A 56,796-nucleotide genomic window follows, 5' to 3' on the forward strand; every position below is an offset into this window, starting at 1 on the left:
ACCTACGCCACCGCGACCCGCGACATCGACGAGCTCGACGGCCACGAATGGCACCGGGTGGTGCTCGACGAGGCTCAGGCGGTCAAGAACAGCCTGTCGCAGTCGGCCAAGGCGGTGCGGCGGCTGCGCGGCGGGCACCGCATCGCGCTGACCGGGACACCGGTGGAGAACCGGCTGGCCGAGCTGTGGTCCATCATGGACTTCCTCAATCCCGGCATGCTCGGCTCCGCGGAGCTGTTCCGCACGCGTTACGCGATTCCGGTGGAGCGCCACGGACTCACCGAACCGGCCGAGCGGCTGCGCGCCATCACCCGCCCCTATGTCCTGCGCCGACTCAAGACCGACCCGACCGTCATCGACGACCTCCCCGACAAGATCGAGATCAAGCAGTACTGCCAGCTCACCACCGAGCAGGCGTCGCTGTACCGGTCCGTCGTGGACGACATGATGGAGAAGATCGAGAACACCGACGGCATCGAGCGCCGGGGCAACGTGCTCGCCGCGATGGCCAAGCTCAAGCAGGTGTGCAACCACCCCGCTCAGCTGCTGCACGACCGCTCCGCGATCGGCCGGCGCTCGGGCAAGGTGATCCGGCTGGAGGAGCTGCTCGAAGAGATCATCGCCGAGGGCGACAAGGTCCTGTGCTTCACCCAGTACACGGAGTTCGCCGAGATGCTGCTGCCGCACCTGGCCGCGCACTTCGGCACCGACGTCGCCTATCTGCACGGTGGCACGCCGAAGAAGCGCCGCGACGAGATCGTCGGCCGGTTCCAGTCGGACGGCGGCCCGCCGATCTTCCTGCTGTCCCTGAAGGCCGGCGGCACGGGACTCAACCTCACCGCGGCCAACCACGTGATCCACCTCGACCGGTGGTGGAACCCGGCCGTGGAGAACCAGGCCACCGACCGCGCGTTCCGGATCGGTCAGAAACGCAACGTCCAGGTGCGCAAGTTCATCTGCACCGGAACCCTCGAAGAGAAGATCGACGAGATGATCGAGGAGAAGAAGGCCCTGGCCGACCTGGTGATCAGGGACGGCGAGGGCTGGCTCACCGAACTGTCCACAAGAGACCTGCGCGACGTGTTCGCCCTGTCGGACGGAGCCGTCGGTGAGTGACTGGTACCCGCCACCATCGCGCCCACTCGCGGTCGAGGACGGCCTCAGGGCGCGCAGCACCCGGGGCGCGATCGGCCAGACCTGGTGGTCCGAGCGGTTCGTCGAGGTCCTGGAGGACATCGGCCTCGGCAACCGGCTGCAACGAGGCCGCGCCTATGCCCGCAAGGGCCAGGTGATCTCGCTCGACGTGGACGCCGGCTCGGTCACCGCGCGGGTACAGGGCAGCAGGGCACGGCCCTACCGCGTTCGTATCGGCAGCACCGCGTTCGGCAAGCTGGAGTGGGCCAAGCTGGAGCGCACGCTGGCGGACAGCGCCTGGTACACCGCCAAGCTCCTCGCCGGTGAGATGCCCGAGGACATCGAGGACGTCTTCACCGGTCTCGGACTGTCCCTGTTCCCGACGACGGCCGGCGACCTGTCGATGGACTGCTCATGTCCCGACTGGGAGGTACCGTGCAAGCACCTCGCCGCGGCGTTCTACCTGCTGGCCGAGGCATTCGACGACGACCCGTTCACCATCCTCGCCTGGCGGGGACGCGAACGGGCGGACCTGCTGGCCAACCTGGCTGCCGCGCGCACCGCCGGCCCACCCGCCGCCGACCACGCCGAACAGAACGGCACACCCCTGGCCGACTGCCTCGATACGTTCTTTGTCAAGCAGGCAGAGATTCCCGCGACCAGCGTGGCTTCGACAGCGAGCACGGCCCTGCTCGACCAGCTACCACCGGTCGACGTCGCCGTACGCGGCCGCGCGCTGACCGACCTGCTCCGACCTGCCTACCAGGCCCTTCGACGCGAACCCGCAGACCGCTCGTGAGCTGGTGGCGAAGGCGGATCCCGACGTCACGGGCAGCTGACCTGTACCGCACAGCACTAGAGGAACCGCGCAGTTCACCCCCGTACTGCCGCCCGACGATGACAGTCATCAGCGCGGCCACGTCGAGATAGATCACCGTTCGTCCTAGCGCAGTGCCAGGAGGACGGCGAGCGGGTCGGCACCGTCGGGCACCTCGATGTGGGTGAAGGTGTCCCAGTCCCCGGCCGTGAGCCCGCGCCCGGCGGGCCGGATCACGCCCTGAGCCACCAACTCGTCGTGGCGGCTCTGCCCGTGCGGTGGCGGGATCATCACGGCGACGACCTGGTCATGCTTGATCACCTCGATGGTCTCGTCGGCTCGGATCCTGGCGAAAGATCGCGCTTGGGAAGTAGGCACGTCAGGGTACCTACATCGAGGCGCGAATCGGGCTGGGCTGCCGACCTGGCACCCTTGTGCGACGAGGAGGTGGCATGGCGGGCGAGCACGCGTTCGGGATCGAGGCGTTCGCGCTGGATGATCGGCTGCGGCTGTTCAACTTCGCGACCGCGGACAAGCGGATCGACTATCTGTGGGTGTTGCGGGCGTTCGACCGGGCGCGGGCGAACTACGTGGTTCTGTTACATGCCACCGAGGTCGCCGCGCAGCTCACCGAGCTGGCTGTCGACCACCCGGATGCGCCGGCGATCGACGGCGACCTCACCCCGCTGCTCGACCAGCTCTACGGGTGGCAGGCGCTGGACCGCAGCTACGACGGCGCGCGGGCGGCTTCGCTGGCCGAGTACCGCAACCGGCACTACGTCTACCAGTTCTCCCAGGCGGGGTATCGCGCGTTTCGCGCGGTGGAGGACGTGTTGGGAGCCAGCCTCGACGACGCGACGCTGTCGCGGCTGGTGTTTCCCGAGCTGCTGCGCGATCTCCAGGAGCTGGCGAGCGCGAACTCGGCCGGCGACGCCGAGCGGGTGTACCGCGGCCTCACCAGGCTGGACGCAAGCCTGTCGGACATGGCCGCCCGAGCGGCACGTTTCTACCTCATGCTCGGCGACCTGTCCCGCACCAACGACTCCCGTCCGGAGATCTTCCTCGCGCACAAGGACGCGCTGCTCGCTCACCTGCGGGAGTTCAGCAACGAGCTGGCCCGCTACTCGCCGAAGCTGGCAGCCGCGATCGCCGAGGTCGACGCCACCGGGACCGAACGCCTCGTCGAGCACGCCGCGAGCGCGGATGAGCGGATCTTCGCCTCGCCCGCGGAGCGATTGTCGGACTGGCGTCAGCGCTGGTCGGGTCTGGCGCACTGGTTCGTCGCCGACGCTGACATCCCGAGTGAGAGCGAGCGGCTGCAGGCCGGAACGGTCAGCGCGATCTCTGCGGTGCTGGCATTGCTGCGCAGGGTCACCGAGGCACGCCGCGGTGGGGTCAGCCGGGAGAGCCAGCTGCGCCACTTGGCCGCCTGGTTCACCGGGGTGGAGAACGACCGGGCGGCACACGCGCTGTTCTCGTGCGCGTTCAACCTGACCGCGCCGCGGCACGTCAGCACGACCTATCCCGACCCGGAGCTGATCTCCACCCGGCGCTCGTGGTGGGACGCGCCCGCGGTGGAGATCTCCCGAACCCTGGTGGAGACCGGGAAGTCCGCCAGCCCCGGCGCTCCCGCCCGGGTCGACCGCAACGAAGCCGGCCGCCGCAGGCTGCGGGCCGAGCAGCTTGCCGAGCAGCGCACCCGCACGGCCGCCGCGCGGGCACTGGCCACCCACGGGCTCGACGGCCGCACGCTCGACGACGAGGAGACCGACCTGCTGCTCGGCCTGCTGGACCTGGCGCTGGCCGCGCGAGTGCCGGTGTCCGGAGTGACCGGCGGCAGCGGCTCGGCCTACGGGGTGCGGCTGACCCTGCGCCCGCACTCGAGGGCCACCACGGTCGACACCGTCCGAGGCCGGCTGCACCTGGACCGGCTGGCGGTGCGCCTGGAGGCGAGGGCATGACACCCCTTGTGTCAACCCCAAGGTCCCATCATGCCGCGGGCTTCCCAACCGCACCTCAGGGGAACGTGACGCAAACCAGCCACAAGTACGTGACCAGACAGAACCGTCCGTCCCCCAACGTGACCACAACATTCAATTCCGGGGAGGCGGAACAGTCATGACCGCCATCCCCACCTTCGAGCTGGCCGACTATCAGCGCGCGGCGCGGACCCTGCTGACGCACCCGCTGGTCACCCAGACCTACCCGAACCCCGGCGCGCTGCCGGCGATCCGGCGCTGGGCGGCGGAGCTGCGCGAGGACCTGCTGGAGACCTTCGGCTACCGGTTGGAGCTGTCCAGGACCACCGCGCGGCTGCTGCGCACGCTCGATCAGCTCGACGAAAGCCAGCCGGCCCGCACCCACACCGACCGGCCGTTCGACCGCCGCCGCTACGCCTACCTGGCACTGACCCTGGCCGCGCTCGGCCGAGCCGGCACCCAGATCGCGCTCTCCGAGCTGGCCGACGCGGTCGCCGCCGACGCGATCCGGATCGCCGGCCTCGGGCTGTCCACCGAGCGCGCCGCGGACCGGGCCGCGTTCGTCGACGCGGTGGCGTGGCTGGAGGTCCGCGGTGCGCTGACGCTCGCCGACGGCAGCGCCCGCCGCTGGGCCGACGACCCGACCGCCGGTGAAGCGCTCTACGACATCGACCGCGACGTGGTGCGCGCGGTGTACCGCCCGACCAGGGTGCTGCAGCATCTGCGCAGCGTGACCGCGCTGCTCACGACGCCCACCGCGCACAGCAGGGACACCCGCCGCCGCGAGGCCGGGCACCGGGCGCGGCGGGCGCTGCTGGAGCGGCCCGTCGTCTACTACGACGAGCTGGACCAGGACGCGCGCAACATCCTGCGCGGGCCGCACGCGCTCGGCGACGTCGAGCGGATCACCGGGCTGACCACCGAGCGACGGGCCGAGGGGGTCGCGGTGCTGGACACCTCCGGCGCGTTCTCGGACCGCCGCTTCCCCGGCACCGGGACGGTGGCGCAGGCGGCGTTGCTGCTGATCGGTGAGATCGCGGACCGGATCGAGGACATCGACGCGGCTCCGCTGGTCCGGCTCGCCGCACCCGATCGCCGCGTCGCCGACCTGGCCGGTGCGATCGACGCCGGGCTGCCATCGGGCGGCGTCCTCGGTGAGCTCGCCGACCAGGACGAGGACGCCGGGACGGGCCAGCACGGCGAGCCCGAGGACGAGCGGGAGAACACCGGCCACCCGCTACTGGAGGACGGCTGGCTGGCCGCCGTGCTCGCCGGTCTGCTGGACCGGTACGGCTCGACGTTCGCGGCCGCGTGGCGTGCCGATCCCGCCCGGCTGCTGGCGGCGGCGCTCGACCTGCTCGCGGAGCTGCGCATCGTGGTCCGGGTGGAGGGGGGCGTGCTCGCGTTGCCGCTGCTGGCTCGCTACCGTCAGGTGATGGTCGAGGTGCGCCGCCGCAAGGCCGAGCCGAACCTTTTCGACTTCGGGGAGACGAGCGAGTGAGCCCGAGGTTCCGGCCGACCCGCGCCGGCGTCGTCAACCTCTGGGACTACGGCGACGAGGAGTTCGTCTTCGCCGGCGGGCGGCTGGTGCTGCGCGGGCCGAACGGCTCCGGCAAGACCAAGGCCCTGGAGGTGCTGTTCCCCTTTGTGCTGGACGGGCGGATCGAGCCGCGCCGGCTCAACCCGTTCGCCAGCGAGGACCGCACGATGAAGTCCAACCTGCTCTACCGTCGGCAGGACGCCGCCCACGCCTACGTGTGGATGGAGTTCACCCACGACGACGGCACGGCCGTCACCGTCGGCGTTGGCCTGCGGGCGCAGCGGCACAACGACAAGGTCACCCGCTGGTACTTCGTCACCGGTGGCCGGGTCGGCGTGGACTTCTCCATCCTGGGCCCGGACGACCGCCCGCTGACCCGCAAGCAGCTCGTCGCCGAGCTCGGCCCCGACGCGATCACCGACCGCGCGCCGGAGTACCGGGCCATGATCGACACGAGGCTGTTCGGGCTCGGACCGCAACGCTACGAACAGCTCCTCACCCTCGTGCTGACCCTGCGCCGACCCCAGCTGGCCAAGCACCTCGACCCCAAGCGGCTGTCCCAGACGCTGTCCGACGGGTTGCGGCCGCTGGACGACGAGCTCATCGTCGAGGCGGCTCGCTCGTTCGACGACATGGAGACTGTGCAGCGCACCCTGGACGAGCTGGTCCAGGCCGACACCGCGGCCGGCACGTTCCTGGCCAGCTACACGACCTACCTGCGGACCCACGCCCGCGCCGCGGCCGACGTGCTGGCCGGCCGGCTCGCCGAGGTGGACCGCGCCCGCACGGCACTGGTCGAGGCGTTGGCCGCGCGGCGCGACGCCGCCACCCGGCTCGAGACGGCAGACACCGACGTGGTCGACATGGAGCGGGCGCTTGGCAGGTTCCAGGCCACCCTGGAGTCGCTGCAGAAGAGCACCGCGTACACGCACCTGGAGCAGTTGGACAAGCTCACCGAGCTCGTCGAGGAGCTCGCCAAGGCGGCTCGCCGGGAACGGGTGGCGGCCAGCAGGGCGACCGCGGTTACCGAAAGGCTCACCGGAGAACTGGGATCCGCCACGGCGAAGCTCGCCGACGCCAGGCACGCCATCTCCCGCTCCGCCGCCGCGCTGGCCGAGGACGCCGCGGACGCCGGGATCGCCTGGAGCGCCACGGATGCCGAGCCCGACGCCGAGTTCGACGACCGGGTGTTGGCCAGGGTGGAGCTGCGCCGCGACGACGTGCGCGAGGTGCGCGGCGCCCTTCAGGCCGTGCGGGAGGCCCTGGCCGAACGGCTCCGGTACGAGCGCCTGTTCGGCTCCGCGCAGGACGCCGTGACCGAGGCGGAGGCGGCCGAGCGCGCGGCAACCGAACACCTGGCGCGGGTTCGTGCGGATGCGTTCGAGACGTTGGCGTCGTGGTGGTCGCGGCACGAACCGACGATGAGCGAACATGGGCTCGGCGAGGTACCCGAGCACCTGGGCGCGGCGCTGACACTCGTCGGCGAGCCGGACGCGCCGGCGCTGGACACCGTGTTCGACGAGCTGACCGCGCCCGCCGCCCAGGCGCTGCGGCGCGGGTTGCACGAACGGCAGGGCGAACGCCGGCTGGTGGGCGACGAGCTCGCCACGCTGTGTGCCGACCAGGATCGGATCGCCGCGGAACAGGACGACGCGCCGGCACCGTTCGCCGCGCGCACGGCGTCCCGGGTGGACAGTGCGGGTGCGCCACTGTGGCGGCTGGTCCGCTTCGTCGAGGATCTGCCCGTCGAGCGCGCGGCAAGCGTCGAGGCGGCGCTGGAGGCGGCCAACCTGCTCGACGCGTGGCTGGACGCCGACGACGGCGGAACCTCGGAGGCGCTGCGCCGGGGTCTGTCCGACGGGCGCCTGGTGCCGCTTCCGGAGGCCGGTCGACCAGCCGGCGCGACGCTGGCCGATGTACTCGTGCCCGAGGACGACGGCGAGGTCGGGCCGGACCGGATCCGGGCGGTGCTCACCTCCATCGCGCTGGCCGACGTCGACCCGAGCCGCACCGCCGCTCCGACCGTGTCCCTCGCCGGTGCCTTCGCCCAGGGCGTTCAGGTCGGCGCGCACACCAAGGCCGACGCCGAGTTCGTCGGGGCCACGGCGCGGCGGCGGCGGCGCGAAGCGCGACTGGCCGAGATCGCCACCCGGATCGCTGTCGCCGAGGAGAACATCGCGTCGCTGGAACAGGACATCGCCCGGATCGAGAGCACGCTCGCCAACCTTGCCACCGCGCGTCAGGAGCTCCCCCGCACCGGCGCGATCGTGCGCTCGCTGCGGGCGCAGACCGACCAGGCCGGCGCGCTGCGCGCCCGGCGCGACGCGCTCGACTCGGCTCGCAGCAACCTCGACCAGGCGGTGGCCGAGGTCGGCGATCGGGACCGGAAGCTGACCAAGGTCGCCGCCGAGCACTCGGTCACGCCGAGCATCGATGCGGTGGACCGGGTGGCGTCGGCGCTCGACGGTTTCCACCGGGAAGCCGGCCGCTTGACGGCCGCCCGCAAGGACGAAACGACCCGCGCCGAGGTCGTCGACGCGGCCACCCGACGGCTCGACGACGCCACGCACGCAGCCGCCGAGCAGGCCGAAACGGCGTTCGAGGCCGAACAGAAACACGGCGAGCAGGCCGCCGGGCTCGCCACTCTGCGCGCCGCCGTCGGCGCCGACGTGGACCGGGTGCTCGCCGATATCGCCGCCGCTCGTACCGACATCGACGCGACCGAGGTGCGGGTCCGCCAGGCCCGCGGGGAGCAGAACGACGCCAGTGCCGCGGCCGGCGCGGCAGGAGCCACGGTGACCGGCGCGGTGGACACGCTGCGCAGCGCGATCACCGAGACGCAGACCGACGCGCACCGGCTCGCGCCCTACGCGCACCGGGAGATCACCGACCTGCTTCGGCTGCCGGTCGGCGTCGCGTGGCCCGGCGCCGAGCAGGACTGGCGTGATCCGGCCGAGCTGTGTGCGGTCGCCGAGCAGGCCCTGGCCGAAGATCCGGCCGGCAAGGTCGTGGCGTTGCCCGAGGCGGTCACCCGGCTGCACGACGAGATCCGCGCGACCACCACGGATCTCAGCCCCACCGAGTCCTCCCTGAAGTCCAGCAAGACCCGGCTTTCCACGGCCCTCAACGAGTTGCAGGCGCAGCTGTCGGCGGCCGGGCACGACTACCGGCCCGAGTGGGAGGCCGACGACGACGTGATCGTGGTCCGCGTCGCCGACGACCAGGGGTTCGCGCCGATCGGCGCGTTCGCGCGGCGCATCGCCGACGCGCGCCGCGACCAGGAACAGCTGCTCACCGAGTCGGAGCGGCGGATCCTGGAGGACGCCCTGCTCGGGCGGCTCGCCCAGCAGATCCACGAGCGCACGATCGACGCCCGCGACCTGATCGGCCGGATGAGCACCGAGATGCGTGCCCGCCGCATGTCCTCGGGTGCGACGATCGGGGTGCACTGGGAGCTCGCCGACACCCTGGACGACGGGCAGCGGGAGACCTGCCGGCTGCTCGACCGGGACGCGTCCCGGCTCAGCCCGGACGAGCTGGCGCGCATGCGTGCCCACTTCGCCGGCCGGATCAAGACCACCAGGGCCCAGCACCCCGACCGCGCCTACGCCGAGCTGCTCGGCGAGGTGCTCGACTACCGTCGCTGGCGCACGTTCGCCTTCACCCTGGTCGCCGGGGACGGCACCGAGGAGAGACTGACCCAGTCCCGGACAGCACACTGTCCGGTGGCGAGCAGTCGGTGTCGCTGCACCTGCCGCTGTTCGCCGCCGCCCACGTGACTCTTTCCTCGGCTGACGAGCACTGCCCGCGACTGCTCGCGCTGGACGAGGCGTTCGCCGGGGTCGACGACACCGGGCGGCGCGAGTTGCTCGGGCTCACCGCGCAGTTCGACCTGGACCTGTTCATGACCGGCTATGACCTGTGGGCCACCTACGACACCGTGTCCGCCTGCGCGCACTACGACCTGTCGCACTCGGCGGCCGAACACACGGTCAGCGCGCTGCTGCTGGTGTGGGACGGCGCGGAGATCCTCGCCGACGGCAACGACGACCTCGCCGCCGGGCTCGGTTCGCCGGGCACCCGCCGCCGGCCGACAGGTGACGCGGGCACACTGCTCGACCAAGACGCGGGGCTGTCGTGAAGGTGGACGACCCGGCCTGGGATCGGCTTCTTGCCGCCGCGCGCCGAAAGCTGGAGAAGTCCGCCGGGAGGCTCGACGGAAGCGTCGGCCTCACTCAGCCCACCGACGCCGAGCGCCGCATCATCATCGGCGCCACCGGACAGTACCGCTCGGCCGAGGTCAAGACGCTGCGGGTGGACCTCGTCGAGCTCGACGACGCGCTGCACGACGCCTGCGGGCGAGGGCTGCTCGCGGTGCTGGCCGAGCGGGACGGACCGGTGCGCGACCGGGCGGCGGAGCGCGCGGACGAAGCAGAGGCACGAGAGTCCGCACTCGCCCAGGCCCGGCGACTGTGCCGCCACCGCGCCGAACCGTGGTTCACCATGTGGCTGGACGCGGTCGGCTCGGACGGCACGGCGACCCGGCTGGTGCGCCGCGGCGAGGCCGATGTGCTCGGCTGGGCCGCGCGGGTGCTCGACCGCCTGCCGGCCACGAACCTGCCGCTACCCGCGCTCGCCGAGTGGGCGACCGGGAACACCAAGGCACTCACCGGAACCCCACTGTCCGCCGTGGTCCTGCGCGCGCTCGCGATCCGGGACGGCGCGGCGGCGCCGGCCAACCGCGCCGAAGCGCGGGCGCGGTGGGAGTCAGCCGGGGTGATCGTCGACGACCTGGCCAGCCAGGTCCTCGTGCTCAACCTGCGTGCCCGCGAGGACCACATCGTGGCGAACTGGCTGGGCGACGCGGCCGGCTTCGGGGTTCCCTTCCGACTCACCCTGCATCAGCTCAACATCGACCCGCTGACTCCGGTCGCGCGCGACATCTACGTGTGCGAGAACCCGGCCGTGTTGCGGGCGGCGGCAGGCGAGCTCGGCGCAAACTCGGCCACCCTGGTCTGCACCGAGGGCCAACCCTCCGCCGCCTGTCACGCCCTGCTCGCCAGGGCGACCGGCACCATCCACTGGCGCGGCGACTTCGACTGGACCGGCCTGCGCACGACCGCCACGGCCATCGCCCGCCACACCGCGCGACCATGGCGCATGACCACCCAGGAATACCTGGCCGCACTGGAGACCGGCGACTCCGAGACGCTGAAAGGCCCACCGGCCACGAGCCCGTGGGAACCGCGGCTGGCAGAAGCGCTGACCGAGCACCGCCGCGCGATCATGGAAGAACGGCTCATACCCCAGTTGTTGAACGACCTGACCTGAGCCGCCGGCTGGGCCATGTCGCTCTTCGGACACCGATCGCCCTGTTCGGGTGCGTGAACTGCCCAGAGCCATCCGGCGCTGGCAGTTCACGGATAAGGGACAGTGGAGCACGTGCGGGTGATGACGCAGACCAGAGCGGCGCTCAAGCTCGGCCAGTACGTGGTCGATCCGCCGGTGGTGCTCGCGCCGATGGCGGGGATCACCAACGTCGCCTTCCGGCGGCTCTGCCGCGAGTACGGGGCGGGCCTGTACGTGTGCGAGATGATCACCGCCCGCGCGGTGGTCGAGCGGGACCCGAAGACCCGGCACATGATGACCTTCGCGCCGGGCGAGTCGCCGCGGTCGATGCAGCTCTACGGAGTCGACCCGACCACCATGCGGGAGGCCGTCAAGATCATCACCGGGGAGGGGCTAGCCGACCACATCGACACCAACTGGGGCTGCCCGAAGTCAACACATTGACAACGTCTGCGTGTCGCCGCATAGCAGCAGGTCAGGCACGAGGAAGTGCGGCACGCTCCGGCAGCCGAACAGACGTTCACGGCGCTGAACCAACCTCGTGATCAGGATCAATCGACTCATGGCTCACCACCGGGCCCGTACCTACCGAAGGAACTCCGCCCTGTTGACACCGGACTTCACCCGCCGCGATCTCGAATACGCCACGACACCGGAGGCGCTGTCACGTGGTCAGGAACCCGCCCCGCACGTCGAGGACGTTGACTGGGACGAATACTCGCTGTGGGGCGGTCTGCCAGGCGAGGAGATCGGCCTCGGGGAACTCCTGGTCCACTACGCGGGACGGCGGTTGACTGGCGAATGTCCGTGTCCGGACGGCAGTGCCACGGAGTTGTGCGCGCACATGACGGCACTGGCGTGGGCGGTTCTCGGCGATGACACCGCGCTTGTTGATCGGCTCACCACGTTGCCACACGCTGACCTGGTGGCGCTGGCCGTAGATGTGGCCGGCCGTTCGGCGCTGGCGCGCCAGGTGATCTGGACGCGACTCGCACGGTGACGTCCGCCAGGGACGCCCATCCGCAACGATGGCCGGCATCACCAGCCTGGCATACCTGTGGAGTGATGACCTGGGCATCTCTGCAGCACCCGCTGATGCTGGCTACGCTCTCTCACGTGACGATGGCTGATCTGCCGTGGACCGATGTGGAGCCGCTCCCAGAACTCAATGGCGACCTCCAGTCTGTTCTTGACTCTGTCAAGTCTCTCCAGCGCGCCTGGAAGTCCGTTGTGTCGGCGAACGACGACGCCTTCCAGGAAGCTCGTCGCAGGTCGCTGCGTCGCCACGCTATCGAGACCGGAATCATCGAGCGTTTGTACGACATTGACTGGGGCGTCACGGAAGCGTTGGTTGCCGAGGGAATCACAGCCGACGCAGTCGCCCGCGTCACGGACGGTTCAGTCAACGAAGACGTTCTTGAAGTCGTTCGTTCACAATACGAAACACTGGAGTTCCTCGCGCAATCTGCGCGCGAAGGTCGCGATGTCTCCATTTCTTTAATCAAGGAACTACACGTAGCGCTCACCAGAAACCAAGCTACTTACACTGCGACCGGACCTACCGGCATGGTATTTGAGGCAACCCTGCATCATGGAGAATGGAAGAAACAGCCCAACCATGTGACTCGATCAGACGGCTCACGACTCGAGTACACTCCACCCGAGCAAGTTGCCTCACAGTTGGACCAACTGATTCAGCTTTACCATACATACGAAAACCGGGACCCGATCATACGAGCATCTTGGCTGCACCATGGCTTCGTTCGTATTCATCCATTCGAGGACGGAAATGGTCGAGTTGCACGTTGCCTCACACTCCTAACCTTACTGAAACACGATCTAGCGCCGCTGGTCGTTGATCGACGTGAACGCACTCGCTACCTGGAAAGTCTGGACCGAGCCAACGAAGGCGACCTACGCCCGTTGGTGCGCTTCTTCGCTGAACTCGAGATCGGAGCCCTGCGGAGCGAACTAGAGCGCCCAGTCGCGGCCGAGCACGCACTGACGGCTGGCGGTGGCGCACTCACCGTCCTCGAGGCTGGAATTGCGCGCCTTCGCGAACTTCGGACCGCGAGCGGCACGACCGACCGCGCCACGAAGACCGCGATACTCGCAAATACCATCCAGGAAATGGCTAATTCCTGGCTCGACGACATGAGAGAGAAGATAAGCACCCTGCTACGCATTGGTGTTGACGCTGACGCCCGCGCTACGCTTGCGAGCGCCGCGCCACCCAGTGAAGAAGCACGCTACTGGCGCCGACAAGTCATTCAGGCCGCGAGAAGCGTCGATTTCTTTGCAAATCTTCAGGGTGGCGTTTGGTGGTCCCGACTGCAGATTGTCGCCTTTGAACAGAAACTGCGCTATCTTGTATTCATACAGAAGGTCGGCAGTGGTGAGACAGGCGTTCTCACGCTGACGGTCTACGCCGAGATCATAGGCACCGAACACAACGAGGAAGCGCCTTCGGTATCCGAGCCCGCCGTGGTGTCCTCGCCCACGGAGACCGTGACCTGGACGTGGACCGATTCGGCCGATGCGCAGTGGGCCAATGTCGCCGACGTGCTGGATGCCACCCTCGCGAGCGCCCTTGCAAAGTTCACTTCGGGCTTGGGGTGATCTCGGCATGCCGCACAATGGACCCATGCGTGCAGCCACACCCAACCTGAAGATCGGCCCGTATGCGGTCGATCCGCCGGTCGTGCTCGCACCCATGGCCGGGATCACGAACGTCGCGTTCCGCCGGATGTGCCGCGAGTACGGCGGCGGCCTGTACGTCTGCGAGATGATCACCGCCCGCGCGGTGGTCGAGCGGGACCCGAAGACCCGGCACATGATGACCTTCGACGCCGGCGAGTCCCCGCGGTCGATGCAGCTCTACGGTGTCGACCCGGCGACCATGCGGGAGGCCGTCAAGATCATCATCGGTGAGGGTCTGGCCGATCACATCGACACCAACTGGGGCTGCCCGGTGGCGAAGGTGTGCCGCAAGGGCGGCGGCGCCGCGCTGCCCTACAAGCGGAGGCTGTTCGGGAACATCATCGCGGCGTGCGTGGAGGCGGCCGCGCCGCACGGCGTCCCGGTGACCGCGAAGTTCCGGGTCGGCATCGACGACCAGCACCACACCTATCTCGACGCGGGCCGCATCGCCGAGGCGGAAGGCGCCGCGTCGGTCGCCCTGCACGCGCGGACGGCGGCGCAGCGCTACTCCGGCCAGGCGGACTGGGCACACATCGCCCTGCTCAAGGAGGCCGTGACGTCGATCCCGGTCCTGGGCAACGGCGACATCTTCACCGCGTCGGACGCCCTGGCCATGATGGCGAAGACGGGGTGTGACGGCGTGGTCGTGGGCCGCGGCTGCCTCGGCCGTCCCTGGCTGTTCGGTGAGCTGCAGGCGGCGTTCGCCGGCGAGCCGATCCCGGCCGGGCCGAACCTGGGCGAGGTGGCGAACGTGCTGCGCCGCCACGCCGAGCTACTGGTGGAACACGACGGTCCGGACAAGGGCATCCGGGACCTGCGCAAGCACATGGCCTGGTACTTCATGGGCTTCCCGGTGGGTTCGGACCTGCGCCGCAAGCTGGCCATGGTCACCACGAGGTCCGAGCTGGCCGCCCTGCTGTCCCAAGTGGACCGCGAGGCCCCGTTCCCCGAGGCGGCCGAGGGCCCGCGAGGTCGCCAGGGCTCGCCGGGCAAGGTCACGTTGCCCTACGGCTGGCTGGACGACCGGGACGACCCGTCGGTGCCGCTCGGCGCGGACCTGATGCACTCCGGCGGCTGACCGCTGCTCGCGGCAGGTGGCTCCCCGGAGCGGCGCGGGCCGGCTCTCGTAGACCCGGCGTCGGTGGCCCGGATCATGAAGCAGTACTTGCGCCCCGGCTCGACCTCGACGGTCATCGAGTGGTTCCGCTCGGCCCAGGAAGAACTGCGGGGTCTTCCCGTCGGCGGCGACGACCACTGCGAAGTCGAGCTCCCGGGTGCTGCGCCAGGTGAGCTCGACATGATCGGTCCGGTCCACCGGCTGCGCGAGCTCGATCCGCACGTCGCCGACGGTGGCCCCGGGAGTTAGGCGACGACTACCTGGTGAAGCCGTTCGCCACACCGTGCGCTGGGTCGGCTACCGGATCCCGCCGGCCTGACCCCGACGCGACACCCGCGCGGCTAACCTGCGAGCAACACAAAGGACTCCGGGGGGATGATGCGACGCACTCGCTGGCCGCTCGCCGTCGCCGCGCTGGGCCTTCTCCTGGCGGGATGCAGCACCCAGGTCGACGGCCGGCCCGTGCCCGCGGGCGCCACGTCGTCGGACGGGGACCGCGGCCTGGTCGAGGCGTACTACACCGAGCTGAACGAGTCCGGCGACGAGGGCACCGACACCCAGCGGGAGTTCCTGCGCCGCACCCAGCATCCGGACTACACCGACCGGCTGTGCGACCTCGGTGGCCTCACGCTGCACGTCGAGCCGGCCATGTCGACCTTCCGCCCCGATCCCGAGTGGGTGCCACCGGACGCACCGGGGAGCGAGCGCCCGCGCGGAACCGTCTACGTGCTCGGGGTTTCGGTCAGCATCCGCCAGCAGGGCGCACTTCTGGGTGAGCAGATCGGCTCGCAGCGCGTGGTGGTGCTGGACGGCGCGGCCTACGGGTTCGCGCCCTGTCCCAGGGGGTGACCCGCACGGAGATCATCCGTGCGCTCCGCTGAGCCGCGACCCGCGGCCGTCACTGGGTTGGAGCAGTCCCAGTTCCACCAGTAGGGGGAAATCGAAATCAGGGCGTCCCAACGTCTCAAGGCCGCTCTCCCCTCGGACGAAGAGTCCTAGGTAGGGAGGTGACCGCGGTGGCCGTACTGGACCAGGGAGTAGCCCAGCCAGGACCTGCCCGGCGGGACCCGGCCCGACATGACAGTGCCCGACATGACGCTGCATGGCGGGACCGGCGGATCAGCGAGCCGACGGTACCGATGCAGAACCCGGGTCGGCAACTCGAGGCGACCAGTGGCAGCGGCGTGTTGAACGGCGTGGTCAGTGACCTGGCGAGCCAGGGCACGGCCGACGACGACACGCGCCTGTCGGAGCTGCACGAGACCATCGCCTCCCTGCTGGCCTCCCGCGGCGAGTGGCGCCAGGCCTACGAGCACCTGCGCCACGCGTTCGACCTCGCCACCGCCGAGAAGACCATGCCGCCGCAGGTGCCCCAGCAGTTCCGCCTCGAGGTCGCCCGGCTGCGCCGCGAGCACGCCGAGGCCCGCGAGCAGAGCATCCGCGACGCGCTGACCGCCAGCTACAACCGCCGCTACCTCGACCAGCGCCTGCTGGAGGTCGTCGCCGAGCAGCGCGGTGGCGCCTCGGACGGCCTCGCCGTCGCCCTGGTCGACCTCGACTGGTTCAAGAGCGTCAACGACACCTTCGGCCATCTCGTGGGCGACCGGGTGCTCCAGCAGGTCGTGGAGCTGCTGCAGGTCGAGCTGCCCGAGGGCGGGTTCTGCGCCCGCTACGGCGGCGAGGAGTTCGTGCTCCTTCTCCCCGGCGTCGACGACGCCACCGCGGTCACCGTGGCCGAGGCGGCCCGGGCGCGGGTCGAGGCATATCCGTGGTCCAAGATCGTGCTCGGCCTTCGGGTCACCGTGAGCATCGGCGTGGCGCACCAGCCCGCCACCGGTGGGCACGCGCTCACCAACCCTGAGCAGCAGCTTCGCAGTGCGGACGGCCTGCTGTACACGGCCAAGCAATCGGGCCGGAACGCGGTCGCCTACCGTGTGGGCGGAGAGGTCCGCTTGTCCGGGGCGCCCGTCCGACGGCCACGCTGAGGAAAACACTCGGCGGCAGTTCGATAACGTTTGGATCGAGGGTCTCGATAGCCCAATCGGGCTAGTGACATCGGCCCAACTGCGCACGGAAAGTGGCCAAAAACGGATCTGCAGTCGTCACGGGTGCCATCCATCCGTACTATCTGGGCGCGGAACGACACTGTGAGTCGGCAACCAAGCTGCTGACTACAACGTCTTGGTTAAGAAAGCGGCACGACTCCGTGCGGCGAACGCGGTTGACGCGAGGTGGAAGGAGACCGGGTGCCCGACGATGAACGGCGAGGCGGCACCCACTCCTCCGCCGGTGATTCCAACGGGTACGGCCGTCGTCATCGGCGGGCCGAGGAGCCGACCGAGCAGCCGCGCAGGCGGCGCCGCTCGATGGAGGACGGCCCGGGTGGGCTGAGCGTCGCGGACCTCGTCCAGCGCCACTCCAACTCCCGGCAGGACCTGAACCCCGTTGCCCCGCCGCCGGGCGAGCCGCGCTCGCGCCGGAACCTCCCGCCCGCCAACCAGCCGCCACGCCGCCCCGTCGAGGGCCAGGGCAACGGCCGCCGACCCGGCGAGACCGCCGGTGGCCCGCAGTGGCCGGACCAGACGAACGGCCAGCCTCCCGGTCGCCGCGCCACCGCGGCGCCGCACGCGGGCCAGGCCTTTCCGGAGGACCCCGCGGGCCGCGGGGTCGCCCCGGGCCACGCCGGGTTCCCCGAGGACCCGGCCGCACATGCCACCGGCCGCCGCGCCCTCCCCGAGAGCCGCCCCCCTGGTCAGGCGTCCGGACGCCGGGCGCTTCCGGACGACCCGGCCGTGAGTGGCCGGCGCGCTCCTGGCCAGGCCACGGGCCACCACGCCCTTCCCGACGCACCTCCGCCGGCTCCGCCCGGCGGCCGCAGGGCCTTGCCGGACGGACCTCCGCCGAGCCAGGTCAGTGGACGCCGCGCCCTTCCCGATGTCCCCCCGCCCGGCCACACCACCGGCCGCCGCGCACTGCCCGACCTCGCGGGCGGCCGTGCGCCGGGCCAGGCCACCGGCCACCGTGCCTTCCCCGAGGATCCCGCGGGCCGCGCGCCCGCCCCGGGCCCCGCCGGGTTCCCCGAGGACCCGGCCGGCCCCGGTCAGGCCAGCGTGCGCCGGCCGGTACCGCCGCCGAACGGCAGACAGGCCCCGCCGAGCCGGCAGCCGTCCGGCCCACTGCCCGCGAACGACCACCCGGCTGGTCCCCCGATGCCGGGCCAGTCCAGCCGGCACCCCTCGGTCCCGGTTCCGGACGACCGGCCGTCGAACCCCGGCCGCCCCGGCGCGGTCCCCGGCGCCATCCCCATCGCGGACGACCCCGCCGGCCCGCCGGTACCCCGTGGCCAGGCCGGCCCCGGCTCGAAGTCGCGGATGAACCCCGCCGTCCCGCTGCCCCCACCGCGTCCGCCCGCCGAGGACGCCATCTCGATGACCACCGAGATGGAGGCGATCGGCGAGGAGGTGCAGAAGCGCCGCAGCATCGACCACACGATCGCCCGGTTCTCCGCGGTGCACGACGAGCTGCAGGCCGAGGAGCGCAAGCGCAAGGCCAAACGCCGCAAGCTGATGCCGTGGCAGCACGAGGACGAGGAGTTCGACCGGCTCGACGAGATGGTCGGCATGCAGACCATCGCCGTGCCGCAGTCCGCCCCCGACCCCGAGCCCGAGCTCCAGGAGGTCATGGCACCGGCAGGCTCGACCCGGCTGCAGGAGAAGAAGTCCCGCCGCCGCAACAAGTCCGCGCTGGCCGTCCGGGTCTTCGCCGCCACCGCGGCCATCCTCGTGTTCGTCGCCACCGGCATCGCCTGGGGCTTCAAGGCGTGGGTCGACGCCAGCTCGCAGCAGGTCGACGCGCTCGACCCGGACTCCGCGGCCATCCAGGACGCCGCCAAGCAGCAGGGCGACGAGAACTTCCTGCTCGTCGGGTCCGACACCCGCGCGGGTGCGGCCGCCGAGGAGGGGGTCGGCGACGAGAAGGACATCGTCGGCGCCCGCTCGGACACCGTGATGATCGCGCACATCCCGGCCGACCGGCAGCGTGTGGTGGTCGTGTCATTTCCCCGCGACCTCCAGGTCACCCGGCCGAAGTGCGAGGGCTGGGACCCCAAGTCCGGCGACTACACCGGCGACCAGAAGCCGGACGCCCAGCAGGTCAAGCTGAACACCGCCTACCAGGTGGGCGGCCCGATGTGCGTCACCAAGCTCGTGCAGGAACTGTCCGGTCTCAAGATCAACCACTTCGTCGGCATCGACTTCCACGGCTTCAAGGACATGGTCGACGCGGTGCGCGGCGTGCAGGTGTGCGTCGAGCGGCCGCTCAAGGACGACATCCTCGGCACGGTGGTGCCGCAGGCCGGCAAGAACGTCACGCTCAGCGGCGACCAGGCGCTCAACTTCGTGCGCGCCCGGCACGTCGAGGGTGACCTGACATCGGACTACGGCCGGATCAAGCGCCAGCAGCGGTTCCTGTCCTCGTTGCTGCGCAAGGCGATGTCGACCGAGGTGCTGCTGGACCCCGGCAAGCTGACCGGGTTCGTCAACGCGTTCTCGAAGTCGACGTTCGGCGACAACATCGGCGTGGACCAGATGATGGTGCTCGGCCAGTCGATGCAGGGCATCGAGGCCGGGCGGGTCACGTTCATCACCGTGCCGACCGTCGGCGAGGCCAACGACAACGGCAACGAGGACCTGAAGGTGGAGGACACCAACGCGCTGTTCTCCGCGATCCGCAACGACAATCCGCTGCCCGGCGAGGCGCCGGCGAACCCGTCCCAGGCGCAGGCGGGCCTGCGGCAGGAGCCGGTCGACCCGAGCACGATCAAGCTCCAGGTGCTCAACGGCGGCAACCCGACCGAGGGCATCGCCGGCGACACCGCCGACGAACTGGCCGAACTGGGCTTCAAGATCGTCTGGGTGGACACGGCGCCGGAGCCGGTGGACCGCACGGTCATCAAGTACAGCAAGGAAGGCGCGGCCGCGGCGAGCACCGTCAAGGCCGCGGTGCCGAACGCCGAGCTGGTCGAGGACCCGTCGATGGGCTCCGCCGTGCAGCTGATCGTCGGGCCCGGTTTCGACCGCAAGGTGGTCTCGCCGAAGGGTGGCGGCGCGCCCCCGCCGAAGCTGCCGAACGACCTGTCGACGATCAACGCGGGCGACGTCTCCTGCGCCTGACCCGAGGGTCATATTGTGGCCTCGGGTTCACCCGGGATTCACCCGGCGATGCGGTCCGTGAACGTCGGCGCCCGTAGGCTTGCGCCCATGCGTGAGGCCTACCAAGTCGAACTCGGTCAGCTCGCCGACGAGCTCGCCGGCATGTGCTCGATGGTCGCGACGGCGATGGAGCTCGCCACCCGGTCGCTGCTCGAGGTGGACCTCCGGCTGGCCGAACAAGTGATCGGCGACGACGCGAAGGTCGACGACGCGCGCTCGGCGTGCGAGGAGCACGCGTACGCGTTGCTGGCCCTGCAGGCGCCGGTGGCGACCGACCTGCGGAGCGTGCTGGCGGCCATCCACGCGGCGGAGAGCCTCGAGCGGATGGGGGACCTGGCCCTGCACGTGGCCAAGGCCGCGCGGCGCCGGCACCCGGCGCCGGTGCTGCCCGAACAGGTGCGCCCGTACTTCGCGGAGATGGGCCGGGTCGCGGTGGAGCTGGCGCGGGAGGCCGAGCAGGTCATCCTGAGCAAGGACGTCAAGCAGGCCCACTCCCTGGAGGAGGCCGACGACGAGATGGACGACCTGCACCGCCACCTGTTCTCGGTGATCATGGACCGCGACTGGCCGCACGGCGTCGCCGCCGCGGTGGACGTGACGCTGCTGGGCCGCTTCTACGAGCGCTTCGCCGACCACGCGGTGTCGGTCGCGAAGCGTGTGGTCTTCGTGGTGACCGGCCGCATGCCCGGCGCAGCGGCCGACATGCCAGGGGGTCATGGCTGAGTCCAGAACCTCCGACTCACTGTGCACCACGTACGACTCGCGGGGACAGCACCAGTTGATCAAGCCGTTAGGCGCGGGGGGCGACCGACTCGATCATCTCACCGAGCTGCTGGGTCAGGCGGGAGTTGTCGGCCGGTGAGAACGTGCTGCGGACCGTGCCCTCCTCGTCCGCCGGCCGGGACAGCGTCAGGTACCGGCCGGCGTCGGTGTCCAGCCAGGTCAGCCCGCCGGCCCGCACCTCGCGGCCCATCCGGTCCCGGCCGCTCACGGCGAAGAACCCGGTGCCGGTGCGCGGCCGGGACAGGTAGCTCTCGGCGATCCGCAGCTGCTGCGCCGATGCGCCCTGGGTGGGCTGGACCCGCGTGAACAGCTCCCGCTCGTCGTCGTCGGCGCGCCGGTGCCTCCCCGGTGCCGGCACCTGGCGGCTGATCGTCACCGACTGGCCGGGCCCGGCCTGCGCCCTGGGCAGCAGGCCGACGAGCGACAGCGCGAGCGCGGTCGGCCGGATCAGCTCGAGGCGCAAGCTCTGCGCCTCCTTGACCGCCAGCACCCCGGTGTCGCCGGAGGCCGAGGCGCGCGCGTAGATCTCCCGGTGCGTCTCGACGGTACCCATGACGGCGACCGTGATCACGTGGTCGGACAGCGTCCGCAGGGCGAGCCCGAGCTCCGGATCGAGGTCACCGTGGCGGACGAGGCCGCGTCTGGCCAGGTCCGCGAACACCGCCCGGGCGATCCGGGTCCGGTCCTGCTGGAGCTGGCCGACGCTCGGGATGTCGAACGGGAACAGCCGGATGTTCACCCCGAGCAGCTGCGCCACGATATCCGCCGCGGCGAGCGAGAGCGAGAACGACCGCGCCATCACTCACCGATCACGGGCGGTGCGGTCACCTGGTCGGTACCGAACACCGCGTCCGGGTCACCCTCGACCAGGAACGACGGCCGCTGGTGCTCGTCGTCGTCGGAGCCCTCGCCGCGACGGCCGCCCATGCCGCCCATGCCCGTGCCGCCGCGGCCGCTGGACCCGCCACCGCCACCGCGCATCGCGTTCTCCGCCGCCATCGCCCCGGACCCGCCGGCGCCCATGCCACCCGCGCCGCGCCCGCCCATGCCGCTGGAACCCGAGCCGCCGGCGCCACCACCGGCACCGCCGCCGAAGCCGCCACTGCCGGGTCCGAAACCACGCCCGCCGGAGCCGCCACCGGGTCCGAAACCACGCCCGCCGGAGCCGAAGCCACGACCGGCCCGTGCCGCGTCGCCGCCGGGTGTGCCGCCCATGCCGAGCGGCATCGGCCCGTTCTGGAGGCCCTGGTTGCCGCCAGGCCCCTGGTTGCCACCGGGAGGCAGCGGCCCGCCCGGGTAGATCGGCTGGTTGCCGGGGCCGGGCAGGTCGCCGCTGGGATCGGTGATGCCCGGGAGATCCGGGTTCCCACCTGGATTCTGGTCGCCGGGGCCGCCAGGGCCGCCGGGATCGCCAGGGTCGCCACCCGGCGGGGGCAGGTTGGGGATGCCCGGGTTGCCGTTGTCGTTCGGGCCGTTGGAGATCGTGTTCGTGGTGTTGTTGGTCGAGTCGTCCCCGTTGGGCGTGAGGCTGCCGTCCCGCCCGAGCTCGCCGATCCGGTCCTTATCGCTCGGGTCGACGGTGCCGCCGCCGCCGCTCATCACCGGCGGCGGCGCGAACGCGGGCATCGTGGAGGTGCCGGACAGGCTGCTGTCATAGGTGCCGACCACCTGCGCCGCCTGCTGGTGCGCCTCCTGCTGGGCGTCGTACTGGTCCATGTAGTCGTCGTACTTCTGGGTGTACTCGTCCGGGTCGGTGGTCGACATCAGGTCCTGGTTCGCCGCCGCCACGTCGAACTCCACCGGCTCGGGCATCGAGTTCTTCGCCGTGGTCAGGGCCTGGGCCTGCAGGTTGGTCTGGGTGCCGGCGAGCTGCGCGCTCTGCCCGGCGGTGCCGACCCAGGTGCCGACATCGGCCATGAACGTGCGGGCCGAGTCACCCGCGCTGCCCTGCCATTCGTCCTGGCTGCTGTTGATGGCGGACGCGATGCCGGACTGGAAGCGGGTCATCGCGTTGCCCGCCTCGATCCAGGTGTCACCCATCTCGCCGACCGCGTCCGGGTCGACCCCCTCGGTGACCATCGTCTTCAGCTCGGTGTGCGGGTTGCTCATGTAGTTCGCACACATCATCGCCGGGCCCTGTCGGGTGTCGACGCCCTGGGCCAACTGGTCCGCCTGCGCGGACATGTCCTCGTTGACGGTTTCGTCGACCCGACCGCTGTGCAGCCACTGGTTCAGGATCTGGGCGAGGAAACCGCCGTCCTCCTCGCCGGCGCTGACCTCGTTCTCGGCGGACTGCTCCGCCTCGGCCCCGGTATCGGACGTGTCCCCACGGTCGAAGTAGACGTCCGTGCTCGAGTCGTAGGTGGCGTCGTAGTTGTCGCTCGACTGGTCGTAGTGCGGGCTGTACGGGTCGGACACCGACTCGGTCGACGCCGGGTCGCCGCCGCTCGTGTCCGTCGGGTGAACCACCGTGGGTCGTGGTGCCATCTCAACTACTCCCGTTACCTCAGGGCAATTCCGGTTCGACAAGCGTCGCCAGCTGCATGGCCAACTGACAAGCCTTCCGCTCCTCGCCACCAACAACTCTCGTATCCACGCGCGACGTTGGGCCGGCTTCGATTGCGACGGCGCAACCACCGGCTGGGTCCACATAGGTCACTGCCTCATGCGATCCCACCGCGGGCACGGGTTTGACGTTGGTGCCAACTACGTCTCCGATGGCTTTCTCATCGAAGAGTTCCAGCTGCACGTTGTAGCTGTCGGAGACATTCGCCCCTTCGTACCGCCATACGCAGACCCGCCCATCTCCGAAGTCAGCCACTTCTTCTTCGGTGAGGCCGAGCTGATCAGCGCCGTCCGCCGACACGATGTCGCAAGGCTTCAGCTCCGCGAGCGGACTCTCCCCCGAATCCGGCTCGGTCGAGGTGGTGTCCTCGCTCGGTTCGGTGCCTTCCCCGGGGAGCGTGGGGCGGCTCGTGCTCGTCTCCTCGCCTGGCGTGGCATCGCCGGGAGTCTCCTCGGAGCAGCCGGCTAGGCCGAGCACGAGCGCGGCCGCCATCGCCGGCAGCAGCAGAACCGAGCGTTTCACTGTGTCGCTCAACTGCCTTCCTAGAAGGTCTGCGCGGACCCTTGATCGATCGTCTGGTAGTTGGTCATCGCATCCCGTACGCCCTTCTCCGCGTCACCGATCGAGGTACGGAACTCCCGGAGCATGGTGATGAAGCCCTGCTGATCGGTCGCCACCTGCTGGACGAACGGCTTCATGGTGTTGGCGCCGTTACTGCTGCCCAGCTGCGGTTCCTGTGCTAGGTGACCCAGCTTGCCGAGGTTGTCGTCGACCCATTCGGCCATCTCACGGAAGGCTTCGAGGAGGGCCTGGCCGCCGGTCTCGCTGATCGCGAAGTGGCCGTCCGCCGCCGACTTGCGCATGGCCATCATCCCGGCCGCGACTCCACCGATACTGCCGCCGATACCTGGGTCAAGCATGGTTCGCCCCTAGTCGTGCCGCTCGGACCTCACACGCACGGTACCAATCCGCACTCGCGCGCGACCCCATTGTGACGGAACCTCGCCCGTTCAGGTTCCCACCTGCGAACGCGAAGAATCGCGTTGCACCGCGCGGCCGAACGAGGACCAGCCGGCCGCGCCGAAGGCCAGCCGGGGCCCGGCGGCGTCCTTGCTGTCCCGCACCGCGAACGCGTGGCGCGAGCGGGCGACCTCGACGCAGTCGTTGCCGCCGCCGCCGAAGGAGGACCTGCGCCAGGTGACATCGCCCGGTAACTCCGCCACCACGGCGCCTCCTACATCCGCTCGGCGACCCTTCGCACCCAGGCAAGCGAGTCCCGGGCACTCAGCGCGGTCGCACGCAAGTGTTCGAAGGCCAGGTTATACCGGTCCACCACGGCCTGGTCCTCGACACAGAAGGTCCCGGCGAGGTGGTCGATGGCCACCGCGCCGCCACGCCGACGACCCGCTCCAGCGCCCCGGTGTCCACCACCGCCCACAGCCGCAGATCACCCTCCAGCACCCGGCGCTGGCGCCGCATCCGCAGCTCGGTGCGCTTCTCGACGGTCTCCGCGTCGACCTCGGGGTCGAACGCGCGGATCACCGCGCGGGCGTAGTCCTCGGTCTGCAGCAGCCCGGGAATGACATCCGCCTGGTAGCTGCACACCCGCACCGCGTCCGTCCCGATCTCCAGGAAGTCCTCGCGTCGGTGGCCAGGGCGTCGGAGTAGAGCCGCCACCAGCCGGGGGTGCGCGGCTCGCGGGCGAGGCGGGCGAGGGCCTCGACCCGGTCTCGTCCAGCCCGTAGGCCTCGGCGAGAGTGCGCGCGCCGTCGCTGTTCATCTGACGCCAGCGAGATGGGATTCGGTGCCGTTGCGGGTGGACGTCACCCGAAAGCGGTAACGGGTCAGCCGAAGCGGCCGGAGATGTAGTCCTCCGTCGCCTTCTGGGTCGGGTTGGAGAAGATCTTCTCGGTCGCGTCCATCTCGATCAGCTTGCCGGGCTGGCCGACCCCGGCCAGGTTGAAGAACGCCGTCTGGTCGCTCACCCGCGCGGCCTGCTGCATGTTGTGGGTGACGATGACGATCGTGTAGTCCTTCTTCAGCTCGCCGATCAGGTCCTCGATCGCCAGCGTGGAGATGGGGTCCAACGCCGAGCACGGCTCGTCCATCAACAGGACGTCCGGCTGGACGGCGATGGCCCGCGCGATGCACAGGCGCTGCTGCTGCCCGCCGGACAGCGACGAGCCCGGCTTGTTCAGCCGGTCCTTGACCTCGTTCCACAGGTTGGCCCCCCGCAGCGAGCTCTCGACGACCTCGTCGGCCGCCTTCTTCGACATCCGGCGGTTGTTGAGCCGCATACCGGCGATCACGTTGGCGTGGATGGACATCGTGGGGAACGGGTTGGGCCGCTGGAACACCATGCCGATGTTCCGCCGGACCTGCACCGGGTCGACCGCGTTGCCGTAGAGGTCCTCGCCGTCGAGCGCGATGCGGCCCTCGATGCGCGCGCCGGGGATGACCTCGTGCATCCGGTTGAGCGAGCGGATCACGGTGGACTTGCCGCATCCGGACGGACCGATCAACGCGGTGACCGCGCGCGGCTCGATGCCCATCGAGACGCCCTCGACCGCGAGGAAGTCGCTGTAGTAGATGTTCAGGTCCGAGATGTCGAGTCGCTTCGCCATCGTCCTTGTCGCGTCTTCCTTGTCAGCGGCCGGTCTTCGGCGCGAAGAACCGGGAGATGAGCCGGGCGACCAGGTTGAGCAGCATGACGATGATGATCAGCGTCAGTGCCGCGGCCCATGCCCGGTCGTAGTTGATCGTGGTGATGCCGTTGGGTGCCAGGCCCTGGCTGTACTGGCGGAACACGTACACCGGCAGCGTCATCATCCGGCCGTCGAACAGGTCGAAGTTGGCCGAGTCGACGACGCCGACGGTGATCAGCAGCGGCGCCGTCTCACCGATGACCCGGGCGATCGCCAGCATGACGCCGGTGACGAGGCCGGCCACCGCCGTGCGGAGCACGACCTTGACGATCGTGAGCCACTTCGGCACGCCCAGCGCGTAGGCCGCCTCGCGCAGCTCGTTCGGCACGAGCTTGAGCATCTCCTCCGACGCCCGCACGACGATCGGGATCATCAGCACCGCGAGCGCCACCGAGCCGACGACCCCCATACGCACGCCCGGCCCGAAGAACAGCGCGAACAACGCGTAGGCGAACAGGCCGGCCACGATGGACGGGATGCCCGTCATCACGTCGACGAAGAACGTGATGCCGCGACCCAGCCTGGTCGGCCCGTACTCCACCAGGTAGATGGCGGTGAGCAGGCCGATCGGCACCGAGATGAGCGTGGCGAACAGGGTGATCTCGAGGGTGCCGACGATGGCGTGGTAGACGCCGCCTGCGTCCATGCCGCCGAACACGCCGCGCATCGTGTAGGTGAGGAAGTAGCCGTTGAACCGCGCCAGGCCGTACTGCAGCACCGTCCACAGAAGACTGATCAGTGGGATGACCGCCAGCCCGAACGCGCTGTACATCAGCGTGGTGGCGAGCCGGTCGCGGGCGGCCCGGCCACCCTCGACGGCACCGGACAGCACCAGGAGCGCCACCGCGAAGAGGATGACGCCGAGGAACACGGCGAGCGGGATGCTGAACGAGCCGAAGACCGCCAGGATCCCGGACATGGCCGCGAGCGAGAGCACGAACAGACCGAGCGGGCTGTAGCGCGGGAGCTTGCCGTGGCTCAGTTTCTTGGCGCGGAGCCCGACGTCGATCGGGTCCTGCAGGGTGGTCACTAGTTGGCCCCCGAGAACTCGGCGCGCCGCGACACGATCCACCGCGCGATCATGTTGACGACGAGTGTGATGACGAACAGCACCAGGCCGGTGAAGATCAGCACGTTGACGCCGATGCTGGTGGACTCCGGGAACTTCAGCGCGATGTTCGCGGCGATGTTCTGCTGCTGACCGGGCTGCAGGATGAAGAACGAGTAGGCGAGGCCCGGCGAGAGGACCATCGCGACGGCCATCGTCTCACCGAGCGCGCGACCGAGACCGAGCATCGTCGCGCTGATGATGCCGGACCGGGCGAACGGGAAGACGGCGAGCCGCACCATCTCCCAGCGGGTGGCGCCGAGCGCGAGCGCGGCCTCCTGGTGCAGCGTCGGGGTCTGCAGGAACACCTCGCGGGACACCGCGGTGATGATCGGCAGGATCATCACGGCGAGCACGATGCCCGCGGTGAGGATCGTTCGGGGCGGGGTGCCGACCGGCCCCGCGAAGATCGGGATGAAGCCGAGGTACTCGCTCAGCCAGACGAAGACCGGGTACACCTTGGGCATCAGCCACAGGGCGCCCCACAGGCCGTAGACCACGCTGGGGATGGCCGCGAGCAGGTCGATGGCGTAGCCGAAGACCTGGGCCAGCCTGCGCGGCGCGTAGTGGGAGATGAACAACGCAACCCCGATGGCGACGGGGGTCGCGATGAGCAGCGCGATGAGCGCCGCGAGAACCGTGCCGAACACGAGTGGGCCGACGTAGCCGAGGAGCGACTGGCCCTCCTCGATCCACTGGATCCGGTCGGCCAGCACCTCGGTGGGGGTGTCGATCGCCGGCCAGGCCTCGGCGACCAGGAAGATCGCGACCGCGGCGAGGATGACGAGGATGAGGACACCGGCGGCGCGAGCGGCGTTCGAGAAGATGACATCGCCCGGCCGCTGCGGTGCGCTTTGCTTGGCCGGTCGATGCGGCGCCTTGCGCCTTGTCGCCGGTTGGCCCGTTGTGGTCACGACAGCTCCGTGGACGGGAAGGGACGGGCGCGGCCGGGTGGACGACCACGTTCGCGTGGTCGTCCACCCGGCTGGCCAGACCGTAACAAGGTGTCCGGCTCGGTCAGCTGCCCGCGCCGATGGACTCGATCGAGGCATCGACGTCGGTGCGCAGCGTGTCGTAGATCGGGGCGGACCCGGCCGCCTCGGCGGCTGCCTTCTGGCCCTTCTCGCTCGAGATGTAGCCGACGAACGCCTTGACCAGGTCGCCCTGGGTGGCGTCGCTGTACTTCTCGCACACGATGATGTACGAGACCAGCACGATCGGGTAGGTGCCCTCGGCCGTGGTGTCCCGCTTGAGCTCGTAGGCCAGGTCGTGCTCGGGCCCACCAGAGACCCGCTCCGACTCGTCGACGATCTTCGCGGCGGCCTCGGCCGACGGGTCGACGAAGTTCTCGCCGACCTTGATCTTGGCCTTGCCCAGCTGACCGGCCTGGCTGGCGTCCGCGTAGCCGATGGTGCCCTGGCCACCCGAGACGGTCTGCACGACACCCGAGGTGCCCTGCGCCGACTGGCCACCCTTCAGCGGCCACTCACCGCTGGCCTCGTGCGGCCAGGCCTCCGGCGCGACCACCGACAGGTAGTCGGTGAAGTTCTCGGTGGTGCCCGACTCGTCGGAGCGGTTGACCGGGGTGACCGCCGTGCCGGGGAGCGTGGCGTCGGGGTTGTCCGCCTTGATCTTCGGGTCGTCCCACCTGGTGATCTTGCGGTCGAAGATTCCGGCCACGGTCGCGGCCGAGAGCTGCAGGTTGTCCACGTTGTCGAGGTTGTAGACGACCGCGATCGGGCTGATGTAGAGCGGCAGGTGGATGGCGTCGCTGCCGCACCGCTCCTCGGCCGCCGCCCGCTCCTCGTCGTCCATCACCGCGTCGGAGCCAGCCCAGTCGACCGCACCTTCACCGAACTGGGTGCGACCGGCGCCGGAACCGGCCGGGTCATAGCTGACGGTGACGTCCGGGTTCGCCGAGCCGAAGCCCGCGATCCAGGCCTGCATGGCGGCTTCCTGGGAGCTCGCGCCGGCGCCGGCAAGCTTGCCGGCCAGGTTGCTCTGCTCCGAACCGCCGCCGTTGCTGTCCCCGGAGCCCGAAGGAGCGGGGTCGTTGCCGCACGCGGTCAGTGCCAGGGCACTGGCAGCGACGAGGGCCGCGATGCGGCCGTAGCGGATGCGCTTCACTGGATCCTCTCGAGGTATGTCGATGTCACGAGATCGGTCCGCCCGCCACGGGTTGTCCGGACGGCACGGAACTCACGTGCGCTGCTGAAAGGCGGCACAAGCGCGGACGCTAGGGAAGGGGAATGGACAGACCCGGGTGTTCAGGTGAACTCGAGGTGAACAACACCGGATTGTGATTTTTGTTGCGTGGAGTAACGGTGACGCCTTCTCCGCGGGTCAATTACCGCTGGTAGGCGACATCCGTCTCGGCGACCGTGAAACCCAACCGGTTGTACAGCGCGACGGCCGCGGAATTGTCCGACTCCACGTACAGAACCGCCTCTCCGAGCCCGATGTCGCGCAGGTGGTGCAGGCCGACCAGGGTGAGCGCCCTGCCCAGGCCGCCGCCCTGCGCGGCCGGGTCGACGCCCACCACGTAGACCTCGCCGATCTCACCCGGATGCACCTTGGTCCAGTGAAAGCCGACGACCTTGTCCGCCCGGGTGGCGAGAAAGAGACCCTTCGGGTCGAACCAGCCCTCCCGCTCGGTGGCGACGACTTCCTCGACGGTGAGCCGGCTCTGCTCGGGGTGCCAGTCGAACGCGCGGCCGTTGACCGCGACCAGCTCGGCCTCGTCCCGGCCGGGGACGAACGTACGCACGCCGACGCCGTCGGGCCACGACGGCGCCGGCAGGTCGGCCAGGCCGGTCAGCCGCATCTTCAGCAGCTCCCGCACCCTGGCAAGGTTCTTCCGCTCCGCGATCCGCACGGCCGCCGGATGGTCGCCGTGCGACCAGATCCGCAGCTTCTCCTCGGCCCGGTCGAGCACGGCCTCGACGAGGCGCGTGCCGTGGCCCTCGCACCGGTGCGCGGGGTGCACGACTGCTTCGGCGACCTGGTTGCCGAACGCGTCGCCGCCGGTGTCGAGGTGCGCGTAGCCGACGAGCTCGCCGCCCTCGTGCGCGAGCAGGTGCGACCCACCGCGGAACTCCCGGGGCAACGGACCTTGCTCGTCGACCTCGGGTCGCCCGTCGTGCGCCCGCGCGGCGCGAAGCAGTGCCCGGACGTCGTCCCCCGGTGCGGACTCCTGCCAGGTGATCCTCACGTCCCCGACATTACGTCAGAGCGCGCTGACCGGGTCCTGCTCGGCGGTCAGCCGGTCCGCGGTGGCGGCGGCGGGCTTGGGGGGCTGGACGAACTTGTAGCCCACGTTGCGCACGGTGCCGATCATCTGCTCGTGCTCGGTGCCGAGCTTCGCGCGCAGCCGTCGCACGTGCACGTCCACGGTCCGGGTGCCGCCGAAGAAGTCGTAGCCCCACACCTCCTGCAGCAGCTGCGCCCGGGTGAAGACCCGGCCCGCGTGCTGCGCGAGGTACTTGAGCAGCTCGAACTCCTTGTACGTCAGGTCGAGCGGCCGGCCACGCAGCCGAGCCATGTACGTCGCCTCGTCGATCACCAGCTCGCCGAGCCGCAACGCGCCGTCGGCGGGAGCGCCGGCCGGGCCGCGCGAGTTGAGCAGCCGCAGCCGGGCGTCGACCTCGGCCGGACCGGCGGTCGGCAGGAGGATGTCGTCCACCCGCCACTCCGGGTTGACGGCCACCAGACCGCCCTCGTTGACGACGGCGACGACGGGCACGCTGTCGCCGCCGCTGGTGAGCAGCCGGCACAGGCTCTTGGCCGCGGCGAGGTCCGTGCGCGCGTCGACCAGGACGACGTCCCGTGACCCTGCGTCGAGCAACGCGGTGACCTCCGGCGCCTGGGTGCGCACGTGGTGGGGCAGCAACATCAGGGATGGCACGACCGAGCCCGGCGTTGGGTCCGCGGTGAGCAGCAGCAGGTCGAGGCTCATTGGGGGCCCGCCTCTCCGGGTACTCCGTGGCTTTCCGGGAGAATAACCGCTGTGCCCGCCGAATGTCCTGGTCGTGACGCATGTGTCACACGAGTGCACCAGCGGACCGGCGACGGCGTGCGGCTCGCGGGACTGGTGTTGCGACGGCAACATTCCCGTAACGAGCCGGAGGTACGGTCCGCTGTCGGCTCCGCGGTCGACTCTGCGGTCGTCGTCGGCCACGGCTTCACCAACCATGTCCGCAAGCCGTTCGTCGAACGGATCCTGCGCCGCCTCGCCCGGCGACACACGGTAGTCGCGTTCGACTTCCGCGGGCGCGGTCGTTCGGGCGGGCGCGCAGGCTGTTCTGGCTGGCCGAGCTGCCGCACGGCCGGCTCGCGATGCGTGCGCTGCGGGTACGGCTCGCGCCGCCGTCATTGGAGATTCCGGCCAGCCCGATCGAGGTCGCGCACCGGATCGCACCCACCCCCTTACTACTGGTGCACGGCGACGGGGATCATTACCTGGGCGTGGACCACCCGCTGGCCGTGCGGAGGGCCACCGGTGGCCACGCGGAGCTGTGGCTCGAGCGCGGTGTGCGGCACGCGGAGACCGCGATGAGCCCGGAGCTGGTCGACCGGATGGCGGCCTGGCTGGCCGACCACTGCGGGAGCCGAACGAACGAAGCGGAGCGAACGGCGGCATGACACCGAGGACGGCACAGATGACGACACCCGGAAAGTCCGGCACCGCGCCCCGGCGGCGACGGCGGACCCGCAGGATCGTCATCAGCCTCGTGGTGCTGATCGGCTTGCTGGTGGCGGCCGACTTCGGCGCCGCGGCGGTCTTCGAGTACCAGGTGTCCAAGCGCGCCCGCGAGCAGTTCCACCTCACCGACGACCCGTCGGTGAAGGTCAACGGCTTCTCCTTCCTGGCCCAGGCGATCTCCGGCGAGTACGACCACGTCTCGATCGACGCCAAGGGCGTTCCGGTGCAGGACACGCTGCGCGACCTCGAGGTGCACGTCGACCTGATGGGTGTCATCGCCCCGCTCGGCGACCTCGTGTCCGGCACGCTGCAGGGCGTGCGGGTGCGTGAGGTGGAGGGCCAGGTCCGGGTCAAGGCCTCGGACGTCACCCGGGCCATCCTGCAGAACGAGAACCCGCTGGTCTCCTCGATCACCAACCTCACGATCGACCCGGTCAGCGAGCAGGACGCCCGGTCCGACCCCGACGAGCGCACCGACGAGGAGCAGGCCGCGGCCGAGCGCGCCGAGGAGCTCGAGGACGACGACGACACCCAGGCCGGCGCGCGGATCTGCGCCACCGGCGACATCGGCGGCGAGGAGACCGACTTCTGCGCGTTCGGTCTGATCACGCTGGTGGACGCCAAGGCGAACTTCGTCCCGTCGCGGCTGGAGCTGCGCAACAGCGTCCTGGGCTCCGGTCAGCTGCCCCCGCAGTTCGAGGCCGGCATCCTGCAGATGCTCAAGGTCACCCTCGACCCCGGTGAGCTGCCCTTCACGGTCACACCCACGGCGGTCAATGTCGAACCGGGCGTACTGTCGGTGAAAGGCAAGGCGTTCGACGTGGTGCTCGGCGGGAGTGGTGCATGACCGGTGCGCTGGTGCTGATCGGCACGCTCGTGCTCGCGAGCGCGCTCGGCCTGGCACTGCGGGCCCGCAACGGCCGGATCAGGGCCGCCGCCGGTTCCGGGCTTCCCGAGGACGTGCGCCGCGCGCTCGCCCCGGCCGGGGTCACTCTCGTGCAGCTGTCCACCACGTTCTGCGCACCGTGCCGGCAGGCCCGCGTGCTGCTGTCCGACCTCGCCGCCCGCACCGACGGGCTGCACCACACCGAGCTCGACCTCACCGACCGGCCCGAGCTGGCGCGTGAGCTGTCCGTGCTGCGCACTCCCACCACGCTCGCGGTCGACGGGCAGGGCACCGAGCTCCTGCGGGTCGGCGGGGTGCCCAGGCGGGACATCCTGCTGGAGGCGCTCCGGCCGCACCTCGGCCCATCGGTCGGCCCAACCTGACCTGCGAAAATCACCCACTCGGGCCGTCCCACCCAGTGGACACGCCTCCCAGGGGCAGGGAATCGACGGTAGTGTGCGAGGCGTGTACACCTTGCTGACCAGGCGTCGCGCGGTCGACTACTGCCGCGTCGACTCGAGCCTGTGTCCGGCAACTGACTGACGGGCGGCCCCTCTCGGCCTTCGCCCGCGCTGGTTACCGCTGCCCAGCCATGCGTCCAGCTCCGCAGTCAGGAGGTCGTCCATGTCCGCACACCCGCCCGTTGATCCCCGCGGCCCACGGTTCACCGCGTGGGTCACCACCGTCGTCCTCGCCGTCGCGCTGGTCACCTCGTGGTGGCCACTGCTCGCGGCGCAGGGCGTGGTGTTCGCGATCGGCGCGTTCGCCGGGCTGCGCGTCGCGCCGTACTCGCTGGTCTACCGGTACCTGGTCGCGCCGCGGCTCCAGCCGACCGCCGAGCGCGAGGACCAGGCGCCGCTGCGCTTCGCCCAGGGCGTCGGCTTCGGGTTCGCCGTGCTCGGCACGCTCGGGTACGCCCTCGACGTGCCGGCGCTCGGCGTGGTGGCGACCGCGTTCGCGCTGGCGGCGGCGTTCCTCAACGCCGCGTTCGCGTTCTGCCTCGGCTGCGAGACCTACCTACTGATCAAACGAGTCACCCCAACGAAGGAGAGAGCGCTCCGATGAGCCGCGAAGACGTGTTGGTCACGGCCGAGTGGGCCGAAGAGAACCTCGGGACCGCCGGGGTGGTGTTCGTCGAGGTCGACGAGGACACCTCCGCGTACGACGGCGGCCACATCCCGGGCGCGGTCCGGATCGACTGGAAGACCGAGCTGCAGGACCAGGTGCGCCGCGACTTCGTCGACCGCGCCGGCTTCGAGAAGCTGCTGTCCGCCAAGGGGATCGGCAACTCCGACAAGGTCGTTCTCTACGGCGGCAACAACAACTGGTTCGCCGCGTACGCCTACTGGTACTTCAAGCTGTACGGCCACGACGCGGTGCAGCTGCTCGACGGCGGCCGCAAGAAGTGGGAGCTGGACGGGCGGCCGCTGGCCACCGACGCGGTGACCCGTGAGGAGACCAGCTACGCCGCCAAGGAGCAGGACACCGCGATCCGCGCGTTCCGCGACGAGGTGGTCGGGGCGATCAACGCCAAGAACCTGGTCGACGTGCGCTCGCCCGACGAGTTCTCCGGCAAGCTGCTCGCCCCCGCCCACCTGCCGCAGGAGCAGGCGCAGCGCGGCGGGCACATACCGTCGGCGATCAACGTGCCGTGGAGCAAGGCGGCGAACGAGGACGGCACGTTCAAGTCCTCCGACGAGCTGCGCGAGCTCTACAAGGCGGCCGGGATCGACGAGGCCAAGGCCACCATCGCCTACTGCCGCATCGGTGAGCGCAGCTCGCACACCTGGTTCGCGCTGCACGAGCTGCTCGACCACTCGGACGTGAAGAACTACGACGGCTCGTGGACGGAGTACGGCTCGCTGGTCGGCGTGCCGGTCGAGATCGGTCCCGGAGCCCACTGACCTTTCGTGAAGGAGAAGCCATGAGTGACGGATGCGCCGCGCCGGAACAGACCGCGGAGCTGCCGGCGGGCATCGATCTCGAGAAGGAGATCGTGCTCGGCGGCAAGGTGACCGCGGACGGCGCGCCCGTGGGTGGCGCGTACGTGCGGCTGCTCGACGCGAGCGGCGAGTTCACCGCCGAGGTCGTGTCCTCAAAGGACGGTGACTTCCGGTTCTTCGCCGCGCCCGGCCAGTGGACGGTGCGTGCGCTGCACCGCACCGGCAACGGCGAGACCAAGGTGACCGCGGACGGACCGGGGCTGCACCCGGTCGCGGTGGCGGTCGACTGAGAAGGCATCTCACCAGAACGCGGGGCGGTCATGCATTCGGCCGTCCCGCGTTCGCATATCCTCGCCGGGTGGAACTGTTCTGGACCGTCCTGTTGATCATCACGGCACTCGCCGGCACCGCACTTCTGGGCCGCACGGCCCACCGCCTGCACGCGGGGTCGGACCGATGAGCGACGCAGAGGGCAACCCGGTTCCTGGCAGTGGTGACGCGGCACTGCGGGCAGCGGCGCAGCGAGCCGCCACCACCCGCGAACGCAACCTCCCACAGTGGGAGGACCTGCCTGTCCCGAACGACACGGCGAACCTGCGCGACGGCGCCAGCCTGAACGACGCCCTGCTGCCGCTGCTGCCGCTGATCGGTGTGTGGCGCGGCGAGGGCGAGGTCGTCTACCCCACGATCGACGGGGCGCACTTCGGCCAGCAGATCACCTTCGCCCACGACGGCAGGCCGTTCGTCTTCTACGAGTCCCGCGCGTGGCTGCTGGACGCGGACGGCAAGGCCATCCGCCCGGCGGCACGCGAGGTCGGCTGGTGGCGCCCGCGGCCCGACGAGACGATCGAGGTCCTGCTGGCGCACGCGACGGGCATCGTGGAGATCTTCTACGGCGAGCCGCGCACCCAGACGTCCTGGGAGCTCGCCACGGACGTCACGATGCGCACGTCCTCGGCCAAGGACGTCACCGGCGCGAAGCGGCTGTACGGCCTGGTCAACAACGGCGACCTGGCCTACGTCGAGGAGCGGGCGATGGTCGGCCAGCCACTGCAGCCGCACACGTCGGCCTACCTGCGCCGCGTCGCCGGCTGACCCGGACCCGCCCGGCCGAACCACGGATCGCCGAGCACCGCTGAGTTGCGATCGCAAACGCCCAAGGCCATGGCTGAGCGCTTTCGCCTGGGGGTCCCCTGTTTTCACACTACCGGCGTGGACCGACGAGTCAGGGTGGTCGGCGGCGTGGTTGTGGACAACTCCGCGGCCTGTGGACAACGGACCGTCAGGGACGCGGCACGCCGTACCAGCGCCATTTCGTGAGGCGTTCGTGGCCGGGGAGCTCGCCGCGGCCGGTGGCCCACAGCAGGGTCGGCCACGGTTCGGTGTCCTTCGGCGCGTCCGGGAACAGCCGGGTGAGCACCTCGGCGCACAGGTCGGCGGGTGGCGTCCAGGCGAGGCCGAGACCGCCGGCGAGGTCGTGCGTGTGGACCAGGGTCTCGACGGCGCCCATCGCGGCGAAGCCCTCGGGGTCCGCGATCCCGAAGCCGTGGAACGCGCGGACCTCCGGCGACCTGGTCCGCACCATCGCGACCAGCAGCGCGCCGCACGCCTCCAGTACCTGCAGGAGGCCGGTGGGCCCGGCCGAGCGGTCGGCGTGCACCGCGTTGTGCGGGCCGCCGGGTCGGCGGGGCTCCCAGAGGAACGGGACGTCACCGGTGAGCGACGGCGTGCGCAGGGTCAGCTGGACGGCGTACTGGAACAGGTCGTCGGCGAGGTGCTCGACGGTCTCCCAGCAGGTCCACTCGAGCGAGCCGGCCTTGCCGTCCCAGTCGGCCGACGAGGCCCGCAGCAGCGTGGCCAGGGAGAGCTGGACCGCCCGGTCGAGGTGCTCGGCGGTGACGGTCACCGATACTCGGACTCGTACAGCGCGCCGAGCTCGCCGTGCAGCCACGTGGCATCCGGCAGCGCCACGCCGTCGAGCGTGTGCACCCGGGTGATCTTGCGGACGCTCGACGCGAGGAACAGGCCGTCCGCCTCGGTCAGCTCGGCGAAGGTCAGCGGCTCCACCTTGGTCACCCAGCCGGCCTGCTCGGCGGCCCGGAACAGCGCGCCCTGGGTCGTGCCCGGCAGGATCCCGCTCGACGGCGGCGTGGTGCGCAGCGTCCGCCCCCGCACGACGACCACCGACGACGTCGGGCCCTCGAGCACCGAGCCGTCGGCCGCGATGAAGATCGCCTCCTCGGCGTCATGCGCCTCGGCGTAGCGGATGGCGGCCATGTTCACCGCGTAGGACAGCGACTTGGCGCCCAGGAGCAGCCACGGCGCCCGCGCCACGATCTCGGGCTCGTAGCCGCGGTCCAGCGTCACCGCGCGCACCCCGGTCGCCCGGTTGCGCAGCGTCCTCGCGCCGATCGGCATGCCCAGCGCGAACCCGGTCGGCGTGCCGTCGCCGAACTCCGGGCCGCGCGTGTAGACGAGCTTGAGCGCCATCTCCGAGTCGCCCTGCCAGGCGTCGAGCACGACCCGCACGCAGCGTTCCCACTGCGGGCGGTCGGGCGGTGGCAGCTGGAGCATCGCCGCCGAGCGCGCCAGCCGGTCCAGGTGCGGACCCAGCTCGCGCGGTTCGCCGGCCACCACCAGGATCGTCTCGAAGATCCCGTCGCCGCGGATCAGGCCCAGGTCGTCGACCCGAAGGTGCCGCGCTTCGGGGTCGGCCAGCGTTCCGTCCAGCATCGCAAGCACCCGCATACCGGCAGCCTACTCAGCCGCGCGCCTACGATTTGTGGCGTGGAGACCGTGAGCATGCGCGACATCGAAGCGGAGCGGGCCCAGCTCCGGGAGACGCTGCACCGCCGTGGAATGCGCATGACCCCGCAACGCCAACTCGTCCTGGACGCGCTGCTCGAGCTGGCGCACGCCACCCCGGAACGGGTCTGCCAGCAGGTCCAGCGCAGCACCCCGACGGTCAACATCACCACGATCTACCGCACGCTCGAGCTGCTGGAGAACCTCGGCATCGTGCGGCACACCCACCTCGGCCACGGTGCGCCCACCTACTCGGTGCACGAACACCGCCACGTCCACCTGGTGTGCCACGACTGCGGCGACGTGATCGAGGCACCGTGCGAGCTGATGGACGAGCTGCGCGGAACACTGCGCGCCCGGTACGGGTTCGCACTGGATGCCAGCCACCTCGCACTTTCCGGCAGCTGCCGCAACTGCTCGGGTCAGGAGCCGTCATGACCTCACCGATCCTCGACGTACCGGGCGCGGTGCCGCCCCCGGACGGCGCGCCGGACCAGGGCGTGCCGTGGCACTTCGGCGACCCGTTCGCCGAGCAGCGGGCCGCCGCGCGCAAGGTCGCCGTCGTCGACCGGTCGAACCGGGAGCTGATCGCGGTCACCGGACCGGACCGGCTCGGGTGGCTGCACCTGGTCATCTCCCAGCACGTCACCGAGCTGGCCGACGGCGCCGGCACCGAGGCGCTGGTGCTCGACAGCCTGGGCAGGGTCGACGCACACATGGCGGTCGCACACCTCGACGAGACCGTGTGGCTCGACACCGAGCCCGGCGCGTCGGCCACGGGCCTGCGCGGTGGCACGCAGACGCTGCTCTCCTACCTCGAGTCGATGGTGTTCTGGTCGAAGGTGGAGCTGCGGGACGCGACGGCCGAGCGGGCCGTGCTGTCGCTGCTGGGTCCCGAAACCGACGACCTGCTGGCGTCGGTCGTGCTGCCGGTGCCGGCCGCGCCGTACGAGGTGGCCGGTGCCGAGGGCGTGCTCGTGCGGCGCATGCCGGTGGGCGTCGACCTGCTCGTGCCCCGGGACCGGCTCACGCACTGGTGGGACCGGCTGGCCGCGGGCGGCGCGCGGCCGATGGGCAGCTGGGGTTACGAGGCGTTCCGGGTCGAGGCCGCGCGGGCCAGGATTGGGGTGGACACCGACGACCGCACGATCCCGCACGAGGTCGGCTGGATCGGCGTCGCCGCGCACGTGGCCAAGGGCTGCTACCGCGGCCAGGAGACCGTGTCGAAGGTGCACAACGTGGGCCGGCCGCCGCGCCGGATGCTGCTGCTGCACCTGGACGGTTCGCCGGAGGTGCAGCCCGAGACCGGCGACCCGGTACTGCTCGGCGAGCGGACCGTGGGCCGGGTCGGGTCGGTCGCGCGGCACCACGAGCTCGGCCCGATCGCGCTGGCGCTGGTCAAGTACTCGGTGCCGCTGGACGCCGAGCTGCTGGCCGGTGCGGAGGACCGCGTCGTCCAGGCCGCCATCGACCCCGACTCCGTGCCCGAGGCCACCCCGGGCCTCGGTCGAGAGGCGGCCCGCCGGCTGCGTGGCTGACTACGATCCGGTGCCATGACGTCAGGGACCCTGATCACCGTTGCGCCGACGGGTGCCGAACATGCCAAGTCGGACGTGCCGAACCTGCCGGTCACGCTGGAGGAGCTGGTCGCGGAGGCGGTGGCCTGCGAGGCCGCGGGCGCCGCGATGATCCACGTGCACATCCGCGGCGCGGACACCAAGCCGACGCTCGACCTGCGGCGCCTGAAGGACACCGTCGCGGCGCTTCGGGAGCGGACGAACCTGGTCGTACAGCTGTCGACGGGCGGCGCGGTGACCGACCTCGAGGACCACCGGCTGCGCGTGCTCGAGGCGATGCCGGACTCGGCCTCGTGCACGATGGGCACGGTCAACTTCGGCGACGACGTCTTCATGAACCGCTGGGAGTTCGTAGTCGAGCTGCACAAGCGGATGCAGGAGCGGCGGATCGTGCCGGAGTACGAGATCTTCGACATCGGCCAGCTGGCGAGCCTGCGCCGGCTGCTGGACCGGCACGGCCTGCCCGCCGGCGGGCACGTGCACGTCGACCTGGTGATGGGTGTGCCCGGCGGCATGCCGGGTGACCCGGAGACGCTGGTCGCCGCGCTGCGAGCCATCCCTTCCGGGGCGACGTTCTCGGCGACGGGCATCGGGCGGACGTCGTTGCCGGTGATGCTGGCGTCGCTGTCCGCGGGTGGGCACCTGCGGGTCGGCATGGAGGACACGGTGTCCTACGCGCGAGGGGAGCGCGTCCGGGACAACGCTCAGCTGGTCTCGCGGGCCGCGGAGCTCGCGTCCGTGGCCCAGCGGCCACCGCTGTCGGCGGACGAGGCGCGGACGTTGATCGGGGTTGCGCAAAGCAACTGAGTCACTGGGTGAGACATCCAGGTTGGCGACAACCCGCTCCGTACCGGAGGATGGACGATGTGATCGAAGTCCGACCAGGTGGCCGCAGGCGTATCGACCGGGTGCTCGCGCCGGACTACGTGGCCCACCTGACGCAGCTCGACCTGACCGAGGTCCGCGCGCGCCGCGACGACGCCGCGCAGGAGGAGACCGACCTGTCCTACCTGCGCAGGCTGCTGCACGGGCGGATCGACATCGTGAGGGCGGAGCAGAAGCGCCGGGCGGAGGGCGGCTCGAGCTCGGTGGTGGAGCGCCTCGCCGAGATCCTCGCGGACAACGCGGTGGGCCAGTCCCCGGCCGGCTCCGGCCGGCACCAGCCCCTCGAGCCCTCCCGCGCGGAGGCGCACCGCCGGCACGTCGAGGCGCTCGTCTCGGACGCGGACCTGTCCGACGTGGGCTCGCTGCCGGACGAGCGGTTGGATCTCGCGCTGCGGACCTACGCGGCGGAGGAGGCGTCGGTGTCCCAGCGCCGGCGTGAGGTGCAGAAGGTCGTCGACCTCCTGAACGACGAGATCGGCGGCCGCTACCGGGCGGGCAGCGCCTCGGTGGACCGGCTGCTCGCCGCCGAACGCGGCGAGGACCCAGCCGACGAGCACTAGTGTCGCGTGACCCTGAAACCTTTACGCCAGCTGCGGCCCACGCGGCCCCTGGCGGCGTTGGAGAAAAGCCCAAGTACATCCAGTACGAGCGGCTTTCCTCCGCCTTGCCAGGAACCACGTGGATCCACAGCGGACGCAAAGGAACAGGATCACGCGACACTAGTTGAAACGTTCGCGCACGGCCAGGTCGCCCCAGAAGTCGCGCAGGCGTTCGAAGTAGGCGGCGATCTCGTCGACGTCCTCGCGTTCGAGCGCGTCCACGATCCCGTTCACGTCGGCCGCCGACGTGTCCTCCACCATCTCCTCGTCGTCCAGGAGCTGGACCAGGCCGCCGTAGTCGAGCTCCACCGCCGAGTGCGGGTGGAAGTGCTCGAGCCACCGGCCGGTGTCCTCGAGCACCTTCGTCGGGCCTTGGTCGCCGAGCACCCGCTCGGCCAGGGAGTGCGCCTTGGCCACCCGCCTGCGGGCGTCGGCCATCGCCACCCGCCAGCAGACCTGGCGGCGGGCGTCCTCGCGGGTGGCGACCACGATGTGCCGGTGCGCCGGGTCGACCAGGGTGAACCACGGCAGCGGCACCGTCCATGTCGTCGACACGATGTGCACGGCCCCGCCCGGGAGGTCCGACAGGACCGTCGCCGCCTTCTCCCGCACGGAGTCCATGGATCCGGTCAACGCCACCGCCCGCAACGCCGGATGCGACGAGGTCAGGAACCCGACCAGCGCCGCGGCCGACCTGGCCCGCACGTCCAGCGGGCACACCAGCGGACCCGGACCGACCGTGGCCTGGTCGATCGGGACCTCCGCCGGGTCGAGTACGAGCACGTCCCGCAGCGCGCGCGGGGACGGGTCACCGTTGGCGAGCTCACCGGGCAGTAGCGTCGGCGGCACGGACAGTTGTGATCTGAGCCACATGTCGCGCTCGCGCTCACCGACCGTCGCGTAGTCGAGGTGGTTGGTCTCCAGAGCCTCGCGAAGGCGCTTGGCGACGGCCTCGTCGAACGCGGACAACGGTTCGTACACCCTGAGGTAGGCGACGAACGGTCGAGGCACGAGAGGCATCGTGTCACGAACGATCGGGTGGGCGGTCACAGGGCGATCACCGAGGCTCGGCGAGGCCGCCGAACGAACCAACCGAACCGCCGAGAGAACGCCGTGCCCCTTCGCACAGAACCCGGTCGGCACGGTACGGTAGTTACAGGAACCAAATGTCGAGATCTGCGGGGCCGCCGATTCCCCCGGCCGCCCCGTCACTGTGCGAGGGGGTCGAGCCATGGGGCGCGGCCGGGCGAAGGCTAAGCAGACCAAGGTGGCCCGAGAGCTCAAATACAGCACTCAACACACCGATTTCGAGGCTCTGCAACGTGAGCTGTCGAGCCAGACTGGCTCAGACGGCAACGGCGGAGAACAGTTCGACGACGACGACTACGAGGACGACAACTACCGTCGTTGATCGTCTGGTTCAGGGGCGGCCCAGGTAGCGAACCTGGTCGGACTTCGCCTTGTCCAACGCCTCTCGTGCGTCGGTGACGTCTGGGTACGCCGAGTACTCGGGCACGCCCACCTCCCACCACGCTCCGGCGTCCGTCCACGCGGACGGATGGGTGCGGATCACCACGACGGCCACCCGGCCGGCCCGTGCGTGCTCGCGCGCCTGCCGGTAGGCGGCGCGGAGGCGGGTGAGGTCCGGAACGGACAGCACCGCGCAACCCAGCGACGCCGCGTGCGAGGCGAAGTCAACCCGGGGCGGTTGCGCCTGTAGCGAACGGGCGTCGGCGTACATGTTGTTGAACCCCGGCGCGCCGTTGCCCCGCTGCAGCCGGTCGATCACCGCGTAGCCGTCGTTGTCGCACACGACGGCCACGAACCCGTGGCCGGCGAACGCGGCGGAGAACAGCTCCGAGTTGAGCATCAGGTACGAGCCGTCGCCGAGCAGCGTCGTCACCACGCCCGACGCCCTGGCCATCGCCGCGCCCCACGCGCCGGCGATCTCGTAGCCCATGCACGAGAAGCCGTACTCGACATCCATTCCGGACTCCGGCGCGGCGACGGCGCGCCAGCCGCCGATCAGCTCGCCGGGCAGCCCGCCGGACGCGGTCATCACGTAGTCGCCCGCGCCGCTCTCCTCGTTGACGACCCCGACGACCTGCGCGTAGGTCGGCAACCCGGCACCCGGCGCGCGGAGCCCGTCGACGTAGGAGTCCCAGCGCGCCCGTTCGGCGGCGGCCCGGTCCGACCAGGACGCCGAGACCCGCCATGAGTCGAGCAGGCCCGCGAGGTCGCCGAGCGCCTCGTCGGCGTCCGCGACCAGCGCGAGGGCACCGTGCTTGACCGCGTCGAACCGCGCGGTGTTGATCGACACGAGCCGGACGTCCGGCGCGAACACCGACCAGGACGCCGTCGTGAAGTCCTGCAGTCGGGTGCCCACCGCGAGCACCAGGTCGGCCTCGGCGGCCAGTGTGTTGGCCGACGCCGAGCCGGTGATGCCGAGCGGCCCGGCGTACAGCGGGTGGTCGTGGCGCAGCAGGGTGCGCCCGGCGGTGGTCTCGACCATCGGCACCCCGTGCCGTTCCGCGAGCGCCGACGCGCTGTGCGTCGCGCCGGAGTACCGGACGCCGCCGCCCAGCACGAGCAGCGGCCGGTGCGACGCGGCGACCGCGTCGGCGACCCGACCAAGCGCGTGCCGGTCCGGTCGCGGCCGCGGCGGCCGGTGGGTGACCGGCTCGAACAGCGCTACCGGGAACTCGAACGCCTCCGCCTGCACGTCCTGCGGCAGGGCGAGAGTGACCGGCCCGCATTCGGCCGGATCGGTGAGCACCCGCGCGACCTGCGGCAACGTGGCGATCAGCTGCTCGGGCCGCACGATCCGGTCGAAGTAGCGGCTGACCGCGCGGAACGCGTCGTTGACCGTGGCCGTGCCGTCGCCGAAGTGCTCGACCTGCTGGAGCACCGGGTCCGGGGCGCGGTTGACGAACGTGTCGCCGGGCAGCAGGAGCAGCGGCAGCCGGTTCGCGTGCGCGACGCCTGCCGCGGTCACCATGTTCAGCGCCCCCGGCCCGATCGAGGACGTGGCGACGCCGACCTGGCGGCGGTGGGTCGCCTTCGCGAAGCCCACCGCCGCCAGCGCCATGCCCTGCTCGTTGTGACCGCGCCACACCGGAAGACCGTCCTGCTCGGACAGGGCGGTGCCGAGGCCGAGCACGTTGCCGTGCCCGAAGATCGCGAACACGCCCGGGAACAGCGGTGCGTCGGTGCCGTCGAGAAGCACGGTCCGCTGCGCGAGGAGCCAGCGGACCAGCGCCTGCGCGGTCGTCAGCCTCACTGGCCGGCCACCTCGCGGAGCTCGTGCTCCAGTGCCTCGAGCTCGGCGCCGCCGGCCATCTGCCTCGTCAGCTCCTCGATCGTGATGTCCTTCTTGTCCATCGAGCCGAGGCTGCGGCCGCGCTTGAGGATGAGGAACCTGTTGCCGACCGGGTAGGCGTGATGCGGGTTGTGCGTGATCAGCACGACGCCGAGGCCGCGGTCGCGGGCCTGCGCGACGTACCGGAGCACCACGCCGGACTGCTTGACGCCCAGCGCCGCGGTGGGCTCGTCCAGGATCAGCACCTTCGCGCCGAAGTAGACCGCCCGGGCGATCGCCACGCACTGCCGCTCGCCGCCGGAGAGCGTCCCGACCGGCTGCTCGACGTCACGCAGGTCGATGCCCATCTCGGCGAGCGCGGTGCGCGCGGTCTCCTTGCCCTTGCGGCGATCCAGGCGCTGGAACGGCCCGCCGCCCACGGTCGGCTCCGAGCCCAGGAAGAAGTTGCGCCACACGCTCATCAGCGGCACGACGGCCAGGTCCTGGTAGACCGTGGCGATGCCGTGGTCGAGCGCCTCGCGCGGCGAGCCCAGCCGCGCCTCGTTCCCGTTGACCAGGAACCGGCCGGTGTCGTGCTGGTGCACCCCGGCGAGGATCTTGATCAGCGTGGACTTGCCGGCGCCGTTGTCGCCGAGCACGCAGGTGACCTCGCCCGGGTTGACCACAGTGGACACGTCGCGGAGGGCGATCACGCTGCCGTAGTTCTTGCCGACCTCGTCGACCTCGATGAGAGCTGTCTGCGTCGGTGTCGTCGTCGGAGTCATCGCCGGACCCTTTCCGCGCGCCGCCGGAAGGTGTTGTTCACCAGCACCGCGCCGAGCAGCATGATGCCGAGGAAGAGCATGAACCAGTCGCTGTTCCAGTTCGCGAACACGATGCCCTGCCGGGCCATGCCGAAGATCAGCGCGCCGATCGCGGCACCGATGGCCGAGCCGAAGCCGCCGGTCAGCAGGCACCCGCCGATCACCGCGGCGATGATGAACTGGAACTCCAACCCGATACCCTGGTTGGCCTGCACCGTGGTGAACCGCAGGATGTTGATGGAACCGACCAGCCACGCGGCCAGCGCGGTGCCCATGAACAGCAGGATCTTGGTGCGTGCCACCGGCACGCCGACCGCCCGCGCGGACACCGCCGCGCCGCCGACCGCGAAGATCCAGTTGCCGAACTTGGTGCGCACCAGCAGCCACGCGGCTACCGCGGCGAACCCGATCCACCAGATGATCGAGATCTGGAACGGCGTGCCGCCGATGGAGAACGTGGACGCGAACACGAACCCGGTGGACTCGTAGCCGGCCGTGGCGCGCATCCCGGACACCTGTACCGAGTCGGTGATCAACCGGGTGACGCCGAGGTTGAGACCCTGCAGCGCGAGGAACGTGCCGAGGGTGACGATGAAGCTCGGCAGCCCGGTGCGCACCACCAGCCAGCCGTTCAGCGCGCCGACCCCGAGCGCGAAGATCAGCGACAGCAGCAGCGCGAGCCACACGTTCAGCCCGACCTGGGTCGCGAAGATCGCGGTGACGAGCGCCGTGGACGCGGTCATCACCCCGGCGGACAGGTCGAACTCGCCGCCGATCATCAGCAGCGCCACGGCGACCGCCATGATCCCGAGCGTCGCCGAGTCGTCGAGCCAGGTGGCGGCGCCGCTCATCGTGAGGAACTTGTCGGCGACGACCGAGAAGAAGACGAACACCACGAGCGCGCCGAGCAGCGCGCCGATCTCCGGCCGCACGACCAGCTTGTTCAGTAACCCCGGCGAGGTCATGCGTTCGTCGACGGCCGCGGGTTCCGTTGTCGTTGTTGTCGTCATGTCGGGCTCCTCAGCGCGTGCCGCGTTCGGTGTACGGACGCACCAGGTCCGCGTTGGACTCGTCGACGAAGCCGGGGCCGGTCAGCACGGACTGCCCGCCGCCCAGCGTGTTCCCGTTCTGCCGGTACAGCTTCAGCATCATGATCGGCAGGTAGCCCTGCTGGTACTGCTGCTGGTCGACGGCGAACAGGATGCGGCCGTCCCGGATGGCGTCGACCACGTCGGTGTTCAGGTCGAACGTGGCGATGTCGGCGTCCGAGCCCGCGCCCTGCGCGGCGGTGACCGCGCGGTCGGCGACCTGGGAGGACAGCGTGAGCACACCGTCGATGGACGGGTCGGTCTGCAGCGCGCCGCGGATGCGCGCCTCGATGTCGGTGGGGTTGCTGATGTCCACCTGGAGGTTCTCGACCGCGTCGTCGGAGTCGCCGCCGAAGCCTTCGCGGGCGCCGTCGCAGCGCTCGTTCAGTCCGGAGTTGCCGGCCTCGTGGATGACGCAGAGGATCTTCTTCTTGCCGGCCTCCTTGAGCCGCTCGCCCGCAGCCTGGCCGGCGATCGCCTCGTCCTGGCCGACGTGTGCGATGGCGCCGAACTCCTTGCTGCGGGTGGCCCCGGAGTTGATCGTGATGACCGGGATGCCGGCCCGCACCGCGGCCTCGATGGAGGACTTCAGCGCGTCCGGGTTGGCCATCGACACGACGAGCCCGGTCTTGCCCTGCGCCACGGCGTTGTCGACGAGCTTGGCCTGCGCACCGGGGTCGCCGTTGGACACGTAGGTCACCTGGACGCCGAGCTCGTGCCCGGCCTCCTCGGCGCCGTTCTTGACCACGCTCCAGAAGGCGTCGCCCTCGCTGCCGTGGGTGATGACCGCGAAGTCCAGCGGCGCGGTCGGGTCGAACTCGCCCCCACCGCCACCACCGCCGCCGCCCGAGACGGTCTCGGACTCGGCGGTCGGTCCGGTGCACGCGGCGAGCACCATGGCGAGCGCCGCCAGCGCGGCGGCGAGGAGCGCGGGCGTTCGTCGCCCTCGGTCAGACATCGTCGTCTCCCGTCCAGTCGGCCTGGGTCCGCTGCGTTTCCTCAGTGGACCGAATCCAGGAAGGCCAGGCTGCGCGCGGTGGCCTGCCGCGGCAGCCGGTCGGCGCCGGTATCGGTCTCGGGCAGCGCGGTGTCCTGCTCGAGCACGTACCAGCCGTGGTAGTCGTAGTCACGCAACAGCTTCAGCAGTGACGCGAGGTCGACATCGCCATCCCCGAGCGGCACGTAGATGCCGAGCGCGACGGCCTGGGTGTAGCTGATCCTGCCGTCCCGCACCTGCTCGGCGAGGTCGGCGCGGACGTCCTTGAGGTGCACGTGGCCGACCCGGTGCGGGTACCGCCGGACGAGCTCGACGGGGTCGGTGCCGCCGATCAGCAGGTGCCCGGTGTCGACGCACAGCGGAAGGTCGGAGTCGGCGAGGAAGCGCTTGACCTCGGCGGACGTCTCGACCTGGGTGCCGACGTGTGGGTGCAGCACCGTTCGCACGCCGGTGCGCACGGCCCGGTCGCGGATCATGCCCGCGGTCTCGACCAGGGTGTCCCACTCGGCCGGGCGAAGCGGTGGGCGCTCGTCGTAGCCGTCCTGCCCGGTGGCGGCGGCGAGGACCAGCACGTCCGCGCCGCCCGCCGCCAGCAGCTCTGCCTGCCGGGCCGCCTGGTCCACTGTGGACTGTTGGGTGGCGCTGTCGTGCATCGCGACGGCGAGGAAGCCGCCGACCAGGCCGAGCCGGTGCTCGTCGAGCAGCTGCTTGAGGTCGGTGGCCGCGGTGGGCAGGTAGCCGGGCGGGCCGAGCTCGGTGGCGGCGAGGCCCAGGTCGGCCATCTCCCGCAGGACCGTTGCCGGATCGAGCATCCGACCCCAGCCGGGCACCTCGCAGACGCCCCAGGAGATCGGGGCCGCGGCGATCCTCATGATGGGCTCCCCCCGTCGCTCCTCAGGTCGACGCGTACCGGGGTGCCGGTCCGCCGCGACTGCTCGCATGCCTCGGCCAGGCGAAGGCTGACCAGGCTGTCCCGGGCGGGCGACGGGTTGTCCGCGCGGCCGCCGAGGACGTCGACGAACACCTGCATCTCGTTGAGGTAGGCGCGCCGGAAGCGCTCGGGGAAGCCGGGATAGGCGTCCGCGTCGGAGCGCGGCCCGTCCGGCTCGAGGGAGTTGAGCGGCGTGCGCGGGTCGAGCCCGACGGCGACCGAGTCCTTGCCACCGAGCACCTCGATGCGGTGGTCGTAGCCGAGCGGGTCGTGCCGGCCGCCGGCGAGGAGCGCGTGCGCGCCGCCCGCGAAACGCAGCACCACCACCGCGTTGTCCACGTCGTCCGCGTGTGCGAATGCCTGGTCGACGAGGACCGAGCCGGACGCGTAGACCTCGATGACCGGCTCGCCGACCAGCCACGGGACGGCGTCGAGGTCGTGGATGAGCAGGTCACGGAAGATGCCGCCGGAGGAGGGCAGGTAGGCGAGGTCGGGCGGGTTGGCGTCGAAGCCGGTGGCGCGGACGTGGTAGATCGGGCCGAGCTCGCCGGTGGTGATGCGCCTGCGCAGCTCGACGACCGCCGGGTCGAACCTGCGCTGGAACCCGACCAGTACCGGGACCTCGGCGGCTTCGACCTCCTCGACCAGGGTGGTCATCTCGGCGAGGTCGGCGGCGATGGGCTTCTCGCACAGCGCGGGCTTTCCTGCGGCGAGGCAGCCGCGGACCATCGCCGGGTGGGTGTCGGTCGGGGTGGCGATGAGGACGCCGTCGGCCTGGTCGAGCAGCTCGGCGACGCCCGCGGTCGGGCGGGCCTTGGCGAGACCGCGCGCGGTCTCCTCGGCGCGGCCCTCGACCGGGTCGTGGAGCAGCACCTCGTCCACCGCGGGCAGCGCCGCGAGGTGCGCCGCGTGCATGGTCCCGATCCGGCCGACTCCGGCGACGCCGATGCGCATTCGGTTCCCGCTTCCCGATTAGAGCGCTCTAACGGCTCCATCCTGTAATGTCCGTCACACCCGTGTCAAGGAGTGACCGTGGGGCGACCGACGATCGAGGACGTGGCGGCGCGGGCCGGCGTCTCGCGGGCGCTGGTCTCGCTGGTCATGCGCGGGTCGCCGAAGGTGAGCGACCAGCGGCGGGCGGCGGTGCTGAAGGCGGCGGACGAGCTGGGCTACTCACCGCACGCGATGGCCCGCTCGCTCGCGAGCCGCACCTCGCACGTGCTCGGGGTGATGGTGTCGGACCTGCACAACCCGTTCTGGGCGGAGGTCGTCGACGGCCTCGACGCCTACGCCCGCTCGGCCGGCTTCGAGCTGGTGATCAACACCGGTGGCCGCCGGCCGAGCCGCGAGCGCCAGGCGCTGACGGGTCTGCTGTCGTTCCGTCCCGCGGGGATCGCCCTGCTCGGCCCGGTCCTGCCCGCGGCGTCGATGGCCGGGGCGGCCACGCACACTCCGGTGGTTCTGGTCTCCCGCTCGTCCCGGCAACCCACGGTGGACACGGTGAACGACGACGGCCGGGCCGGCTCGGGCATGGCGGTGGACCATCTGGTCGCGCTGGGCCACCGGGAGATCGCCCACATCGACGGCGGCAGCGGTTCCCAGTCCGCCCCGCGGCGAACCGGCTACCTCGAGGCGATGCGCCGCCACGACCTGACCCCGCGGGTGGTCCGCGGCGAGTACACGGAGGCCGCGGGCGCCCTGGCGATCCGTGAGCTGCTGGCCGACCCGCCGACCGCGATCATGGCGGCCAACGACCTCAACGCGGTCGGCGCGATCTCCGCGCTGGAGGCGGCGGGCCTGGCCGTGCCGAAGGACGTGTCGGTCGTCGGCTACGACAACACTTGGCTGGCGGCGCTACGCCACGTCTCCCTGACGACGATCGACCAACCCCGCGAGGAGATGGGCCGCCTGGCCGCCGAGGCCCTGATCCAGCGGGTGCGGGGCGAGCGCGCGGACCCCGCCCGCCACCTGCTCCGCCCACGCCTGGTCATCCGGGCGACGACGACCCCACCCCGCTGACCGGTTGTCCACAACGGGCCGACCTGTCCACAAGTCGATCTTGCACCCCGATTTCGCCGGTACCCACCGATAGACTGGCGCTGAGGGGTGCCCCCGGAGAGGGCGGGGGCTTTACGTTTCTTGCGTTCTACACGCGCGCGAGTACTTCGGTTGTGGGTCCGCGCGCAAGGTGCTAGCCGGTGATCGCGGACGTGGCCACCTCGGCCATGCCGCGCATGCCGGTCGCGTTCGGGTGCAGGGGCGCGGCGATGTTCGCCGGGATGAAGGGCTCGGTCCAGCGGATCGAGGACGACTTGCAGACGTCCTTGCCGATGCCCGGGGTGCGGATGTCCACATAGGTCGCGCCGTGGGTCGCCGCCGCGTCGGCGAGCACCTGGTTCAGCTGGTCGATCTTCGCCTGGATGTAGTTCGCGTCCCGCGCCCACACCGGCACCCTCGGGTAGCAGCCGTTCGGCGGCAGGTAGGTCGTGTAGCCGACCACGAACACCCGCGCGTTCGGCGCCCGCTGCGTGATGCCGTCCAGCACCGCCGCGACCTTCGGGCCCACACTCGCCACCCGCTCGCCGTAGACGTCCCCGCCGCCGGCCGTGTTCTCCGCCGCGCACGAGGTCCCGAACGGGCTGGGCAGCAGGTTCAGGCACGACTCGGCCAGGCCGACCAGGCCCGCGTCGTTGCCGCCGATCTGCAGTGTCACCAGCGTCGTGTCCGCGCCCAGCGCGTCGAACTGCGGGCCGACCGTGCCCAGGTCGGTCTCCTGCGGGTTGGTCATGTCCCCGGTGTCCGCGCCGGAGCACGTCACGTCGGTGATCGGCACGCCGAGCTGCCGGGCGACGAGCTTCGGGTAGTTCGCCGTCGACCGGAAGCAGCCGGGCGCGCTGAGATCCGGCAGCGGGATCAGCGGACCGGACGCGGCCGAGTCACCGAGCGCGACGTAGCGCTCCGCGGCGGCGTTCGCGACCCCGGCCGGGAGCACCGCGGTGATCGCGACGAGCAGAGCGGGCAGAACCAACCGACGTGACAGCATTGTCGACGCACCTTCCAGCCGGGACCGGACGTGAATCAGTGTCAGGTCCGGCCGAAGGTCTGTCCATCACCCACTAGGACGCAGCGCGCTCCTCCTCGGGCGCGGGCGTGCGCCTCGCCAGGGGTGCGGCGGATCAGCGGCCACAGGAGCACCGCCGCCACGATCACGTACACGGTGACCGAGAACGTCGGGTTCACCAGGCCGGTGAGCGACCCGTCGCTGATCTGCAGCGCCCGGCGCATCTGCTGCTCCGCCGCCGGTCCCAGGATCACGCCCAGCACCGCCGGCAGCACCGGCAGGCCGTACCGGCGCATCGCGAAGCCCAGCGCACCGATCACGAACAGGACGATCAGGTCGATCACCTGGCCGCTCACGCGTAGGCACCGACGCTCGCGAAGAACAGGATTCCCGCGTACAGGTACGGCCGCGGGATCCGCAGCAGCTTCGACCACACCGGCGCCGGCGGCAGGTTCAGCACCAGCGGCAGCACGGTCCCGACGAACAGGCTCGCGATCAGGCCCCACACCAGCGCCGGCTCCGCTCGAACAGCAGTGGCCCCGGCTGGATCCCGTACGGCTGGAACGCCGCGAGCATCACCGCGGCCGTCGCCGTGGTCGGCAGGCCCAGCGTCAGCATCGTCACGAGCGTCCCGGACGCGGACGCCGTCGACTCCGGACCCGCCACGCCCTCGATCGCGCCCGAGCCGAACTCGTCGCGGTGCTTGGACAGCCGCTTCTCCGTCGCGTAGGACAGGAACGTCGGGATCTCAGCGCCGCCGGCGGGAATCGCGCCGAACGGGAAGCCGATCAGCGGGCCGCGCAGCCACGGCTTCCACGTCCGCCGCAGGTCCTCGCGACCCAGCCACGGGCGGCCCACCGGGATCGGCTCGCCGGGCAGGTGCCGCAGCCGCAACGCCACCAGGGCGATCGTGCCGATCATGGCGCCGACGAAGTGCCCGATCGCCGCCGCCGCAAGCGGTTGCGACCCTGGGCCGGGCTTGGCCATCTGGTTGCCCTCGATCGCGGTGACCACCGAGGCCGACTCACCGGGCGTGTTCAGCAGGATCGACGTGGTCGAGCCGCCGAACATGCCGCCGTAGTAGATGCCGGCGAACATGATCATCGCCGCGATCGGGTCCAGCCCGTAGGTCACGGACCTTTCGGCGGCGGAGTGCGCGGCGCGGACGTCACTGTCCCGGGTGAGTGCGCGCCGCTACCACTGGCTGGCTGGCTGGCCGCCCGCTGATCCGGGCATCGGGCCCGCGCGGAGCCGCCTGCGGCCAACCGGCGGCCGGTGGTTCGGGTGTGGCCCCCGGTTTCCAGCGTAGTGGGCGACGCCGACGGTTCTGGCCTCTGTGGACAGGCCGGGACTGTCGGTGGCCGTCCGTAGAATCGATACCGGGGGCCGGAGGCCCCGGCCGCCGCGCCGGGCGGGGCCGGCGGTCATGGCGGGGCGCCGCCCACCGCGACGCAGCAGTGGCCGATCAGTCGTCGGGGCCCGCGCGGCGGCCGCGTTTGGTCTCGCCACGGCGGCGTTTCGCGGCCAGCCGGCGTTCCCGGGAGCCTCGGGTGGGTTTCGTGGGGCGGCGGGCCGGCGGGGGTGGCTCCGCGGCCGCGCGCAACAACGACGCCAGGCGGTCGCGGGCGGTCGCGCGGTTCGCCAGCTGGGCTCGGTGCTCGCTGGCCACCACCGTCAGGACGCCGTCCACCAGGCGGGAGGACAGGCGGGCCAGCAACCGGTCGCGCAGCCACGGCGGGACCGCCGGTGAGCGGGCCACGTCGAAGGAGAGCTCGACCCGGCTGTCGGTGGTGTTGACGCCCTGCCCGCCCGGGCCCGACGAGCGGGAGAAACGCTCGTGCAGCTCGCCGGCGGGGATCACCAGCTGGCTGGTCACCTCCAGGTCGGGCACAGTGGTCAGCCCTCGAACCAAAGGGCCGGATCGACGACGATCCCGATCAGCGTCTCGTCCTCGAGAATGGGCAGGCCCTGCGGCGACTTGCCCAACGCGCGGCGGGCGTCGGACAGGTTCGTCGCGACCGCGGTGACCGTGCTGCCGTCTGGGTGGATCGACAGGGCCATGCGCCCCTTCTCACCCGCGTCGTTCCTGTAGCCGGCCAGCACCACGGTGAAGCCCTTCCAGATGCGCACCTCGCAGTCGCCGTAAGGCCCCTGCACCTTCTTGCAGCTGGCGACCGGCCCCGACGCCGACTTCGCGACGCGCACCGACAGCCCGCCCTCGCGGTCCGGTGCCCGCACGTCGGTCACCAGCTCGTACAGGTCCGGATCCTGCTCCAGGAAGCGCGGCGCCTGACCGTCGAGTCCGACGAGCTGCATCTGCTCGGGAACCAGGTGGGAGCCGAGGAACGCCTGGGTCAGCACGTCCGCCTGCGTGGTGGCTATCGGCGGATCGCCGACCGTGGAGGCGGGCGAGGTGGACGGCGGCCCGACCGGCGTGGTCGCAGTCGACCGCGGCCCCGTGGTGACGGTCCCGGTCGCGGCCGGGGGCACGTCCCGCTCCGGCTCGTCATCGCCGACCAGGCCGCTGAGCAGCACCGCGCCGACGACCGCCGCGACGACCCCGGTGACCGCGCCGCCCGCCTCGAGCCGGCGCCGGTTGCGCAGCTTCCGCTTGCCCTGCCGGAAGACCTCGTCCCGGTCGAGCCGCAGCGGCGGCTCCCCTGCGAGCGCCCGGCCGAGCAGCTGTTTGATGTCGTCGTCGTCCGACGTCACGGCTCACCCGCCTCCGTCCGGTCCCCGGAGGACGGCGACAGCAGCCGGCGCATCGACGCCAGCCCCTTGGCCGACTGACTCTTGATCGTGCCCTCGCTCTTGCCGAGCGCCGCCGCGGTCTCGGCCACCGACAGGTCCTCCCAGTACCGCAGCACCACGACCGCGCGCTGGCCGGCGGGCAGCTGGGCCAGCGCCCGCCGCACGTCGACCGCGTCCTCGACCCCGGCGCCCGGGCGCGTCTCGAGCTCGGGCACGTCGCCGACCACGGCCTCGCGCCGCCGGTACGCGCGTCGAGACTCGTCGATCGCCGCTCGAACCATGATCTTGTGGGAGTACGCGTCGACACTGCCGTCGCGTCGAATCCGGGACCACGCGACGTAGATCTTGGTCAGCGTGGTTTGCACGAGATCCTCCGCCCGATGCCAGTCACCTCCACACAGCAGGTACGCGGTCCGCCGCATGACAACGGCGCGGCTCTCGAGGAACTCCCCGAACTCCGTGTCGCGGTCTTGCACGAACCTACGTTCCTCTCGTCCCCCGTGGTACGGCGCCGGCGTCGGTCCGGTTGCCCTGATCACGTCCTAGAACCGAGGATGATCGCCGATCAGCTCGGCACGCGCGGCGTCCGGGTCGTCGCCGAGCGGGCTGACCTCGCCGAGCACCCAGGCCGGCACGTGCCGTGCGGTGAGCACGGCCAGCGCCCGGTCGACGTCCTCCGGCGCCACGACGGCCGCCATCCCGACGCCCATGTTGAACGTGCGCTCCATCTCCAGCCGGTCGACCCGGCCGCGCTGGGCGATCATGGAGAACACCGGCGCGGGCGTCCACGTGCCGCGGTCGAGCGTGGCACGCAGCCCCGGCGGGATCACCCGAGCCACGTTCGACGCCATGCCGCCGCCGGTGATGTGCGCGAACGTGCGCACATCGGCCTCCGCGGTGACCGCGAGGCAGTCCTTGGCGTAGATCCGGGTGGGCTCGAGCATCTCCTCGCCGAGCGTGCGGCCGAACTCCTCGACCTGGCCGTCGAGCGGCATCCGGCCGATCTCCAGCAGCACGTGCCTGGCCAGCGAGTAGCCGTTGGAGTGCAGTCCCGAGGACGCCATGCCGATGACGACGTCACCCGGCCGCACCCGCTCCGGTCCGAGTACCGCGTCGGCCTCGACCACGCCGACGCCGGTGGCGGACAGGTCGTACGTGTCGTCGGCCATCAGGCCGGGGTGCTCCGCGGTCTCGCCGCCGAGCAACGCGCAGCCTGCCCGCACACAGCCCTCGGAGATGCCCTTGACCAGCGCGGCGATCCGCTCCGGGATGACCGTGCCGACCGCGATGTAGTCCTGCAGGAACATCGGCTCCGCGCCGCACACCACGAGGTCGTCGACCACCATGGCGACGAGGTCGATGCCGACCGTGTCGTGCACCCCCATGGCCTGGGCGACCGCGATCTTGGTGCCGACGCCGTCGGTGGACGCCGCGAGGATCGGCTCCTTCCAGCGGTCCAGCTTGAGCTTGAACAGGCCGGCGAACCCGCCGATGCCGGCGAGCACCTCCGGCCGAACCGCCTTCTCGGCGAACGGCTTCAGCTGCTCAACCGCCTGCTCACCGGCCTCGATGCTCACCCCCGCGGCGGCATAGGTCGCGTGCGGGGTGTTGCTGGTGTCGGTCATGGTTCCCGGTTCAGGGTCGCTGGAGTGCGTCCTCCGCACCATATCCGGCACGCACGACGGGGGCGGCGGGGCCCGCGACACCCTTCTCCAACCCTTCCAGAAGGTGCTTGCCGATCTGCGCCTCGTCCGGCAGCGCGATCGGGTACTTGCCGTCGAAGCACGCCATGCACAGCCGGCTGCGCGGTTGCTCGCTGGCCGCGACGAGGCCGTCGAGCGACACGTAGCCCAGCGTGTCGGCGCCGATCGAGCGGCGGATGCCGTCGAGGTCCAGGCCGTTCGCGACGAGCTCGGCCCGGGAGGCGAAGTCGATGCCGTAGAAGCACGGCCAGCGCACCGGCGGCGACGCGATCCGCACGTGCACCTCGACCGCGCCGGCCTCGCGCAGCATCCGAACCAGCGCCCGCTGGGTGTTGCCGCGCACGATCGAGTCGTCGACCACGACGAGCCGCTTGCCGCGGATGACGTCCTTGAGCGGGTTGAGCTTGAGCCGGATGCCGAGCTGGCGGATGGTCTGCGACGGCTGGATGAACGTGCGGCCGACGTAGGCGTTCTTGACCAGGCCGGAGCCGTAGGGGATCTCCGAGCCCTGCGCGTAGCCGATGGCGGCGGGCGTGCCGGACTCCGGCACGGGGATCACGAGGTCGGCCTCGGCCGGCGACTCCTCGGCCAGCCTGCGGCCGATGTCGACCCGGGTGGCGTGCACCGAACGGCCGGCGATCGTGGTGTCCGGGCGGGCCAGGTAGACGTACTCGAACAGGCAGCCCTTGGGCTCGGGGTTGGCGAACCGGGACGAGCGCAGCCCGTCGTCGTCGATGGCGAGCAGCTCGCCGGGCTCGACCTCGCGCACGAACGTGGCGCCGACGATGTCGAGCGCGGCGGTCTCGCTGGCCACGACCCAGCCGCGCTCGAGGCGGCCGAGCACGAGCGGCCGCACGCCGTGCGGGTCGCGAGCCGCGTAGAGCGTGGCCTCGTCCGCGAACACCAGGCAGAACGCGCCGCGCACCTGCGGCAGCAGGTCGAGCGCGGCCTGCTCGATGCCCCGGTCGGCGGCGGCCGCGGCCAGGAGCCCGCAGACCAGGTCGGAGTCGGTGGTGGCGCCGTTGTTGGTGGGCACGCCCGCCGCGCGGGCCCGGTCGAGCAGCTCGGCGGTGTTCACCAGGTTGCCGTTGTGACCGAGCGTCAGCCCGCTGCCGATGGCGGTGGTGCGGAACGTCGGCTGGGCGTTCTCCCAGGTCGTGGAACCGGTCGTGGAATAGCGGCAGTGCCCGACCGCGACGTGGCCGCGCAGCGACGACAGGGTCTGCTCGTCGAACACCTGGCTGACCAGGCCGAGATCCTTGAAGACGACGATCTGCCGACCGTCGGACACCGAGATGCCCGCGGCCTCCTGCCCACGATGCTGCAGCGCGTACAGCCCGTAGTAGGTGAGCTTGGCGACCTCTTCGCCCTTGGCCCACACGCCGAACACGCCGCATTCCTCGCGGGGCTCGGTTTCGGTTTCCGGTGCGTCGGACTCGTCGGCGTGCTGGTCGGTGACCACCGAGAATGCTCCCCTGCGGACGGTGTCAGGTACGACCAGTGTAGGTCGAGTTCCCCCTGGACAGCGCGACGCGCCGACGTGGCGGTCAGCTCATTCTCAGCGCGCGCAGCACGCTCGCCTCGCCCGTTCCGGTGAGCTGCATCCGGTTCCACAGCTGGTAGAGCAGGTTCGCGGTGCGGCCGTTCAGGTGAGCGTCGGCCTGCTCGTCGCGGGCGGCGAGCCGAACCTGGGGCACCTCGCCGGGGACGAGCCGGACGAACCACCGCTCCGGACCGT

The 56,796-nt window shown here is 71.0% G+C and carries 57 protein-coding genes and 3 pseudogenes (1 of these 60 only partly in view); 29 read left to right on the forward strand and 31 right to left on the reverse strand.

Annotation, left to right across the window (positions count from 1 at the left end; genetic code table 11):
- The coding region (locus tag GEV28_RS09285) for a DEAD/DEAH box helicase (RefSeq protein WP_291410692.1) at positions 1 to 1,116 on the forward strand (1,116 nt) is incomplete at its 5' end.
- Positions 1,109 to 1,933 (forward strand): SWIM zinc finger family protein, encoded by an 825-nt coding sequence (locus GEV28_RS09290; protein WP_291410694.1) that lies wholly within the window; start codon positions 1,109 to 1,111, stop codon positions 1,931 to 1,933. The genes GEV28_RS09285 and GEV28_RS09290, both read left to right, overlap by 8 nt.
- 144 nt (positions 1,934 to 2,077) lie before the next feature.
- Here GEV28_RS09290 and GEV28_RS09295 read toward each other — a convergent pair whose 3' ends face one another.
- Positions 2,078 to 2,272, reverse strand: coding sequence for a hypothetical protein (locus GEV28_RS09295; RefSeq protein ID WP_291410696.1), 195 nt, complete (start codon positions 2,270 to 2,272; stop codon positions 2,078 to 2,080).
- Between the two features lie 131 nt (positions 2,273 to 2,403).
- Here GEV28_RS09295 and GEV28_RS09300 point away from each other — a divergent pair, with 131 nt between their 5' ends.
- The 14 genes and pseudogenes from GEV28_RS09300 to phoU all read left to right on the forward strand — a co-directional run bounded on the left by GEV28_RS09300 (position 2,404) and on the right by phoU (position 20,569).
- Positions 2,404 to 3,912 (forward strand): TIGR02677 family protein, encoded by a 1,509-nt coding sequence (locus GEV28_RS09300; protein WP_291410698.1) that lies wholly within the window; start codon positions 2,404 to 2,406, stop codon positions 3,910 to 3,912.
- Positions 3,913 to 4,069: 157 nt separating this feature from the next.
- Positions 4,070 to 5,431, forward strand: coding sequence for a TIGR02678 family protein (locus tag GEV28_RS09305; protein WP_291410700.1), 1,362 nt, complete (start codon positions 4,070 to 4,072; stop codon positions 5,429 to 5,431).
- Positions 5,428 to 9,249: a TIGR02680 family protein gene (locus GEV28_RS09310; RefSeq protein WP_291410702.1), complete on the forward strand. Its 3,822-nt coding sequence runs from the start codon at positions 5,428 to 5,430 to the stop codon at positions 9,247 to 9,249. The genes GEV28_RS09305 and GEV28_RS09310 overlap by 4 nt, the downstream gene beginning before the upstream one ends.
- Entirely contained in the window at positions 9,210 to 9,611 is a 402-nt protein-coding gene (locus tag GEV28_RS09315; RefSeq protein WP_291410705.1) for an SbcC/MukB-like Walker B domain-containing protein, read from the forward strand. Before GEV28_RS09310 ends, GEV28_RS09315 begins: the two co-directional genes overlap by 40 nt.
- Positions 9,608 to 10,801 (forward strand): TIGR02679 family protein, encoded by a 1,194-nt coding sequence (locus GEV28_RS09320; protein WP_291410707.1) that lies wholly within the window; start codon positions 9,608 to 9,610, stop codon positions 10,799 to 10,801. Before GEV28_RS09315 ends, GEV28_RS09320 begins: the two co-directional genes overlap by 4 nt.
- 120 nt (positions 10,802 to 10,921) lie before the next feature.
- A pseudogene (locus GEV28_RS09325) lies at positions 10,922 to 11,248 on the forward strand (tRNA-dihydrouridine synthase); the annotation flags it as partial.
- Positions 11,249 to 11,426: 178 nt separating this feature from the next.
- Positions 11,427 to 11,819 (forward strand): hypothetical protein, encoded by a 393-nt coding sequence (locus GEV28_RS09330; protein WP_291410709.1) that lies wholly within the window; start codon positions 11,427 to 11,429, stop codon positions 11,817 to 11,819.
- Between the two features lie 122 nt (positions 11,820 to 11,941).
- A complete protein-coding gene (locus tag GEV28_RS09335; RefSeq protein WP_291410824.1) occupies positions 11,942 to 13,438 on the forward strand; it encodes a Fic family protein in 1,497 nt (498 codons plus the stop codon).
- A gap of 25 nt (positions 13,439 to 13,463) precedes the next feature.
- The gene (gene dusB / locus GEV28_RS09340; RefSeq protein ID WP_291410710.1) at positions 13,464 to 14,597 is read left to right on the forward strand and encodes a tRNA dihydrouridine synthase DusB; all 1,134 of its coding nucleotides are present in this window, start codon (positions 13,464 to 13,466) and stop codon (positions 14,595 to 14,597) included.
- A gap of 75 nt (positions 14,598 to 14,672) precedes the next feature.
- On the forward strand, positions 14,673 to 14,885 hold the full coding sequence (locus GEV28_RS09345; protein WP_291410712.1) for a hypothetical protein: 213 nt from the start codon (positions 14,673 to 14,675) through the stop codon (positions 14,883 to 14,885).
- A gap of 126 nt (positions 14,886 to 15,011) precedes the next feature.
- Positions 15,012 to 15,485, forward strand: coding sequence for a hypothetical protein (locus GEV28_RS09350; protein WP_291410714.1), 474 nt, complete (start codon positions 15,012 to 15,014; stop codon positions 15,483 to 15,485).
- Positions 15,486 to 15,775: 290 nt separating this feature from the next.
- A complete protein-coding gene (locus GEV28_RS09355) occupies positions 15,776 to 16,621 on the forward strand; it encodes a GGDEF domain-containing protein (RefSeq protein WP_291410715.1) in 846 nt (281 codons plus the stop codon).
- 261 nt (positions 16,622 to 16,882) lie between these two features.
- On the forward strand, positions 16,883 to 19,807 hold the full coding sequence (locus GEV28_RS09360) for an LCP family protein (RefSeq protein WP_291410718.1): 2,925 nt from the start codon (positions 16,883 to 16,885) through the stop codon (positions 19,805 to 19,807).
- Between the two features lie 87 nt (positions 19,808 to 19,894).
- A complete protein-coding gene (gene phoU, locus GEV28_RS09365) occupies positions 19,895 to 20,569 on the forward strand; it encodes a phosphate signaling complex protein PhoU (protein WP_291410720.1) in 675 nt (224 codons plus the stop codon).
- A gap of 67 nt (positions 20,570 to 20,636) precedes the next feature.
- Here phoU and GEV28_RS09370 read toward each other — a convergent pair whose 3' ends face one another.
- The 13 genes and pseudogenes from GEV28_RS09370 to GEV28_RS09425 form a co-directional block, all read right to left on the reverse strand.
- On the reverse strand, positions 20,637 to 21,428 hold the full coding sequence (locus GEV28_RS09370) for an ESX secretion-associated protein EspG (RefSeq protein WP_291410722.1): 792 nt from the start codon (positions 21,426 to 21,428) through the stop codon (positions 20,637 to 20,639).
- Positions 21,428 to 23,116: a hypothetical protein gene (locus tag GEV28_RS09375; RefSeq protein WP_291410725.1), complete on the reverse strand. Its 1,689-nt coding sequence runs from the start codon at positions 23,114 to 23,116 to the stop codon at positions 21,428 to 21,430. The genes GEV28_RS09370 and GEV28_RS09375 overlap by 1 nt, the downstream gene beginning before the upstream one ends.
- Positions 23,117 to 23,135: 19 nt before the next feature.
- Entirely contained in the window at positions 23,136 to 23,729 is a 594-nt protein-coding gene (locus tag GEV28_RS09380; protein ID WP_291410727.1) for a DUF3558 domain-containing protein, read from the reverse strand.
- Positions 23,730 to 23,737: 8 nt separating this feature from the next.
- Positions 23,738 to 24,115: a hypothetical protein gene (locus GEV28_RS09385; protein ID WP_291410729.1), complete on the reverse strand. Its 378-nt coding sequence runs from the start codon at positions 24,113 to 24,115 to the stop codon at positions 23,738 to 23,740.
- 90 nt (positions 24,116 to 24,205) lie between these two features.
- Positions 24,206 to 24,421, reverse strand: a complete 216-nt coding sequence (locus GEV28_RS09390; RefSeq protein WP_291410731.1) for a DUF397 domain-containing protein — start codon at positions 24,419 to 24,421, stop codon at positions 24,206 to 24,208.
- Positions 24,422 to 24,429: 8 nt separating this feature from the next.
- A complete protein-coding gene (locus GEV28_RS42220) occupies positions 24,430 to 24,633 on the reverse strand; it encodes a Scr1 family TA system antitoxin-like transcriptional regulator (protein WP_367115070.1) in 204 nt (67 codons plus the stop codon).
- Positions 24,600 to 24,872, reverse strand: a pseudogene (locus GEV28_RS09395) (Scr1 family TA system antitoxin-like transcriptional regulator); the annotation flags it as partial. The pseudogene GEV28_RS09395 and the gene GEV28_RS42220, both read right to left, overlap by 34 nt.
- Positions 24,873 to 25,039: 167 nt before the next feature.
- Positions 25,040 to 25,819, reverse strand: a complete 780-nt coding sequence (pstB, locus tag GEV28_RS09400; RefSeq protein ID WP_291410736.1) for a phosphate ABC transporter ATP-binding protein PstB — start codon at positions 25,817 to 25,819, stop codon at positions 25,040 to 25,042.
- Between the two features lie 22 nt (positions 25,820 to 25,841).
- On the reverse strand, positions 25,842 to 26,930 hold the full coding sequence (gene pstA / locus GEV28_RS09405; protein ID WP_291410738.1) for a phosphate ABC transporter permease PstA: 1,089 nt from the start codon (positions 26,928 to 26,930) through the stop codon (positions 25,842 to 25,844).
- On the reverse strand, positions 26,930 to 27,835 hold the full coding sequence (gene pstC / locus GEV28_RS09410) for a phosphate ABC transporter permease subunit PstC (RefSeq protein ID WP_291410826.1): 906 nt from the start codon (positions 27,833 to 27,835) through the stop codon (positions 26,930 to 26,932). The genes pstA and pstC overlap by 1 nt, the downstream gene beginning before the upstream one ends.
- 190 nt (positions 27,836 to 28,025) lie before the next feature.
- Positions 28,026 to 29,135: a phosphate ABC transporter substrate-binding protein PstS gene (gene pstS, locus GEV28_RS09415; RefSeq protein ID WP_291410740.1), complete on the reverse strand. Its 1,110-nt coding sequence runs from the start codon at positions 29,133 to 29,135 to the stop codon at positions 28,026 to 28,028.
- Positions 29,136 to 29,355: 220 nt separating this feature from the next.
- Entirely contained in the window at positions 29,356 to 30,219 is an 864-nt protein-coding gene (gene mshD / locus GEV28_RS09420) for a mycothiol synthase (protein WP_291410742.1), read from the reverse strand.
- 15 nt (positions 30,220 to 30,234) lie between these two features.
- Positions 30,235 to 30,963, reverse strand: coding sequence for a response regulator transcription factor (locus GEV28_RS09425; protein WP_291410744.1), 729 nt, complete (start codon positions 30,961 to 30,963; stop codon positions 30,235 to 30,237).
- 380 nt (positions 30,964 to 31,343) lie between these two features.
- On the opposite strand from GEV28_RS09425, the gene GEV28_RS09430 reads away from it, so the two are divergent.
- From GEV28_RS09430 to GEV28_RS09460, 7 genes are all read left to right on the forward strand, one after another.
- Positions 31,344 to 31,649, forward strand: coding sequence for a hypothetical protein (locus tag GEV28_RS09430; protein WP_291410746.1), 306 nt, complete (start codon positions 31,344 to 31,346; stop codon positions 31,647 to 31,649).
- Positions 31,650 to 31,666: 17 nt separating this feature from the next.
- Entirely contained in the window at positions 31,667 to 32,557 is an 891-nt protein-coding gene (locus tag GEV28_RS09435; protein WP_291410747.1) for a DUF2993 domain-containing protein, read from the forward strand.
- Complete coding sequence (locus tag GEV28_RS09440; protein WP_291410750.1) at positions 32,554 to 32,979, forward strand: thioredoxin family protein; 426 nt, start codon at positions 32,554 to 32,556, stop codon at positions 32,977 to 32,979. The genes GEV28_RS09435 and GEV28_RS09440 overlap by 4 nt, the downstream gene beginning before the upstream one ends.
- Before the next feature lie 241 nt (positions 32,980 to 33,220).
- The gene (locus tag GEV28_RS09445; protein WP_291410751.1) at positions 33,221 to 33,661 is read left to right on the forward strand and encodes a DUF4395 domain-containing protein; all 441 of its coding nucleotides are present in this window, start codon (positions 33,221 to 33,223) and stop codon (positions 33,659 to 33,661) included.
- Positions 33,658 to 34,500, forward strand: a complete 843-nt coding sequence (locus GEV28_RS09450) for a sulfurtransferase (RefSeq protein ID WP_291410753.1) — start codon at positions 33,658 to 33,660, stop codon at positions 34,498 to 34,500. The genes GEV28_RS09445 and GEV28_RS09450 overlap by 4 nt, the downstream gene beginning before the upstream one ends.
- Positions 34,501 to 34,520: 20 nt before the next feature.
- Positions 34,521 to 34,829, forward strand: coding sequence for a DUF1416 domain-containing protein (locus GEV28_RS09455; RefSeq protein WP_291410755.1), 309 nt, complete (start codon positions 34,521 to 34,523; stop codon positions 34,827 to 34,829).
- A 166-nt stretch (positions 34,830 to 34,995) separates the two neighbouring features.
- The gene (locus GEV28_RS09460) at positions 34,996 to 35,634 is read left to right on the forward strand and encodes an FABP family protein (RefSeq protein ID WP_291410757.1); all 639 of its coding nucleotides are present in this window, start codon (positions 34,996 to 34,998) and stop codon (positions 35,632 to 35,634) included.
- A 187-nt stretch (positions 35,635 to 35,821) separates the two neighbouring features.
- Here GEV28_RS09460 and GEV28_RS09465 read toward each other — a convergent pair whose 3' ends face one another.
- Both GEV28_RS09465 and GEV28_RS09470 read right to left on the reverse strand, forming a co-directional pair.
- Positions 35,822 to 36,445 (reverse strand): DinB family protein, encoded by a 624-nt coding sequence (locus GEV28_RS09465; protein ID WP_291410759.1) that lies wholly within the window; start codon positions 36,443 to 36,445, stop codon positions 35,822 to 35,824.
- Positions 36,442 to 37,287 (reverse strand): aminodeoxychorismate lyase, encoded by an 846-nt coding sequence (locus GEV28_RS09470; protein ID WP_291410761.1) that lies wholly within the window; start codon positions 37,285 to 37,287, stop codon positions 36,442 to 36,444. The genes GEV28_RS09465 and GEV28_RS09470 overlap by 4 nt, the downstream gene beginning before the upstream one ends.
- A gap of 54 nt (positions 37,288 to 37,341) precedes the next feature.
- Here GEV28_RS09470 and GEV28_RS09475 point away from each other — a divergent pair, with 54 nt between their 5' ends.
- From GEV28_RS09475 to GEV28_RS09490, 4 genes are read left to right on the forward strand one after another with little or no spacing between them, the layout of a single operon-like run.
- Complete coding sequence (locus GEV28_RS09475; protein ID WP_291410827.1) at positions 37,342 to 37,782, forward strand: Fur family transcriptional regulator; 441 nt, start codon at positions 37,342 to 37,344, stop codon at positions 37,780 to 37,782.
- Complete coding sequence (locus GEV28_RS09480) at positions 37,779 to 38,882, forward strand: folate-binding protein (RefSeq protein WP_291410763.1); 1,104 nt, start codon at positions 37,779 to 37,781, stop codon at positions 38,880 to 38,882. The genes GEV28_RS09475 and GEV28_RS09480 overlap by 4 nt, the downstream gene beginning before the upstream one ends.
- A 15-nt stretch (positions 38,883 to 38,897) precedes the next feature.
- Positions 38,898 to 39,728: a 3-keto-5-aminohexanoate cleavage protein gene (locus GEV28_RS09485; RefSeq protein ID WP_291410765.1), complete on the forward strand. Its 831-nt coding sequence runs from the start codon at positions 38,898 to 38,900 to the stop codon at positions 39,726 to 39,728.
- 59 nt (positions 39,729 to 39,787) lie between these two features.
- Complete coding sequence (locus tag GEV28_RS09490) at positions 39,788 to 40,366, forward strand: aerial mycelium formation protein (protein WP_291410767.1); 579 nt, start codon at positions 39,788 to 39,790, stop codon at positions 40,364 to 40,366.
- 159 nt (positions 40,367 to 40,525) lie between these two features.
- On the opposite strand, the gene GEV28_RS09495 is transcribed toward GEV28_RS09490, so the two are convergent.
- On the reverse strand, positions 40,526 to 41,416 hold the full coding sequence (locus tag GEV28_RS09495) for a hypothetical protein (protein WP_291410769.1): 891 nt from the start codon (positions 41,414 to 41,416) through the stop codon (positions 40,526 to 40,528).
- A gap of 220 nt (positions 41,417 to 41,636) precedes the next feature.
- Between GEV28_RS09495 and GEV28_RS09500 the strand changes: the two genes are divergently transcribed.
- Entirely contained in the window at positions 41,637 to 41,816 is a 180-nt protein-coding gene (locus GEV28_RS09500) for a DUF3073 domain-containing protein (RefSeq protein ID WP_291410771.1), read from the forward strand.
- Positions 41,817 to 41,825: 9 nt separating this feature from the next.
- Here the strand turns inward: GEV28_RS09500 and iolD are convergent, their stop codons facing one another.
- From iolD to GEV28_RS09530, 6 genes are read right to left on the reverse strand one after another with little or no spacing between them, the layout of a single operon-like run.
- Positions 41,826 to 43,685, reverse strand: a complete 1,860-nt coding sequence (gene iolD, locus GEV28_RS09505) for a 3D-(3,5/4)-trihydroxycyclohexane-1,2-dione acylhydrolase (decyclizing) (RefSeq protein WP_291410773.1) — start codon at positions 43,683 to 43,685, stop codon at positions 41,826 to 41,828.
- Entirely contained in the window at positions 43,682 to 44,488 is an 807-nt protein-coding gene (locus GEV28_RS09510; protein ID WP_291410774.1) for an ATP-binding cassette domain-containing protein, read from the reverse strand. The genes iolD and GEV28_RS09510 overlap by 4 nt, the downstream gene beginning before the upstream one ends.
- Positions 44,485 to 45,537 (reverse strand): ABC transporter permease, encoded by a 1,053-nt coding sequence (locus tag GEV28_RS09515; protein ID WP_291410777.1) that lies wholly within the window; start codon positions 45,535 to 45,537, stop codon positions 44,485 to 44,487. Before GEV28_RS09515 ends, GEV28_RS09510 begins: the two co-directional genes overlap by 4 nt.
- A 10-nt stretch (positions 45,538 to 45,547) precedes the next feature.
- Positions 45,548 to 46,573, reverse strand: a complete 1,026-nt coding sequence (locus GEV28_RS09520) for a sugar ABC transporter substrate-binding protein (protein ID WP_291410779.1) — start codon at positions 46,571 to 46,573, stop codon at positions 45,548 to 45,550.
- A gap of 41 nt (positions 46,574 to 46,614) precedes the next feature.
- Positions 46,615 to 47,484: a TIM barrel protein gene (locus tag GEV28_RS09525; protein WP_291410780.1), complete on the reverse strand. Its 870-nt coding sequence runs from the start codon at positions 47,482 to 47,484 to the stop codon at positions 46,615 to 46,617.
- Positions 47,481 to 48,497, reverse strand: coding sequence for a Gfo/Idh/MocA family oxidoreductase (locus GEV28_RS09530; RefSeq protein ID WP_291410782.1), 1,017 nt, complete (start codon positions 48,495 to 48,497; stop codon positions 47,481 to 47,483). Before GEV28_RS09530 ends, GEV28_RS09525 begins: the two co-directional genes overlap by 4 nt.
- Before the next feature lie 78 nt (positions 48,498 to 48,575).
- Here GEV28_RS09530 and GEV28_RS09535 point away from each other — a divergent pair, with 78 nt between their 5' ends.
- A complete protein-coding gene (locus tag GEV28_RS09535; RefSeq protein ID WP_291410784.1) occupies positions 48,576 to 49,562 on the forward strand; it encodes a LacI family DNA-binding transcriptional regulator in 987 nt (328 codons plus the stop codon).
- A gap of 172 nt (positions 49,563 to 49,734) precedes the next feature.
- Here the strand turns inward: GEV28_RS09535 and GEV28_RS09540 are convergent, their stop codons facing one another.
- The 8 genes and pseudogenes from GEV28_RS09540 to GEV28_RS09575 all read right to left on the reverse strand — a co-directional run.
- Complete coding sequence (locus tag GEV28_RS09540; RefSeq protein ID WP_291410785.1) at positions 49,735 to 50,586, reverse strand: SGNH/GDSL hydrolase family protein; 852 nt, start codon at positions 50,584 to 50,586, stop codon at positions 49,735 to 49,737.
- A 41-nt stretch (positions 50,587 to 50,627) separates the two neighbouring features.
- Positions 50,628 to 51,738: pseudogene (locus GEV28_RS09545) on the reverse strand (tripartite tricarboxylate transporter permease); the annotation flags it as partial.
- Positions 51,739 to 52,069: 331 nt separating this feature from the next.
- Positions 52,070 to 52,495, reverse strand: coding sequence for an alternative ribosome rescue aminoacyl-tRNA hydrolase ArfB (gene arfB / locus GEV28_RS09550; protein WP_291410787.1), 426 nt, complete (start codon positions 52,493 to 52,495; stop codon positions 52,070 to 52,072).
- A gap of 5 nt (positions 52,496 to 52,500) precedes the next feature.
- Entirely contained in the window at positions 52,501 to 53,316 is an 816-nt protein-coding gene (locus GEV28_RS09555; RefSeq protein WP_291410789.1) for a hypothetical protein, read from the reverse strand.
- Positions 53,313 to 53,831 (reverse strand): SigE family RNA polymerase sigma factor, encoded by a 519-nt coding sequence (locus GEV28_RS09560; protein WP_291410791.1) that lies wholly within the window; start codon positions 53,829 to 53,831, stop codon positions 53,313 to 53,315. Before GEV28_RS09560 ends, GEV28_RS09555 begins: the two co-directional genes overlap by 4 nt.
- A gap of 66 nt (positions 53,832 to 53,897) precedes the next feature.
- Entirely contained in the window at positions 53,898 to 54,980 is a 1,083-nt protein-coding gene (gene purM, locus GEV28_RS09565) for a phosphoribosylformylglycinamidine cyclo-ligase (RefSeq protein ID WP_291410793.1), read from the reverse strand.
- A gap of 10 nt (positions 54,981 to 54,990) precedes the next feature.
- On the reverse strand, positions 54,991 to 56,520 hold the full coding sequence (gene purF / locus GEV28_RS09570; RefSeq protein ID WP_291410795.1) for an amidophosphoribosyltransferase: 1,530 nt from the start codon (positions 56,518 to 56,520) through the stop codon (positions 54,991 to 54,993).
- Positions 56,521 to 56,605: 85 nt separating this feature from the next.
- Positions 56,606 to 56,796, reverse strand: the final stretch of a protein-coding gene (locus tag GEV28_RS09575; protein ID WP_291410798.1) for a maleylpyruvate isomerase N-terminal domain-containing protein. 538 nt of this gene lie beyond the right edge of the window; only the last 191 of its 729 coding nucleotides appear in the window; its start codon lies off the right edge, out of view; the stop codon is at positions 56,606 to 56,608.

The sequence above is a fragment of the Actinophytocola sp. genome, assembly GCF_009379765.1.
GTDB lineage: Bacteria > Actinomycetota > Actinomycetes > Mycobacteriales > Pseudonocardiaceae > Actinophytocola.

Bases quoted from the DNA above. Each gene is read 5' to 3' on its own strand.
- GEV28_RS09300 (WP_291410698.1), top strand. From the start codon at position 2,404: ATGGCGGGCGAGCACGCGTTCGGGATCGAGGCGTTCGCGCTGGATGAT.
- GEV28_RS09305 (WP_291410700.1), top strand. From the start codon at position 4,070: ATGACCGCCATCCCCACCTTCGAGCTGGCCGACTATCAGCGCGCGGCG.
- GEV28_RS09335 (WP_291410824.1), top strand. From the start codon at position 11,942: ATGGCTGATCTGCCGTGGACCGATGTGGAGCCGCTCCCAGAACTCAAT.
- dusB (WP_291410710.1), top strand. From the start codon at position 13,464: ATGCGTGCAGCCACACCCAACCTGAAGATCGGCCCGTATGCGGTCGAT.
- GEV28_RS09345 (WP_291410712.1), top strand. From the start codon at position 14,673: ATGAAGCAGTACTTGCGCCCCGGCTCGACCTCGACGGTCATCGAGTGG.
- GEV28_RS09350 (WP_291410714.1), top strand. From the start codon at position 15,012: ATGATGCGACGCACTCGCTGGCCGCTCGCCGTCGCCGCGCTGGGCCTT.
- GEV28_RS09355 (WP_291410715.1), top strand. From the start codon at position 15,776: ATGCAGAACCCGGGTCGGCAACTCGAGGCGACCAGTGGCAGCGGCGTG.
- phoU (WP_291410720.1), top strand. From the start codon at position 19,895: ATGCGTGAGGCCTACCAAGTCGAACTCGGTCAGCTCGCCGACGAGCTC.
- GEV28_RS09370 (WP_291410722.1), bottom strand. From the start codon at position 21,428: ATGGCGCGGTCGTTCTCGCTCTCGCTCGCCGCGGCGGATATCGTGGCG.
- GEV28_RS09375 (WP_291410725.1), bottom strand. From the start codon at position 23,116: ATGGCACCACGACCCACGGTGGTTCACCCGACGGACACGAGCGGCGGC.
- GEV28_RS09385 (WP_291410729.1), bottom strand. From the start codon at position 24,115: ATGCTTGACCCAGGTATCGGCGGCAGTATCGGTGGAGTCGCGGCCGGG.
- pstB (WP_291410736.1), bottom strand. From the start codon at position 25,819: ATGGCGAAGCGACTCGACATCTCGGACCTGAACATCTACTACAGCGAC.
- GEV28_RS09425 (WP_291410744.1), bottom strand. From the start codon at position 30,963: ATGAGCCTCGACCTGCTGCTGCTCACCGCGGACCCAACGCCGGGCTCG.
- GEV28_RS09430 (WP_291410746.1), top strand. From the start codon at position 31,344: ATGCGTGCGCTGCGGGTACGGCTCGCGCCGCCGTCATTGGAGATTCCG.
- GEV28_RS09435 (WP_291410747.1), top strand. From the start codon at position 31,667: ATGACGACACCCGGAAAGTCCGGCACCGCGCCCCGGCGGCGACGGCGG.
- GEV28_RS09440 (WP_291410750.1), top strand. From the start codon at position 32,554: ATGACCGGTGCGCTGGTGCTGATCGGCACGCTCGTGCTCGCGAGCGCG.
- GEV28_RS09445 (WP_291410751.1), top strand. From the start codon at position 33,221: ATGTCCGCACACCCGCCCGTTGATCCCCGCGGCCCACGGTTCACCGCG.
- GEV28_RS09450 (WP_291410753.1), top strand. From the start codon at position 33,658: ATGAGCCGCGAAGACGTGTTGGTCACGGCCGAGTGGGCCGAAGAGAAC.
- GEV28_RS09455 (WP_291410755.1), top strand. From the start codon at position 34,521: ATGAGTGACGGATGCGCCGCGCCGGAACAGACCGCGGAGCTGCCGGCG.
- GEV28_RS09460 (WP_291410757.1), top strand. From the start codon at position 34,996: ATGAGCGACGCAGAGGGCAACCCGGTTCCTGGCAGTGGTGACGCGGCA.
- GEV28_RS09470 (WP_291410761.1), bottom strand. From the start codon at position 37,287: ATGCGGGTGCTTGCGATGCTGGACGGAACGCTGGCCGACCCCGAAGCG.
- GEV28_RS09475 (WP_291410827.1), top strand. From the start codon at position 37,342: ATGCGCGACATCGAAGCGGAGCGGGCCCAGCTCCGGGAGACGCTGCAC.
- GEV28_RS09480 (WP_291410763.1), top strand. From the start codon at position 37,779: ATGACCTCACCGATCCTCGACGTACCGGGCGCGGTGCCGCCCCCGGAC.
- GEV28_RS09485 (WP_291410765.1), top strand. From the start codon at position 38,898: ATGACGTCAGGGACCCTGATCACCGTTGCGCCGACGGGTGCCGAACAT.
- GEV28_RS09500 (WP_291410771.1), top strand. From the start codon at position 41,637: ATGGGGCGCGGCCGGGCGAAGGCTAAGCAGACCAAGGTGGCCCGAGAG.
- GEV28_RS09510 (WP_291410774.1), bottom strand. From the start codon at position 44,488: ATGACTCCGACGACGACACCGACGCAGACAGCTCTCATCGAGGTCGAC.
- GEV28_RS09515 (WP_291410777.1), bottom strand. From the start codon at position 45,537: ATGACGACAACAACGACAACGGAACCCGCGGCCGTCGACGAACGCATG.
- GEV28_RS09520 (WP_291410779.1), bottom strand. From the start codon at position 46,573: ATGTCTGACCGAGGGCGACGAACGCCCGCGCTCCTCGCCGCCGCGCTG.
- GEV28_RS09525 (WP_291410780.1), bottom strand. From the start codon at position 47,484: ATGAGGATCGCCGCGGCCCCGATCTCCTGGGGCGTCTGCGAGGTGCCC.
- GEV28_RS09530 (WP_291410782.1), bottom strand. From the start codon at position 48,497: ATGCGCATCGGCGTCGCCGGAGTCGGCCGGATCGGGACCATGCACGCG.
- GEV28_RS09540 (WP_291410785.1), bottom strand. From the start codon at position 50,586: ATGCTGTCACGTCGGTTGGTTCTGCCCGCTCTGCTCGTCGCGATCACC.
- purM (WP_291410793.1), bottom strand. From the start codon at position 54,980: ATGACCGACACCAGCAACACCCCGCACGCGACCTATGCCGCCGCGGGG.